Raw genomic sequence first — 57,312 nt, 5'->3', positions numbered from 1 at the left:
TTTCCACGGCGGAGAAGATCACTCAGATTTCCGGGCGCGGCCTGGGCATGGACGTGGTCCACGAAGAGGTCAAGCAGCTGGGCGGCTCGATGACCATCGAGTCGGCCCAGGGCAAGGGCGCGCGCTTCCTGATCCGCCTGCCGTTCACCGTGTCGATAAACCGGGCTTTGATGGTGCACCTGGGCGAAGAGCAGTACGCCATTCCACTCAACACCATCGAGGGCATCGTGCGCGTGCCGCCGGCCGAACTGGTCGCCTGTTACCAGCTGGATGCCCCGCGTTACGTGTACGGCGGCCATGAATACGAGTTGCGTTACCTGGGCGAGCTGCTGCAAGGGCTGCCGCGCCCGGTACTGCTGGGGCAGAGCGTGCCGTTGCCGGTGTTGCTTGTGCACTCCCAGGAGCAGTCGTTTGCCATCCAGGTGGACAGCCTGTCGCCGAGCCGCGAGATCGTGGTGAAGAGCCTTGGCCCGCAGTTCGCCGCTGTGGCGGGTTTGTCGGGTGCGACCTTGCTCGGTGATGGCCGGGTGGTGCTGATCCTCGACCTGCTGGGCCAGTTGCGTGGCCAGCAGCGGCGGCTGGCGCGTCTGCCCGGTGGTAGCGGGGTGCAGCGCACCTTGTTCGGCCCGGCACCACGACGAGCCACGTTGGTGATGGTGGTGGACGACTCGGTCACCGTGCGCAAGGTGACCAGCCGCCTGCTGGAGCGCCATGGCATGAGTGTGCTGACGGCCAAGGATGGTGTCGATGCCATGGCCCTGCTGGAAGAGCACCGCCCCGACGTGCTGTTGCTGGACATCGAGATGCCGCGCATGGACGGCTTCGAAGTGGCCACCCGCATTCGCCGTGACGAGCGCCTGAAAGACCTGCCGATCATCATGATCACCTCGCGCACCGGGCAGAAGCACCGCGACCGGGCCATGGCCATCGGCGTCAACGATTACCTGGGCAAACCCTATCAGGAGTCGGTGCTGCTGCAGAGCATCGCCCACTGGAGCCAGACCCATGCTTGAACTGATTGCAGGGCAACGCAGCAGCCTCACCGGCCTGCTGCTGCCGCTGGGCGACCGCACCCTGGTATTGCCCAACGTCGCCGTGGTCGAACTGATCGGCCAGCGCAACCTGGTGTGCGAACCGGGCGACCCGGCTTGGCACCTGGGGTGGATCGACTGGCGCCAGCAGCATTTGCCGTTGATCGGTTTCGAGGCCGCGTGTGGCGGTGAGACGCCGTGTGGCGAGCGGGCACGGATCGTGGTGCTGAATGCGCTCGGGGACACCGGCTTGCGCTACCTGGCGGTGCTGCTGCAGGACATTCCACGCTCGTGCAAGCTGGACAGCCAGCTCAATTATGTGGATGTACCGCTGGGCAGCCTGGAACTGGCCGCTGTGCAGGTGGGCGAGCAGGTGGCGCGGGTACCGGACCTGGCCGGGCTGGAAAGATTGGTGCGTGACGCTGAACTGCAACCTGCGTTTGGGTAGGATGTAGCAGGAATGGATCCTGTCATGAACCCAGCCCGCTTCAGGAGGTCTGTGTTTGCATGTACTACGGTGAACGCTTCAATGCCTGGACCCACCTGGTCGGTGCCGTCCTGGCCTGTATCGGTGCCATCTGGCTGATCGTCGTCGCTGGCCTGCAGGGCGACCCCTGGAAGATCGTCAGCTTCTCCATCTACGGCAGCACCTTGCTGTTGCTCTACAGCATTTCCACCCTCTACCACAGCACCCGCGGGCGGGCGAAGGTGATCATGCGCAAGCTCGATCACCTGTCTATCTATCTGCTGATCGCCGGCAGCTACACCCCGTTCTGCCTGGTCAGCCTGCGTGGGCCCTGGGGCTGGAGCCTGTTTGGCGTGGTCTGGGGGCTGGCGGTGATCGGCATGCTGCAGGAGATCAAGCCGCGCTCGGAAGCGCGCGTCCTGTCGATCATCATCTATGCGGTGATGGGCTGGATCGTGCTGGTGGCGGTCAAGCCGCTGCTGAACAGCCTTGGCACTGCCGGCTTCACCTGGCTGGCGGCCGGCGGCGTGTTCTACACCGTGGGCATCATCTTCTTTGCCTTCGACAGCCGCTTCCGCCACTGGCATGGCATCTGGCACCTGTTCGTGATTGCCGGCAGCCTCATGCACTTCGTGGCGGTGTCGCTGTACGTGCGTTAGCTTTTTGTTTACGAAAAATCACCCCACAGCTGCTGCGCCACCGACAGCGCCACCACCGGCGCTGTCTCGGTACGCAGTACCCGCGGCCCAAGGCGGGCAGCATGGAAGCCAGCCGCCTTGGCCTGTTCGACTTCCGCCTCGTTCAGGCCACCTTCCGGGCCGATCAGGAAAGCCAACGTTGCCGGCTTGTCATGGCTGGTCAGCGGCTCGGCGACCGGGTGCAGGACCAGTTTGAGCTCGGCTTCGGTGCCCTTGAGCCATTCGGCCAGGGTCACTGGCGGATGAATGACCGGCAGGGTCGAACGGCCGCATTGTTCACAGGCACTGATCGCCACTTGGCGCCAGTGGGCCAGGCGCTTGTCGGCACGCTCGTCCTTCAGGCGCACTTCACAGCGCTCGCTGACGATCGGGGTGATTGCGTTGGCACCAAGCTCGGTGGCCTTCTGGATCGCCCAGTCCATGCGCTCGCCGCGCGACAGGCCCTGGCCGAGGTGGACCTGCAGCGGCGAGTCGGGCTGGCCGGGGAGGGCCTGTTCGAGGTTGACGCGTACCGTCTTCTTGCCGACTTCGAGCAGTTGGCCGAGGTATTCCTGGCCACTGCCATCGAACAGTTGCACGGCATCGCCAGGGGCCATGCGCAGGACGCGGCCGATGTAGTGGGCCTGGGCTTCGGGCAAGTCATGCTCGCCAAGGCTCAGGGGGGCGTCGATGAAGAAGCGGGACAGTCGCATGGGTTTGCTCGGTAGAAGAGAGACACAGGGATAGTGATATGGCGAACTGCCGGGGCTAGCCTGGGTCGCGGAAGTCGGGGTGGAAGTTGGCCGGGACGGCGACGCTGACGCTGTCGCGGGTGGCGATGTCGATGCCTTCGCTGGCCACCTCGGCGAGGAAGTCGATCTGCTCCGGGGTAATCACGTACGGCGGCAGGAAGTACACCACGCTGCCCAGCGGGCGCAGCAGGGCGCCGCGGGTCAGGGCGTGCTCGAACACCTTCAGGCCACGACGCTCCTGCCACGGGTAGGCGGCCTTGGTGGCCTTGTCCTGGACCATCTCGATGGCCAGGGCCATGCCGGTCTGGCGGATTTCGGCGACATGGGCATGGTCGGCCAGGTGCGCGGTGGCGCTGGCCATGCGCGCGGCCAGGGCCTTGTTGGCCTCGATCACGTTGTCCTGCTCGAAGATGTCCAGCGTCGCCAGGGCGGCGGCGCAGGCCAGCGGGTTGCCGGTGTAGCTGTGCGAGTGGAGGAACGCGCGCAGGGTCGGGTAATCGTCGTAGAAGGCCTGGTACACCTTGTCGGTGGTCAGGCAGGCGGCCAGCGGCAGGTAGCCACCGGTCAGGGCCTTGGACAGGCACAGGAAGTCCGGGCGGATGCCGGCCTGCTCGCAGGCGAACATCGTGCCGGTGCGGCCGAAACCGACGGCGATCTCGTCGTGGATCAGGTGCACGTCATAGCGGTCGCAGGCCTCGCGCAGCAGCTTGAGGTACACCGGGTGGTACATGCGCATGCCGCCGGCACCCTGGATCAGCGGTTCGACGATCACCGCCGAGAGGGTTTCGTGGTGTTCGGCCAGGGTCTGCTCCATGGCGGCGAACATATTGCGCGAGTGTTCTTCCCAGCTCATGCCCTCGGGGCGCAGGTAGCAGTCGGGGCTTGGCACTTTGATGGTATCGAGCAGCAGTGCCTTGTAGGTTTCGGTGAACAGCGGCACGTCGCCGACCGACATCGCGGCAATGGTCTCGCCGTGGTAGCTGTTGGTCAGGGTAACGAAGCGCTTTTTCGCCGGTTTGCCGATGTTCTGCCAGTAGTGGAAGCTCATCTTCAACGCCACTTCGATGCACGACGAGCCGTTGTCGGCATAGAACACCCGGTCGAGCCCGGCGGGGGTCATGGCGACCAGGCGCTCGGACAGCTCGATCACCGGCTGGTGGCTGAAGCCTGCGAGGATCACGTGCTCCAGTTGGTCGACCTGGTCCTTGATGCGCTGGTTGATGCGCGGGTTGGCGTGGCCGAACACGTTGACCCACCAGCTGCTCACGGCATCCAGGTAGCGTTTGCCGTCGAAGTCCTCGAGCCACACCCCTTCACCGCGGCGGATCGGGATCAGTGGCAGCTGCTCGTGGTCTTTCATCTGGGTGCAGGGGTGCCACAGGACTTTGAGGTCGCGTTGCATCCACTGATCGTTGAGGCCCATGGGCACTTCTCCTGGCTTACTGCCTGCTTTGACCGCGTAAGCCTAAGCAAAGCCAGGGGGCAGGACAACCGCTAGTGCTCAATGGCGGCAGGTGCGGGTCCATTCCAGCTTGCGGATATGTACGGTGCCAGCCTGTGAAGTGGAGATGGTCAGGCGGCGGAAGGGCCCTTCGATGAGCTGATGGTAGGGGTGCGTGGAAATCGGCCCCGGCCTGTAGTCGGTGTAGCCGCTGCCAGAGAGGGTCAGCCAGTAGAAGTTGCGCGGGACCGGGGCGATCAGGTCCATGTCGTAGCCATCGGTATCCAGCAACATCTGCACATCCTCGAAGTGCTGGTCGCTGACGACGTAATATTCCAGCCGCAGGCATTCGACTTCCTCGTTGAAGGCAATCTCCACGTCACTGTGCTCGCCGATCACCAGTTCGGTGCCATCTTCGCCTTTGAACGCTTCATGCAATCCGGTCCATGACGTGCCGTTGGAGCGGATTTTCAGGCCTGATGGGGTCTGTACTGTCTGGTTGTGCCACAAGAATTGTCGTTTTACCTGTGCGAAATGCTCCTCATAGGTCATCGTGTAGCTCCTGTTGTCGGTTTTTTCAGCCACTTTCGCCAGCTTCACCCAATGGCCGAAAGCCTGGCTACTGACAAAAATGCCAGTTGCCAAAGGCACTTGATGTCGCTGTGCTGGCAGGGTCTGAATACCTGACGTATTCTTAGCGCATCGTCTCTCGGGGCATTCCTGCCTCTTCTCATCCCTGCAATTTCAACTCGGAGTTCGCCGACATGGCTGCTGCTTGGGTGCGCCTGTGTGCGTTGGTATTGATCGGTGTGTCCAGCGGCGCCGCGCTGGCAAAGGACAAGACACCGTCGGCAATCGTGGTGGGTGGCGGCCTGGCAGGCCTGACCGCGGCGTACGAGCTGCAGAACAAAGGCTGGCAGGTCACCTTGCTGGAGGCCAAGTCGGGCATGGGGGGGCGTTCCGGCCTGGCCACCAGCGAGTGGATCGGCAATGCCAAGGCCCAGCCGGTGCTCAACCAATACCTCGACCGTTTCAAGCTTGAAACACTGCCCGCGCCGGAGTTCGTGCGTACCCCGGGCTATCTGATCGACGGTGAGTACTTCAGCGCCACTGACCTGGCCACCAAGCAACCGGCCACCGCCGAGGCGCTCAAACGCTACGAGAAAACCCTCGACGACCTGGCTCGTTCGATCGATGACCCGCTCAACCCGCAGGCGACCAGCACGCTGTTCGCCCTCGACCAGATGAACGTGTCCACCTGGCTGGACAAGCTGCAACTGCCGAGCACTGCGCGTCAGCTGATCAACCAGCAGATCCGTACCCGCTACGATGAGCCATCGCGCCTGTCGCTGCTCTACTTTGCTCAGCAAAACCGCGTCTACCGTGGGGTCAGCGACCGTGACCTGCGCGCCGCGCGCCTGCCTGGCGGTAGCCCGGTACTGGCCCAGGCATTCGTCAAGCAGCTGAAGACCATCAAAACCAGTTCGCCAGTCACGGCAATCGTGCAGGACAAGGATGGCGTCAGCGTCAAGGTCGGCAGCACGGACTACAAGGCCGATTACCTGGTGATGGCAGTGCCACTGCGGGCGCTGGCCAAGATCCAGATCACCCCTGGCCTGGACACCCAGCACGTGGCAGCGATCAAGGGCACGAACTACGGCTGGCGTGACCAACTGATGCTCAAGTTCAAGCAACCTGTATGGGAAAGCCGCGCGCGCATGTCGGGCGAGATCTTCAGTAACACCGGCCTCGGCATGCTATGGATCGAGCCCGCACTCAAGGGGGGCGCCAACGTGGTGATCAACCTGTCGGGTGACAATGCGCGTCTGCTGCAGGCCTTTGGCGACAAGCAGATGGTCGACCAGGTGCTGATCCGCCTGCATGCCTTCTATCCACAGGCCCGTGGCGCGTTCACCGGTTACGAAGTCAAACGTTACAGCGTCGATGCGGGTACCGGTGGCGCCTACCTGGCCTATGGCCCGGGGCAGATCAGCAAGTACTGGCGCCTGTGGGAGCGCCCGGTGCAGCGCATCACCTTTGCCGGTGAGCACACCGACGCGCTCTATCCGGGTACCCTCGAGGGTGCCCTGCGCAGTGGCCAACGCGCTGCCAGCCAGGTGCAGGACTTGCTCGCCGGCAAGTCGTTCGACCCGGCCAAGGCTGCGACCGTCGCAGCTGCGGCGACAGCCGGTGCAGCGGTGGCGAAGAAGGACAGCGGCGGGTTCTTCTCGCGCCTGTTCGGTGGTTCCGACAAACCTGAAGTGAAGGCTGCACCGGTTGCCAAGGCCGAGGAAGTCGCGCCAGCACCGGCCCCGGCCCCTGCAGCCGCCCCTGCTACCCCTGCACCTGCAGAAGTGGCCAAGGAAGAGCCGGCCAAGCCCGCCGCAACCAAGGCAGCACCGGCCAAACATGCACCGGCGCACAAGCCTGCGGCCAAGCAGGCGAAAAAGGCGGTTGAGCCGAAGAAAGCCACGGTCAAATCCGAGCCTGTGAAGAAGCCGGTGGCCAATACCCAGGCTCAGGCAAACTGATGTGAAATCAGCACTGGCCCTATCACCGGCAAGCCGGCGATAGGGCCAGCCCTGGCAGCCTCAAACTCTCCGACTATTGTTAATGTTTCCTTAATAGGAAACTCACACACTAATCATCGTATTTCTCGATAATCCAAAGCAGTTTTTTAAGCTTTTATTCGATACGTTACGCGATAGTCTGTGCACAGCTTTCACGGGGAACCACGTCATCATGCAACTGCGCAATTCACCTTCTCGCTATGGCGTGGTCAGCATCGTCCTGCACTGGGGCGTTGCATTGGCAGTCTTCGGCCTGTTCGGCCTGGGCCTGTGGATGGTCGACCTCGGCTACTACGACCCTTGGCGCAAGGCAGGCCCGGACCTGCACAAGAGCATCGGCCTGGTATTGCTGGCGGTCATGTTGCTGCGCGTGATCTGGCGTTTCATCAGCCCGCCACCACCGGCACCGGCCAACCACGGGGCATTCACCCGCGTGGCGGCCAAGCTGGGGCACCTGGCGCTGTACCTGGGGCTGTTTGCGGTGATGATCGCCGGTTACCTGATTTCCACTGCCGACGGCGTCGGTATTCCGGTGTTCGGCCTGTTCGAGGTGCCGGCGCTGATCAGCGACCTGCCTGATCAGGCGGACCTGGCTGGCGTGATTCATCTGTGGTTGGCATGGGGCCTGGTGATCTTTGCCGTGCTGCACGCCCTGGCCGCCCTGAAACACCATTTTATCGACCGTGACGCGACCCTGACCCGCATGCTGGGCCGCAAAGCTTGACTCTCAACCTCAATTGCATAGGAAGGAAGTAAGGATGTTGAAAAAGACTTTTGCCGCTCTGGCGCTCGGTACCGCTCTGTTCACCGCTGGCCAGGCCATGGCCGCCGAGTACAAGGTTGACAAGGAAGGCCAGCACGCGTTCGTTGATTTCAAGATCAGCCACCTGGGCTACAGCTTCATCACCGGTACCTTCAAGGACTGGGATGGTAACTTCAGCTGGGACCCGGCCAAGCCTGAAGCCAGCAAGATCGACGTCACCCTCAAGACTGTAAGCGTGGATACCAACCACGCCGAGCGTGACAAGCACATCAAGAGCAAGGACTTCCTTGACGTAGCCAAGTACCCCACTGCGACCTTCAAGTCGACCAAGGTGACCCCGACCGGCAAGAACGCCGAAGGCCAACTGACCGCCGATGTCGCCGGTGATCTGACCCTGACCGGCGTCACCAAGCCGGTGGTGATCAAGGCCACCTTCATTGGTGAAGGCAAAGACCCATGGGGCGGCTACCGTGCCGGCTTCGAGGGCAAGCTCGATATCAACCGCAAGGATTTCGCGCCCAAGTCCATGGACCTCGGCCCGCTGTCCGAGAAGGTTGAGCTGTACTTCGTGTTCGAAGGTGTTCAGCAGAAGTGATGTTGCTGTCCAGGCAATAAAAAACGCCGCCCATTGGGCGGCGTTTTTTTATGCCTGATGCGCGACTTAGCCCTTGCGGGTAAGCAGTGCTGGGCGCTCACCGCGAGGGCGGCTTGGCAGATCGTCCAGCTGCTCGGGTGTCGGGTAACGGTCGAGCTTGGATTCCTTGCGGATGATCACTGGCTGGTGCTGTTCGCGGGTGCTGCGCACTGCTGGCTCCTGCCGCGATGCATCGTCACGTCCAGCCGAACGGTTGCGGCCACCGCCATTGTTGTCACGACGGGCGCCACCACCATTGTTGTTGCGTGGGCGCTTGTCGCCGCTGGCGTTGCGCTGCTGGCCGCCAGCATTGCGGCCCTGGCCCTGGCCACCGCCGTTGTTGCTGCGCGGGGATTGACCCTGGCCCTGCTGGCTTTGCCCCTGGCCGGCGCCGCCTGGGCGGCGGTTACGGCCCTGGCCTTTGCCCTGGTAAGGGCTGACGTAGTCGGCGCGGTTGCCGAAGTTGTCCACGTCATCATCCAGGAATTCTTCCGGGTCGCGATCAGCAGCTGCTTTCGGCGCGCCGTTGCTGCTGGCTTGTTGCTGCTGCTGGCGAGGCTTCTTGTCACGCGGCTTGCGTGGCTGCTGCTGCTTGTCGCCGGACTTTTCCTTGTCGGCCGGCTTGTCAGCGGCCTGCTGCTTGGCCTTGCCTTTGTCCTTGCCCTTGTCCTTGCGGCCGCCGTTGGCGTCTTTGCCGCCTTCGCCACGGGCCTGCTGCTGGTTGCGGCCGCCGCGGCCGCTGTTCTGCTGGCGCTCGCGCACTTCAGGCTTTTCAGCTTCTACCTGGCTGGCATCGAAGCCCATCAGGTCGCCGTCCGGGATCTTCTGCTTGGTGACCCGTTCGATGCTCTTGAGCAGCTTTTCTTCATCCGGCGCGACCATGGAGATGGCCTCGCCCGAGCGCCCGGCACGGCCGGTACGGCCGATGCGGTGTACATAGTCTTCCTCGACGTTCGGCAGCTCGAAGTTGACCACATGGGGCAGTTGGTCGATGTCCAGGCCGCGGGCGGCGATGTCGGTTGCCACCAGCACGCGCACGCTATTGGCCTTGAAGTCGGCCAGGGCCTTGGTGCGAGCGTTCTGGCTCTTGTTGCCATGGATCGCGGCAGCGGTCAGGCCGTGCTTTTCCAGGTACTCGGCCAGGCGGTTGGCGCCGTGCTTGGTGCGGGTGAACACCAGTACCTGTTCCCAGGCACCCAGCGTGATCAAGTGCGCCAGCAGGGCACGCTTGTGGCTGGCGGGCAGGCGGTAGACGCGCTGCTCGATGCGCTCGACGGTGGTGTTCGGGGGGGTGACCTCGATGCGCTCCGGGTTGTGCAGGAGCTTGTCGGCCAGGTCGGTGATGTCTTTGGAGAAGGTCGCCGAGAACAGCAGGTTCTGGCGCTTGGCCGGCAGGCGGTTGAGGACCTTCTTGACGTCATGGATGAAGCCCATGTCGAGCATGCGGTCGGCTTCGTCGAGGACCAGGATTTCCACGTGGGCCAGGTCGACCTTGCCTTGGCCGGCCAGGTCGAGCAGGCGCCCCGGGCAGGCGACGAGCACGTCGACACCCTTGGCAATGGCCTGGATCTGCGGGTTCATGCCGACGCCGCCGAAGATGCAGGCGCTGACCAGTGGCAGGTCGCGGGCGTACACCTTGAAGCTGTCGTGTACCTGGGCGGCGAGCTCGCGGGTCGGGGTCAGGACCAGTACGCGCGGTTGGCGCGGGCCATGACGCTGGGATTTGTCGGGGTGGCCGGCCGGGAACAGGCGCTCGAGGATCGGCAAGGCGAAGCCGCCGGTTTTACCAGTACCGGTCTGTGCGGCAACCATCAGGTCACGGCCTTGCAACACGGCGGGAATGGCCCGCTGTTGCACCGGAGTCGGCTGGGTGTAGCCCGCTGCCTCGATAGCGCGGACAAGAGCCTCGGAGAGACCGAGGGAAGCAAAGGACATGGGCAATCCTGTTCTCGTTTGGGCTGGGCCCGTTGGGATATTCTGCCTGGCGCGACGGGCATCGAAGGGATGCGATCGCGTCCGGTCCAGCTGGGCTTTCACTGCACATCCGGGAAGCGGAGGGTGGACGCCAAGGGGCGTCAATGCCGATCGGGATGCCTGTTGCGAGGCCGAGCGTCCGGGCGTGAGCCGGGCGGGAAGGCCCGAGTATAACAGAGCTAACGCAGCGTGCTGCTTTCCTGCTGCTCAACGGCGCCGACAAGATCGCCTGCGTCGCCGATGTAGTGTTCGATAATCGCCTCGAACGCCGGTTCCTGCTTGAAACGACGCAGCTCTTCGGTAAACGCCTGGGCCAGTTGTTCGCGCCCGGGTTTGCGCGCCAGGCCCAGGTATTGCGCCTGACGGCTGATGACCAGGGGCAGCTCTTCGACCTGCTGTTCGAGGCCAAGCTGGTTTTGCAGGTAACGCCCGACCAGGCGGTCAGTGACCAGCAGATCGATGCGCCCGCGTATGAGTTTGCCAAAATTGGCTTCGTGGCTCGGCGCAGTTTCGCGGCGGAAATCCTCGGACTCATTGAACGCCGCGTCGTAGGCGTAGCCCGGCGACGTGCCTACGGTCAGGCCGGCTAGGTCATCCAGCTGGCGGATGGCATGGCGCCGATCGCTGGCCTGAAACAGCACGAACTCGACATCGGACATAGGCTCTGCCGGATAGACCATGTAGGCCTTGCGCGACTCGACCTGGAAAATGTCCATCACCCCGTCAGCCTGGCCCAGCTCCACCAAGGCCAGGCAGCGCTTCCACGGCAGGAACTGCCAGTCCACCTCGACACCCAGGCGGCGGAATACCTCGGTGGTGACTTCGTAGTCGATCCCTTTGGCCTGGCCACTATCGCGATACACATACGGTGCCCAGTCATCGCTGACCAGGCGCAGCCGCTCACCTAGCGCCATCGGGCTCAGGCAGGCGAGCAGCAGGGTGCACAGCAATTGGACGATGTGGGGCATGGCGCGAGATTACGCGCTCACCCGGAGCAAGGCCAGTGAAGATCAAAGGCCCCGGTTTTGGCCATCAGCGATGGGAAGCACGCAGCAGGTGCGCCTCGATATCCTTGCGCCGGTCGCCCAAAGACAGGCGCAGGCTCGGGTGACGCAGGCACTGGCGCAACTGCTCGGGTTCGATGCGCCCGTGGCGTTCGTTGAGGTTCTCCAGCGCCTTGTCCCACCAGGCCGTTGCACAGGCGCGATCGAACTCGTTGGGGTAGGGGTAGCAGCCGTACAGCAGCTCGCGCACGAACTGGCGCTCGCGGCTGGGCATGGTCAGGCTCAGTGCCTTGTAACCCAGGCGCTGCAGGGTCGGTGGGCGTGGCAGTTGGTCGTTGACCAATGCCACATCGGCAAGCGCCGCCGGCCCCAGTGGGTTATCGCCGTGTTTGCGCAGCCAGGCCTGGATCTTGGCGCGGAACTGGGCCTTGCGGCTCCAGTAGTGGTGGATGACGTCGGTGCATTCGGCCAGTTCCATCTTGCGGTAAGCGGCCACCGCCAGGCAGAACTCTTCAAGGGTGTAGGCGGTGCGGACCAACGGGTAGAACTCGTCCATCATGGCAATGGAGCGGTCCAGCACGTCGGTGTCCTCGGCGCACAGGCCGATCACGCCCGAGTTGACCAGCGGCATCTGGCGGTCGGCGAGGCCGCGTGACTCGAGAATGCCGAGCAGGTTGGTGTACAGCAGGCACTGCTGATTCGCGCCGTAGCGCGCGCCAATGGCATTGCACAGCAGCGTGCCGGGCTTGACCCGCTGGAACAGTTGCAGTGGCGACTTGCGGAAGAACGTATCGGTGTCGATCAGCACGGCCTGAGGGTGTTGCTGCAGCACTTGGCGCATCAGCACATGCTTGCTGCGAAAGTGATAGCCGTGGGGCTGGTTCCAGGCCTTGCGGGTAGCCTCGTCGAGCAGATGAACGGTTACTGGCAGTTTGCCGTAAGGCTCGGCGTTGTCGGTATAGACCTGGATGTCGATGGCCAGATTGGCCTTGCCCCCCAGCTGCGCGAGGGCGCTGACGATGCTGAAACAGGCTTCCTGATGATAGGTGGCGGGGCCGAACGCCAGGTATACGAGCTGAGGGCGAGATGGCAGGAAATGTTGCATTGCAGGCGACACCTATCAGAGCCAGAAAGTAAATAAGGCCCTAGTCTACGACTAAAGCCTTAATTGTTTCAGAATCTGTTGATGCCAAAAAGTTTCAGCGTGGCAGTTTCAGATTGTTCCAGATCGCCAGGCTCGCCTCGGCCTGGTTAAGGGTATAGAAGTGCAGGCCCGGTGCGCCGCCTTGCAGCAGTTGCTCGCACATGCGGGTGATGACTTCTTCGCCAAAGGCCTGGATGCTCGCCGTATCGTCGCCGTAGGCTTCCAGTTGCTTGCGGATCCAGCGTGGGATCTCGGCGCCGCAGGCATCGGAGAAACGCGCCAGTTTGCTGTAGTTGGTGATCGGCATGATGCCGGGCACCACCGGGATGTCCACGCCCATTTTCTGCGCACGCTCGACGAAGTAGAAGTAGCTGTCGGCGTTGAAGAAATACTGGGTGATGGCGCTGTCGGCACCGGCCTTGACCTTGTGCACGAAGTTGCCCAGGTCGGCCTCGAAGTTGCGCGCCTGTGGGTGCATTTCCGGATAGGCGGCAACTTCCAGGTGGAAGTGGTCGCCGGTTTCCTGGCGGATGAACTCGACCAGGTCGCTGGCATAACGCAGTTCACCACTGGCCATGCCCATGCCCGACGGCAGGTCGCCACGCAGGGCGACGATGCGCTTTATGCCGGCTGCCTTGTATTCGGCCAGCAGGGAGCGCAGCTCGTCCTTGGTGTCGCCGACGCACGACAGGTGCGGCGCGGCAGGGACCTTCACTTCGCTTTCCAGCTGCAGCACGGTGTTCAGCGTGCGGTCGCGGGTAGAGCCACCGGCACCGTAGGTGCAGGAGAAGAAGTCCGGGTTGTACGCGGCCAGCTGGCGGGCAACGCCCATCAGCTTCTCGTGACCGGCGTCGGTCTTGGTTGGGAAAAACTCGAAACTGTAACGGCGATCTTGGGACATCTGGCGTTCCTCGAGCAGCAAGCCTCAAGCAGCAAGCTGCAAGTAAAAGCCAGATCGGTGATGGCCGATCTGGCTTGGGCATCGTTCAGGTTTCGGCTTTGAAGCGTGTCGCTTCAAGCCTGCCGCTTAGTAGCGGTAGGCGTGCGGCTTGAACGGGCCTTCGACGGTCACACCAATATAGTCGGCTTGCTGCTTGGTCAGCTGGGTGACCACGCCGCCGAAGCCGCGGACCATTTCCAGGGCTACTTCTTCGTCGAGCTTCTTCGGCAGCACTTCAACGGTCAGGCGCTCGGCTTTTTTCTCGGCCGGCAGGTCAGCGAACTTCTGCTCGAACAGGAAAATCTGCGCCAGTACCTGGTTGGCGAACGAACCATCCATGATGCGGCTTGGGTGGCCAGTGGCGTTGCCCAGGTTGACCAGGCGGCCTTCGGCCAGCAGGATCAAGTAGTCGTCGTTCTGCGGGTCGAAGTCGCCGGCGCCGGTACGGTGAATCTTGTGTACCTGCGGCTTGACCTCTTCCCATGCCCAGTTCTTGCGCATGAAGGCGGTGTCGATTTCGTTGTCGAAGTGGCCGATGTTGCAGACCACGGCGCGCTTCTTCAGGGCCTTGAGCATGTTGGCGTCGCAGACGTTGACGTTGCCGGTGGTGGTGACGATCAGGTCGATCTTGCCCAGCAGCGCCTTGTCGATGCTTGCTTCAGTACCGTTGTTGATGCCGTCGATGAACGGCGAAACCAGCTCGAAGCCGTCCATGCAGGCCTGCATGGCGCAGATCGGATCAACTTCGCTGACCTTGACGATCATGCCTTCCTGGCGCAGCGACTGGGCCGAACCCTTGCCCACGTCACCGTAGCCGATCACCAGGGCCTGCTTGCCCGACAGCAGGTGGTCGGTACCACGCTTGATGGCGTCGTTCAGGCTGTGACGGCAGCCGTACTTGTTGTCGTTCTTGCTCTTGGTGACCGAGTCGTTGACGTTGATCGCCGGGACTTTCAGCTCGCCCTTGGCCAGCATGTCCAGCAGGCGGTGCACGCCGGTGGTGGTCTCTTCGGTAACGCCGTGAACGCGCTCCAGAACGGCAGGGTACTTCTTGTGCAGCAGTTCGGTCAGGTCACCGCCGTCGTCGAGGATCATGTTGGCGTCCCATGGCTGGCCATCCTTGAGGATGGTCTGCTCCAGGCACCACTCGTACTCTTCCTCGGTTTCGCCTTTCCAGGCGAACACAGGGATACCGGCGGCGGCGATGGAAGCGGCGGCCTGGTCTTGAGTCGAGAAGATGTTGCAGGACGACCAGCGCACTTCGGCACCCAGGGCAACCAGGGTTTCGATCAGCACGGCAGTCTGAATGGTCATGTGGATGCAGCCCAGGATCTTCGCACCCTTGAGCGGTTGCTCGGTGAGGTACTTGCGACGCAGGCCCATCAGTGCAGGCATTTCCGATTCGGCGATGATGGTTTCGCGACGGCCCCAAGCGGCCAGGGAAATGTCAGCGACTTTGTAATCGGTAAAACCAGCAGGCGTGTTTACAGCGCTCATTGAGAGCCTCCATTCGTAATGTGCGAATGGGCGCCGTTGTGCGTTAAGCGCCCGCGAGAGCGGACAACGCCCCATCCGAGCCTGACAGGCCCTAGCCTGCTGCAGCGCCCCTCGGACAGGTGGCGGGCATGACGCCGCTGTGGGCCGCCATGTGAAACGGCGAGGATTATAGCCGTGACGTGCTTCGAGCCCAAGGTTTTCTGTCGATTAATCGAGACGATAGTCGATCATCAATGGAGAGGCGGCGGCCGCTCTGCCATCATTACCGCACGTTAGCCAAGCCGGTCAGGAGTAAAGATGAACTTTCACACCCGCAAATGGGTAAAACCCGAAGACCTTAACCCCAATGGCACGCTGTTCGGTGGCAGCCTGCTGCGCTGGATCGACGAAGAAGCAGCGATCTACGCCATCGTCCAGCTGGGCAACCAGCGTGTTGTGACCAAGTACATGTCGGAAATCAACTTCGTCAGTGCCTCGCGCCAGGGCGACATCATCGAGTTGGGCATCACCGCCACCGAGTTTGGCCGCACCTCGATCACCCTCACGTGTGAAGTGCGCAACAAGATTACCCGCAAGAGCATCCTGACAGTCGACAAGATGGTCTTCGTCAACCTGGGCGAAGACGGCTTGCCAGCGGCCCACGGGCGGACCGAGATCAAGTATGTCCAGGACCAGTTCCCGGACTCTGCGGTGGAATGACGTTCCTGGGGCCGCAGAGCGGCCCCGGCATGCTCAAGGCTGTGCGCTGACCTTGCGCACTACGCGGCCAATGCTCAAACCCTGCACCAGGATCGAAGACAGCACCACGATGTAGGTGATCGACAGCAGCAGGTCACGTTCGTCGCCCATTGGCAGCGACAGCGCCAGTGCAACCGACACGCCCCCGCGCAGGCCACCCCAGGTCAGCACGCGGATGGTGCCCTGAGGCACCGGCCGCCAGCGACGCAACAGCATGATCGCTGGGGCCACGGTCAGCAGCCGCGACAGCAGCACCGCCAGCGCCAGCACACCACCCGCCGCCAGGTGCAGCCAGTTGAATGGCAGCAGCAACAGCTCCAGGCCGATCAAGGCGAACAGCAGGGCATTGAGCATGTCGTCGATCAGTTCCCAGAAACCGTCCATATAGCGGCGGGTCATGTCGTTCATCGCCAGGTTGCGGCCCAGGTTACCGATGATCAGGCCCGCGACCACCATGGCGATCGGTGCCGAAACATGCAGCTCGTAGCACATCGCCGAACCACCGATCACCAACGCCAGGGTCAGCATGACCTCGACCTGGTACTGCTCGACGCTCTTGATCATGCGGTAGGTGGCATAGCCGATCGCGCCGCCGAAAAGCACGCCGCCGATGGCTTCGCGGGCGAACAGCAGGGCGGTGTCGGCAACGCTCGGCGTTTCGCCCAGCTGGATGATGCCCAGCAGGACGGTGAACACCACGACCGCGGTGCCGTCGTTGAACAACGATTCGCCGACGATGGTGGTCTTCAATGGCTTGGAGGCATTGGCGGTACGCAGTGCGCCGAGTACGGCGATCGGGTCGGTCGGGGAGATCAGCGCACCGAACAGCAGGCAGTAGATCAGCGGTACCTGCCAGCCGAACAGGGCGAACACCCAGTGCGACAGGTAGCCGATCACCACGGTGGCGATCAGCACGCCCAGGGTGGCCAGCAGGCCGATCGGCCAGCGGTAGCTGCGCAAGTCGCTGAGGTTGACGTGCAGTGCACCGGCGAACAGCAGGAACGCCAGCATCCAGTGCATCAGCAGGTCGTTGAAGTCGATCTGGTTCATCAGGCCTTCGACGCGTTCTTCCAGGCCAGGGAAGCCGATCAGGCTCAGGCCCTGCAGTATCAGGGAGAACAGCAGCGCCGTGACCATCACGCCGATGGCGGGTGGCAGGCCGATGAAGCGGTAATTTACATAGGTGAGGAGGGTGGTAAGGCAGATAAACGCGGCAACTAGTTCAAGCATCCCGAATCCTGTGACAGTGGCTTCCAAGTCGTTACCCGAATGGCTCGGGCAGTTCTTTGATGATCTGGCGAGGGGGTCGGGACACACTTTTTGACTGTGCAGGTAGACCGCGTATCCGTTGTGAGGTTTCCTGTATGTAGCTTCAGGCTTCTGTTCTTGCCATCGGGCGCTTGCCGACAGGCAACATGAGGGGGTGGTACTGCAAGCCTGAGCCCGGCAGGGCGGCTTCAGCGATTCGGGCTGAGAAATATCTGTCGAAAGGCTCCCAGTCTGGGTACTCCTCAGGCGAAACAGACATCGCCATCAATCGCCCCACCAGGCCGCAGACCCAGTCTGCGCATTGCAGTGTCTGGAAGAGGTGGCTTTCGCCCTGCAGGGGAGGCTCAATCAGGCTTCGACATTTCTCACTGGCATCTTCGAACATCGCCAGGGTGCAGGCTTCTACATTTCATTCACGCCATTCATTTCCGGCTCCTGGGATTTTCATGGATTATGTCCCAGCTAAGTAACTGGCATTTCAACTGATAGAAGAAGATGGCGAACTCTCGTACTTCTTCAGCGGGAAGAAGAATCCCGCCCAGGCCGAACACGGGGCTGGTCTTGAAGTGGCTGTGAGTGCGCGAGACGTATTGCCCGACATGGCCGAATTCGTCGAGGTAGGCCACAAAGTGAGTCATGAGTTCCGGGTGTCCTTGCCCCAGAAACACGAAAGCCCGCGTGCTTGCGCATTGCGGGCCTCGGAAGGTAGGCACGGGTTACCCCATGCGTTGCGGCGATCCTAATCCTGCGAGCGGTCAAGCGTCAATCGTGTTTCGTAAGTGAGTGTGTATTCGTTAAAGTGGCTGAGTTCAGGTGCAGCGCGAGCGCCGCAACTACATGCGGTGCGGTGGGTGATGAGTGTATTGAATGGAACGACGAGAAACGGCTTTATGAACGTGCTGAAACTTCTACTGAGCGTGTAGTCTTTTTCCGTGGCCACACTTTGCTCCGAGGTATAGTGCTGCGAACCCATTTGATCCCAAGGCAAGGACTCTCCCGCGTGCTGGCAACTTTCCTGGTATTGGTCGCCGCCCTGCTGCACGCGACCTGGAACACCCTGATCAAATTCAGCGCCGAGCGCCTGCTGGTGATCGCCAGCATGGACCTCGTGGCGTTGCTGTTCGCCGTCTGCGCGGTGGCCTTCACCGAGTTCCCGCCCGCCGAGATCTGGCCATGGCTGCTGGCTTCGGCGCTGGCCGAGCAGTTGTACCGGTTCTTGCTGATCCAGGCCTACCGGGTCGGTGACCTGGGGCTGGTCTATCCTCTGATGCGCGGCCTGTCGCCGCTGGTGGTGCTGGGGCTGACCCTGGCGTTTGCCGGTGAGTCGCTCAGCCAGCAGCAGATCATCGGCATCCTGCTGATCCCGTGTGGCATGGCGTGCCTGTTGTGGCAGGGCGGCGGCGGTGATCGCCTGCCCTGGTCGATGTTGCCGGTGGTTGCGCTGATCGGCCTGTGTATCGGTTGCTACACCTGGTTCGACGGCCAGGCAGTGCGGTTGTGGGGCAAGCCCTGGGATTACCTGGTGTGGTTGACGCTGCTCAGCGCCTGGCCATTCCCGTTGCTGGCCAGCGTGGCGCGGCGGGCGCCATTCGTGCTGTTCTGGCGCAGCCAATGGCGCTTGGGGTTGGCAGTGGGCTTTTGCGTGCTGTTCAGTTACGCGCTGGTGCTGTGGGCCATGCACCTGGGGTCGGTGGCCGAGGCGGCGGCCCTGCGCGAGTTGAGTGTGATCCTGGTGGTACTGTTGGGCATGCGCTACCTCAAAGAACCTTTTGGCGGGCCGAGACTCCTAGCTTGCGGGCTGGTCCTGGCAGGCATGCTGGTGATGAAGCTCTGACCTGAACATTGAACAAGGAGTCCTGTGCATGACTGTTGCCCTGTGGTGCATCCTGATCGCCCTGTGCCTGCCGCCACTGTGCGCATTGATTGCGAAGGTGAGCAGTGGCCGCTTCGGCCTGCGCGACAACCATGACCCGCGTGCATTCCTCGATACCCTGTCGGGCCTGCCAAGGCGTGCGCATGCGGCCCAGCAGAACAGCTTCGAGGCGTTTCCGGCGTTTGCTGCGGCAGTGCTGGTGGCGGATATCGTCGGCAACGCCGAGCAGGTGACCCAGGATGTGCTGGGGGTGATGTATATCACCAGCCGGCTGTTGTACATCATCTGCTATCTGGCGGATTGGGCGGCGTTGCGGTCGCTGGTTTGGCTTGCCGGGATGGCGATTATCGTGGCGTTCTTTGTGGTTTCCATCTGAAACCGAGTCGCCTGCTTCGCGGGCTTGCCCGCGAAGCAGCCACCGCCGATCAAAGCACTTTAGGTACCTCTGGCAGCGGCTTGCCCTTGGGCCACAGCATCCAGATCTGCCCCTGCTGCTTCATGTTCCCGGCCAGTTCGCCGGCCTCCGGTCCGGTACCCCAGAACAGGTCGGCACGCACTTCGCCGGCAATCGCCCCGCCGGTGTCCTGAGCCCCCACCGGGCGTACCACTGGCGACCCATCCGGGCGCGTGGTGGACAGCCACAGCAGGCTACCCAGCGGGATCACCTTGCGGTCGATGGCCACGCTGTAGCCCGCTGTCAGCGGCACGTTCAGCGAGCCGCGCGGCCCTTCATTGCTGTCCGGCCGGGCACTGAAGAACACATAGCTAGGGTTGCTGGCCAGCAGTTCCGGCACGCGCTGCGGGTTGGCCATGGCCCAGGCGTGGATGCTGCCCATGGTCACGTCTTCTTTTTTCAACTGGCCTTGCTCCACCAGCCAGCGGCCGATTGGCCGGTAGGGGTGGCCGTTCTGGTCGGCGTAACCCAGGCGCAATTGGCGGCCATCTTCCAGCTGGATCCGGCCCGAGCCCTGGATCTGCAGGAACTGCAGGTCCATCGGATCGGTCAGCCAGGCCAGCACGGGCGCCTTGACGCCATCGCGGCTGATCACCTCGGCGGTGTCGTAGGGTTTGAGCACGCGACCGTCCAGGCGGCCACGCAGGCGCTTGCCCTTGAGTTCGGGGTATACGCTGGCCAGGTCGACCACGATCATGTCATCGGGTACGCCATAAACCGCCACGTGCGCCGCTTCGGTGCGCTTCAGGCTGCCGGGGTAGACCGGTTCGTAGTAGCCGGTGATCAGGCCGTTGGCATTGTTGTCGGCGGAACGCAGGCCGTACACCTGCAGGTTCTGCTCAAGGAACGTGCGCACTTGGGTGGCGCTCGCGGTGTCGCTGCCGGCCGCTTCACAGGTGGCGGCCCACACAGGGTCGCGTTTGAGTTTTTCGCAGCCGCTGCGCCAGGCGTAGAAGCCGGCCAGCAGGTCTTCATCGCTGACCGCGGGCAGGTTTTTCCAGGTGGCCGGGGCATAGGTGGCGATGGCATGAGGCTCGGGCTTGGCATTTTCGCCGCCGTTGCAGCCGACCAGCAGGGCGAGTGCCGGGAGTGTCCAGGCCAAGTGGCGCAGGGCAGATTTCATCAGAGTGTACCTGTGGCTGGCGAACATGAAGATTCGCCCTTGTGTTTTATGTGGCTATTGGTCTTTGCCTGGCAGGCGGCGATACTGGCCGCCCCTTTGCGTCGGCTGAAGTGACCGTGATGTTCAAGCGATTGACCGTAGTACTGCTTGCTGCCCTTGCCCTGACCGCCTGCGACCGGGTCGACCCCAACTCGCCGCTGGGCAAGCGCAAGGCAATCTTCAAGGACATGCTCAAGACCAGCGAAGACATGGGCGGCATGTTGCGCGGCCGCTTGCCCTTCGACGGGGTGAAGTTCGCCGACGGTGCGTTGAAGCTCGATGGCCTTGCCCATGCACCGTGGCAGCATTTTCCACAAGCGCGGGACGAAGGTGACAGTAGCGCGCGAGCAGAGGTGTGGGAGCGGCAGGCGCGGTTCCATGACCTTGCCCGGCAACTGGAGGGCGTGACCGGCGAGTTGGTCGACCTGACGCGGGCCCAGCCGTTGGACGCGGCGCAATTGAAGGCACCGATGGACAAGGTCGAGGCGGCGTGCAAGGCGTGCCATAGCGAATTCCGCAATCATTGATCGCCTGCATCAACAGGCGATCAGGCAAGATCAGCGGTCCAGGTCGTCCACGGCTTCCTGCAGCTCTTTACGGGACTCGGCAAGCTTGTCCTTGCGCTTGTTGATCTTTTCCGCGTCGCCTTTTTTCTCGGCCTTCTTCAGGTCTTTCTCGCGCTGCGCCACCTCGTGACGGGCATCGAGCACTTTCTGCTCGCGCTCTTTACGCAGGCCGGCGTCGGTGCAATTGTCAACGCCACGCAGTGCCTCCTCGAGCCCTGCCACCTGATCGCTGTTGCCGTGGTCGCGGGCGATTTTCAGCTGGTTCTCGATGGCACTGCGCTTGGCGGCGCAACCGGTCAGGCCCTCTTCGGGCTGGGCGGCTTGGGTAGCGCCGACAGCGAGACCAAGCGTGGTCAGCAGTGCCAGGGTGGAAATCAATTTCATCAAAGCCTCCTTGAGGGGGCGGGGCAGCAAAAGATGGGGCAAATCCTGCCTTGGTTTTGACTATTTAGGAACCCTTGTTGGATATTTCTGGAACAATCCAGGCGTTTTCCTGCAACGGTTTTTGTTAAAACTCATTGCCTCATACGGGTGGCAGCGGCGGGGAAGCCCTGGATGCCGCTTTCGCTCAGCTGCTGTGCGAGGGCCTGCACGTGCTCGGCCGCGAAAAACGCTTGTAGCTGGCTGGCGCGGGTTGCGCCAATGCCGGGCAAGGCTTGCCATTCAGTGGCTGTGCGCTGAGTGAGGGTTGCCCAGTCGCCCTCAAGTGGCAGATTGCGTGGTATCGGCACGCCAAGACCGCTGATCCACTGGGCGAAAGGCCTGGCGCGACCAGCCTCGAAGCTACGTTGCAGGTGCTTGGCGCGGGTATCGCTGATGCCAGGTAGCTGGGCCAGCCGCTCGGCGTCCAGCGCCAACCAGTCTGCCAGCGATGCTAACTGCCCGCCTCGTACCAGTCGTCGCCAAGTGCCGGGCCCGGTACCCGGCATGGCCAGGCCTTGTTTGCCGCTGAGCCAGGTGAGGCGGGCGATGAACTGTTCTTGGCAGCCTTCGCTGACCTGCCAGCATGTCAAAGCGCTGTATTGATCCGGCGCAGGCGCCGTGACGGCATCGCGCTCGGTGGCGCGAAGCACTACCTGTTCGAAGCGCGGGATGGTCAGCCCCGCCAGGCTGATGGCTACCTGGTCCCCCGGGCGAATATCGAGTGCTTGCCAGCGAGCCAGGGAGCCCAGGCTCACCTGGGTAATAAGGCGGTCGTCGAGTTGCACTGGCTGCAGCTTCAGGACGGGTGTGATTCGGCCCGTGCGGCCAATGCGAAAGTGCACGTCACGCACTTCGGTCAGCGCCTGGGCAAAGGGGTGCTTCCAGGCTGCGATCCAGTAAGGCGCATTGCTTTGCCAGCGTTCGGCGGATGGCCGTGTGTTCTGGCGCAGGATCACCCCATCCGTGGCGAAGGGCAGGGCAGAGCGATACCAATGCTGGCGCCAGTATGCCGCCTCGCCAGCGCTGTTGATGGCCACGCTGTAGCGCTGGCTGTCAGGGAAACCCAGCGCAGCCAGCTGAGCCACACGCTCGCCCTGATCGCTCGGCCCTTGTGGCCAGTCCCAGACAAACAGCGCAATGTTTGCGCCTTGTTCACGGGCCAGCTGCTTGCGCGCCAGCAGTCCCGCGACGGTGGCGCGCGCGTTGACGCTACCATTCTGCGCTTGCACATGGTCGCCCAGGCGCAGGTACAGCTCCCCTTGCAGGGTCAGCTCCAGTGGGTTGGGCAACTGCCGGTTGATGCCTTCCAGTACCTCGATATGCCGGCTCCAGTCATGCCCCTGGTTGCCGTCACCCCGGCTGAGCAGCTGGACCAGCCGGCCTTGGCGATAGACCAGGGTCACCGCGACGCCATCGACCTTCGGTTGCAGCCAGACACCTGTCTTGCCGGCCATCCATTGGCTCACGGCCTGTTCGTTCGAGAGCTTGTCGACGCCGGTGTGGCGGATCGGGTGGGCAATCGGCCCGCGTGCGCTGGCCAGTGAATCCAGCTCGCTGTGCAGTGCGAAGCACGCTTGCAGATTCAGCAGGCGTTGGCGGCTTTGGTCATAGAGCTCATCGGGCACCAGCGACTCGCCCAGGCGATGGTAGTGGTCATCCCAGTGGCTGACCGTCTCGCGCAGGCGGGTGACTTCGGCATGTGCCCGCTCGGACGACCAGGTCGGGCAGCCAGCGGCTTGCGCATTGATCGATAGAACGAGCAGAAACAGGAGCAGCAACGGCATGGCCAGCATCCTTGCTTGGCGGAGGGGAAGCCTCAGCCTAGGCAACGGCAGCGAGGGATGCGCCGCGCAGTTGTCAGCCGATATGTCACAAAAAAGCCCCTGCCGATCACTCGGCAGGGGCTTTCAGTTACCGCTGCAGGAAAATTACAGGCCGGCAGCGTCGCGCAGCGCCTGGGCGCGGTCGGTGCGCTCCCAGGTGAAGGTGGTGAAGGTGTCGTCGCCGACGGTTTTCTGCTGCGGCTCACGGCCGAAGTGGCCGTAGGCTGCGGTTTCCTGGTACATCGGGTGCAGCAGGTCGAGCATCTTGGTGATGGCGTACGGACGCAGGTCGAAGCACTCGCGCACGATCTGGATGATCTTGTCGTCGGACACCTTGCCGGTGCCGAAGGTGTTGATCGAGATGGAGGTCGGCTGGGCCACGCCGATGGCGTAGGACACCTGGATCTCGCAACGTTCGGCCAGGCCGGCGGCAACGATGTTCTTGGCCACGTAGCGGCCGGCGTAGGCGGCGGAACGGTCGACCTTGGACGGGTCCTTGCCGGAGAACGCGCCACCACCGTGACGGGCCATGCCGCCGTAGGAGTCGACGATGATCTTGCGGCCGGTCAGGCCGCAGTCGCCCACCGGGCCACCGATGATGAAGTTGCCGGTCGGGTTGATGTGGAACTGGGTGCCTTTGTGCAGCAGTTCGGCCGGCAGGGTGTGCTTGACGATCAGCTCCATCACGGCTTCCTGCAGGTCTTTCTGCGAAACCTCAGGATTGTGCTGGGTCGACAGGACCACGGCGTCGATACCGACGACCTTGCCGTTCTCGTAACGGCAGGTGACCTGCGACTTGGCATCCGGGCGCAGCCACGGCAGCAGGCCGGACTTGCGTGCTTCGGCCTGGCGCTCGACCAGGCGGTGCGAGAAGCAGATCGGCGCCGGCATCAGTACGTCGGTTTCGTTGCTGGCGTAGCCGAACATCAGGCCTTGGTCGCCTGCGCCCTGGTCTTCCGGCTTGGAGCGGTCGACGCCCTGGGCGATGTCCACCGACTGTTTGCCGATGATGTTCATCACGGCGCAGGTGGCGCCGTCGAAGCCGACGTCGGAGCTGTTGTAGCCGATGTCGATGATGACCTTGCGCACCAGTTCTTCCAGGTCGACCCAGGCAGACGTGGTGACTTCGCCGGCGATGATGGCGACACCGGTCTTGACCAGGGTTTCGCAGGCAACGCGGGCGTACTTGTCCTGGGTGATGATGGCATCAAGGACCGCGTCCGAAATCTGGTCGGCGATCTTGTCCGGATGCCCTTCGGACACGGACTCGGAGGTGAAAAGGGAGTATTCGCTCATCTCGACGGGTTCCTAAAATTTACCGATGGTGAGTGTCGCCAGCCGTCCGCTGAAAATGGCGGACCTGGATCTGGAAACCGTTACGCAAGCCCACATAGAGGCTGTCCCCGGGGACCAGCCCGGCTGCTGTGGCCCAACGGGCCAGGTCGTCCTGTTCAAAGCCGAGCCAGAGGTCGCCGCAGGCTTCCCGCGCCCAACCCTGGTCATGGCTGCACAGTTCGGTGACCAGCAGGCTGCCGCCTGCTTTCACCCGTTTGGCCAGCTGGCGCAGGGCCAGGGCCGGGTCGCTGAAATGGTGCAGGACCATGTTCAGCACAACGCAGTCGGCTTCCACATCCGTTGCACCCAGTGCATCGGCCAACTGCAGGTTTACATTACCCAGACGTTCGCGTTCGCAGACCTGTCGCGCCAGTTCGAGCATGGTCGGGCTGTTGTCCAGGGCCGTGACCTGGGCGAAGCGCCGTGCCAGGTCTGGCAGGAAGCCGCCATCGCCGGGGCCGACTTCCAGCGCGCTGGCGGTCGGCGCGAAGTTCAGCTTGTCGAGCAGCGCCAGCAGGCTTTCGCGGTACTGCGGCAAGCCGGCGATGAGGTCTTGCTGGGCGCGAAATTTTTCTTCCACACGCAGGAAAAAGTCCTGGCTGGTGGCGGCGCGGCGTTGCTGCACCTGGGCGATACGGGCCTGGACATCCTCGGGCAAGGTCAGGTCGTCGACCTCATCGAGCAGGGCCATGTGCAGGCGCCCGCCGAAGCGCTGCCCGTCGGGCAGGGCACGCCGGTAGAAGATCGCATTGCCTTCGCGCCGCGTGGCCACCAGCTCGGCCTGGGCCAGCACCTTGAGGTGGTGGCTCATGCCCGACTGGCCGACGTCGAAGATCTGCGCCAGCTCCAGCACGCCGAACGAATCACTGGCCAGGGCGCGCAACACGTTCAGGCGCAGCTCGTCGCCACTGGCCTTGCACAGGGCGGCCAGTGTGTCGCTTTGCTGAGGGATCGGTTGCGCACGGAGGTTCATGGGGCGGCAGTCTAGACAGGCAGGGCTGCCCCCGCAAGGCCAATATCAAAAAGTTTTGATATTGGCTGATGGGCGGATGGCTCTGGCGGTTTTTTCGCCGTTATGCAGGCCAATCACAGGAAAATCCCCCAACTGCGACCATCCGTCATTGCCCCCAGCCCCTGCAGTGGGCGAAAATGGCCGCCTTTTTCGTGACACCACCTATTCAAGCCCCAGGAGATAAGCGATGCCCAGCCGTCGTGAACGTGCCAACGCCATTCGTGCACTCAGCATGGATGCCGTGCAAAAGGCCAACAGCGGCCACCCAGGTGCCCCCATGGGCATGGCGGATATCGCCGAAGTGCTTTGGCGCGACTACATGAAGCACAACCCGAGCAACCCGGACTTCGCCGACCGCGACCGCTTCGTGCTGTCCAACGGCCACGGCTCGATGCTCATTTATTCGCTGCTGCACCTGACTGGCTACGACCTGTCGATCGACGACCTCAAGGCCTTCCGCCAGCTGCACAGCCGCACCCCGGGCCACCCGGAATACGGCTACACCCCAGGCGTCGAGACCACCACCGGCCCGCTCGGCCAAGGCCTCGCCAACGCCGTGGGCTTTGCCCTGGCCGAGAAAGTGCTGGCCGCCCAGTTCAACCGTGACGGCCACAACATCGTCGACCACAACACTTATGTGTTCCTCGGCGACGGCTGCATGATGGAAGGTATCTCCCATGAAGTCGCCTCGCTGGCCGGCACCCTGGGCCTGAACAAGCTGATCGCCTTCTACGACGATAACGGCATTTCCATCGACGGCGAAGTGCACGGCTGGTTCACCGACAACACCCCGGCCCGTTTCGAAGCCTACAACTGGCAGGTCATCCGCAACGTCAACGGTCACGATGCCGACGAGATCAAGATGGCCATCGAGACTGCGCGCAAGAGCGACCGTCCGACCCTGATCTGCTGCAAGACCATCATCGGCTTCGGTTCGCCGAACAAGCAGGGCAAGGAAGACTGCCACGGCGCACCGCTGGGCAACGACGAAATCGCCCTGGCCCGCAAGGAACTGAACTGGAACCACGGTCCGTTCGAAATCCCGGCCGAGATCTACGCCGAGTGGGATGCCAAGGCTGCCGGTGCCAAGGCCGAAGCCGCCTGGAACCAGCGTTTCGACGCCTACGCCAAGGCCTACCCGGAGCTGGCTGCCGAGTTCAAGCGCCGTGACAGCGGCGAGCTGCCGGCCGACTTCAGCGAGAAGGCCCAGGCCTACATCAATGAAGTGGCTGCCAAGGGTGAAACCATTGCCAGCCGCAAGGCCAGCCAGAACGCGCTGAACGCCTTCGGCCCGATGCTGCCTGAGTTCCTCGGCGGTTCGGCTGACCTGGCCGGCTCCAACCTGACCCTGTGGAAGGGCTGCAAGGGCGTCGAAGCCAACGATGCCAGCGGCAACTACGTGTTCTACGGCGTGCGTGAGTTCGGCATGACCGCCATCATGAACGGCGTCGCCCTCCATGGTGGCCTGGTGCCTTACGGCGCAACCTTCCTGATGTTCATGGAATACGCCCGCAACGCCGTGCGCATGTCGGCACTGATGAAGCAGCGCGTGATCCACGTCTACACCCACGACTCCATCGGCCTGGGCGAAGACGGCCCGACTCACCAGCCGATCGAGCAGCTGACCAGCCTGCGCAGCACGCCGAACCTGGACACCTGGCGCCCAGCCGACGCGGTCGAATCGGCCGTGTCCTGGAAAAACGCCCTGGAGCGCAAGGACGGCCCATCGGCGCTGATCTTCTCGCGTCAGAACCTGCAGCACCAGGAGCGCGACGCCCAGCAGATCGCCGACATCAGCCGCGGCGGCTACGTGCTCAAGGATTGCGCTGGCGAGCCTGAGCTGATCCTGATCGCCACCGGTTCGGAAGTGGGCCTGGCCGTTCAGGCACACGCCAAGCTGACCGAGCAGGGCCGCAAGGTGCGCGTGGTTTCCATGCCTTGCACCAGCGTGTTCGACGCCCAGGACGCTGCCTACAAGCAGTCGGTACTGCCGGTCGAAGTCGCTGCACGTATCGCCATCGAAGCCGCCCACGCGGACTTCTGGTACAAGTACGTGGGCCTGGAAGGTCGTATCATCGGCATGACCACCTACGGTGAATCGGCTCCGGCTGCTGCACTGTTCGAGGAATTCGGCTTCACCCTGGAAAACATCCTGGGCACCGCCGAAGAGCTGCTGGAAGACTGATACAGGCAAGGCGAGGGCCGTAGGCCCTCGTTCGCGGCGCAAGGCCGCTCCCACAGGGTCCGCTTGCATCGCGGTCTTTGTGGGAGCGGCCTTGTGTCGCGAATGGGCCGCATGGCGGCCCCAATAGCCATCATGCGTTAGCGAGCCAACGAATGCCCCACCCGCGTCCCTACAAAGTTGCACTCAACGGTTACGGCCGCATCGGCCGCTGTGTCCTGCGCGCACTGTTCGAGCGGGGGGCAAAGGCCGGTTTCGAGATCGTTGCGCTGAACGACCTGGCCGATCAGGCCAGCATCGAATACCTGACACGCTTCGACTCCACCCACGGGCGATTCCCCGGCGAGGTGAAGGTCGACGGCGACTGTCTGCATATCAATGGCGACTGCGTGAAAGTCATGCGCAGTGCTACCCCCGAAGGCATCGACTGGGCCGCCCTGGGTGTCGACCTGGTGCTGGAGTGCTCCGGCGTCTACCACACCCGCGCCGATGGCCAGCGTTTCCTCGATGCCGGCGCGCCGCGCGTATTGTTCTCGCAGCCGATGGCCAGCGAGGCCGATGTCGACGCCACCGTGGTCTATGGCATCAACCAGGATTGCCTGACGGGCAACGAACGCCTGGTGTCCAACGCCTCCTGCACCACCAACTGCGGCGTACCGCTGCTGCGCGTGCTGGACCAGGCATTCGGCATCGAGTACGTACAGATCACCACCATCCACTCGGCGATGAACGACCAGCCGGTGATCGACGCCTATCATCACGAGGACCTGCGCCGCACGCGCTCGGCCTTCCAGTCGGTGATCCCGGTATCCACTGGCCTGGCGCGCGGCATCGAACGCCTGCTTCCGGAACTTGCCGGGCGAATCCAGGCCAAAGCGGTACGCGTGCCGACCGTCAACGTCTCGTGCCTGGATATCACCCTGCAGACCGCCCGCGACACCAGTGCGGCCGAGGTCAACCGGGTGTTGCGCGAGGCGGCGCAGAGCGGCCCGCTCAAAGGCTTGCTGGCCTACACCGAGCTGCCTCACGCCAGCTGTGATTTCAACCATGACCCGCATTCGGCCATTGTCGATGCCAGCCAGACCCGCGTCTCAGGCCCACGCCTGGTGAACCTGCTGGCTTGGTTCGACAACGAATGGGGGTTTGCCAACCGTATGCTCGACGTAGCCGAACATTATCTGCACGTCGTCCACCCAACCCGCAGCAAACAGCCCTGAAGGACTGCATTCATGACCGTGTTGAAGATGACCGACCTCGACCTGCAAGGTAAGCGCGTACTGATCCGCGAAGACCTCAACGTACCTGTGAAGGACGGTGTGGTAACCAGCGATGCGCGTATCCTGGCAGCGCTGCCGACCATCAAGCTGGCCCTGGAAAAGGGTGCGGCGGTAATGGTCTGCTCGCACCTGGGCCGCCCGACCGAAGGCGAGTTCTCTGCCGAGAACAGCCTCAAGCCGGTAGCCGACTACCTGAGCAAGGCCCTGGGCCGCGACGTGCCGCTGGTTGCCGATTACCTGGGCGGTGTTCAGGTCAGCGCCGGTGACCTGGTGCTGTTCGAGAACGTACGCTTCAACAAGGGCGAGAAGAAGAACGCCGACGAGCTGGCGCAGCAGTATGCCGCACTGTGCGACGTGTTCGTGATGGACGCTTTCGGTACTGCTCACCGCGCCGAAGGCTCCACCCATGGCGTCGCCAAGTTCGCCAAGGTCGCTGCCGCTGGCCCGCTGCTGGCTGCCGAACTGGACGCGCTGGGCAAGGCCCTGAAAGCCCCGGCCAAGCCGATGGCGGCCATCGTCGCCGGCTCCAAGGTATCGACCAAGCTGGACGTGCTGAACAGCCTGAGCAGCGTCTGCGACCAGCTGATCGTCGGTGGCGGCATCGCCAACACCTTCCTGGCTGCTGCCGGTCACCCGGTTGGCAAGTCGCTGTACGAGCCTGACCTGGTCGAAACCGCCAAAGCCATCGCCGCCAAGGTCAGTGTGCCGCTGCCGGTCGACGTGGTGGTGGCCAAGGCGTTCGCCGAAGACGCCGAAGCCACCGTCAAGGCCATCGCCGACGTAGCCGCCGATGACATGATCCTCGACATCGGCCCACAGACCGCTGCCAATTTCGCCGAGCTGCTGAAGTCGTCGAAGACCATTCTGTGGAACGGCCCGGTCGGCGTGTTCGAATTCGACCAGTTCGGCAACGGCACCCAGGTGCTGGCCAAGGCCATCGCTGAAAGCGCTGCGTTCTCCATCGCCGGTGGTGGCGATACCCTGGCTGCCATCGACAAATATGGCGTCAGCAAGGATATCTCCTACATTTCTACCGGTGGCGGTGCCTTCCTCGAGTTCGTCGAAGGCAAAGTGCTGCCAGCCGTGGCGATCCTGGAAGAGCGGGCAAAAGCCTGACAATGGCGGCGCCTGGCAAAGGGAGCGACCTGATGGTCAAGCAATTGCCTGTGATGATCCTGGCCGGCCTGCTGGGCGCCTGCTCCAGCAGCCCGTCTTCGGATGCCGACCCGGCGCACCCGCCCAAGGGCGGGTGCTACCAGTCCGAGTGGCAGGCCGAGACCGTGCCGGTCATCAGCAAGCGCGTAGGCCCGCAAGGCCTGGAAAAGTATGACGAAGAACACCAGCACCAGGCGCCGGGTTGCCCTTGAAGAGAAAGACCGAACCAAGCGTTTCGTCGGGGCAGGCAACCAAGCGACCGCTGTGTGGTCATCTAGAGGATATGTAATGAAAGCGCTGCTGGCCTCGATGGCCCTGGCGACACTGGCAGGATGCTCACTGATGCAGCCTGCACCTTCCGCCCCGGCGGACAACTGGACCCGCTGGGTCTGTGACACCCAGGTCGAGGTGCTGTGGCGCTTCGCTGATGCACAACGGGACCAGGTTGACGTACGCCTCGGCGGCGGTGATCAGGTCTATCGGCTCAAGGCCGAGCCGGGCGCCTCTGGCGCGCTGTACAGCGATGGCGTGCTGGCCTTTCACACCAAGGGCGAAGAAGGCCTGGTGTACTGGGTGGCAACCAACGATCTGATTGGGCGGGGCTGCAAGGCACCGTGACTGGCCGGGCCGCACAGGCGGCCCACACTACTTGAACAGCAACCGCCCCTGCGGCAGGCTTGCACGAAACAAACGACGCTTGTCGGGAGAGAGATACACAATGGCACTCATTAGCATGCGCCAGATGCTGGACCACGCCGCCGAGTTCGGTTACGGCGTTCCGGCTTTCAACGTCAACAACCTCGAGCAGATGCGCGCCATCATGGAAGCGGCCGACAAGACCGACTCCCCGGTGATCGTCCAGGCTTCGGCCGGTGCCCGCAAATATGCCGGTGCTCCATTCCTGCGCCACCTGATCCTGGCCGCCATCGAAGAATTCCCGCACATCCCGGTGTGCATGCACCAGGACCACGGCACCAGCCCTGATGTCTGCCAGCGCTCGATCCAGCTGGGCTTCAGCTCGGTGATGATGGACGGCTCGCTGGGTGAAGACGGCAAGACCCCGACCGACTACGAGTACAACGTCCGCGTTACCCAGCAGACCGTGGCCATGGCCCACGCCTGCGGCGTTTCGGTGGAAGGCGAGCTGGGCTGCCTGGGTTCGCTGGAAACCGGCATGGCCGGTGAAGAAGACGGCATCGGTGCCGAAGGCGTGCTGGACCACAGCCAGATGCTGACCGACCCGGAAGAAGCCGCCGACTTCGTCAAGAAGACCCAGGTCGACGCTCTGGCCATCGCCATCGGCACCAGCCACGGTGCCTACAAGTTCACCAAGCCGCCTACCGGTGACGTGCTGGCGATCGACCGCATCAAGGAAATCCACAAGCGCATCCCTAACACCCACCTGGTGATGCACGGTTCTTCCTCGGTACCGCAAGAGTGGCTGGCGATCATCAACCAGTACGGCGGCGACATCAAAGAGACCTACGGCGTACCGGTCGAAGAGATCGTCGAAGGCATCAAGCACGGCGTGCGCAAGGTCAACATCGACACCGACCTGCGCCTGGCGTCCACCGGTGCCATGCGCCGCCTGATGGCACAGAACCCGAGCGAGTTCGACCCACGCAAGTTCTTCGGTGAAACCGTGAAGGCCATGCGTGACGTGTGCATCGCCCGTTACGAAGCGTTCGGCACTGCCGGCAATGCCTCGAAGATCAAGCCGATCTCCCTGGAAGGCATGTTCCAGCGCTATCTGAAGGGTGAGCTGGCCGCCAAGGTCAACTGATCCACAGGTGTAAGAAGAAAACCCGCAGCGATGCGGGTTTTTTTATGCGTCGAAAAAGCTGCAAGGCGACCGTTAGTCGGCTACCGTGAAACTTATCCATTGATAGCGATCTGATTGCATTGCTTGTCGCAACTGCAGGTCTAGAGTATTAATCGGATCCAATAGCAAGTCGAAGTCGGTCAAACAAGAGAAGCAGCATGGATGGCGCTTACCCTCAACCACTGGATGGCCAATCGGTTCTCCTGGTGGTAGACGATTACCCGGAAAACCTCATCAGCATGCGGGCCTTGCTGGCGCGCAACGATTGGCAAGTGTTGACGGCAAGCTCAGGGATGGAAGCCTTGGGTACGTTGCTCGAACACGAAGTCGATCTGGTCCTGCTCGATGTGCAGATGCCCGAAATGGACGGCTTTGAAGTCGCCCGCCTGATGCGCGGCAGCCAGCGAACCCGGCTGACTCCGATCATTTTCCTCACCGCCAACGAGCAGTCCGATGCCGCCGTGCTCAAGGGCTATGCCAGTGGTGCGGTGGATTACCTGTTCAAGCCGTTCGATCCACAGATTCTCAAGCCCAAGGTGCAGGCGCAGCTGGACCAGCAGCGCAACCGGCGCATGTTGCAGCGGCTGACCCGCGAACTTGAGGCTGCCCGGGCGTTCAACGCCTCGATTCTGGAAAATGCCGCCGAAGGCATCCTGGTGGTCGATGCCGAAGGTGTCATCAGCTTCGCCAACCCGGCAATTTCGCGCTTGATGCATACCCCGGTCGAACAACTGCAGGGGGGCCACCTGCTCGATCTGCTGCAATTGGCCAACGCCACCCTGTGGAGCGAATCCGAGTTCCACAGCGCGTATCTCGCCCGGCAGATCGTGCGGGTCCACGATGCCCACCTGCGCACCCCGGGTGGTCAGCTGCTGCCCGTGGCGCTGTCGTGTGCGCCGTTGCCGGCAGAGCAGCAGGCGATGGTGGTCACGGTGCTGGACATGTCGGTTGAGCGCAATCTGCACCAGCAGCTCGAATACCAGGCGGTGACCGACCCCTTGACCGGGCTGCTCAACCGCCGAGGGTTCTACCAGGCCGCCGAAGGCGCCTTGCTGCGCGGCGAGCGCTCGAACAAGAGCCAGGCCCTGATGTACATGGACCTCGATGGCTTCAAGCGGATCAACGACTCACTGGGCCATGAGGCCGGTGACCGGGTGCTTCACTGGGTGGCCGAGCAGATCAAGGACTGCCTTGGCAGCGAGGCCCTGCTGGCGCGCATGGGCGGCGACGAGTTCACTGCACTGTTCGATGGCCTGCCCTACCCGGAACAGGCCGGGCGCTATGCCGAGAAACTGCTTGAGCGGGTGTCGATCCAGCAGCAGGTGGACGGGCTGGATGTGTGCCTGGGTGTCAGCATCGGCATCGCCACCTACCCCGACTGCGGCGGCAATGTCGAAGGCCTGCTGCGCGCCGCCGATACGGCGATGTACGCCGCCAAGCGGGCCGGCCGCCAGCAGTATCGCTTCTATGATCAGGAGCTCAATGGTCGCGCCCGCTCGCGGCTGATGCTTGAAGACAGTGTGCGCAATGCCATCGAGGCCCAGGATTTCAGCCTCGTGTACCAACCCCAGGTGGCCTTTGCCGATGGCCAGCTACGGGGTTTCGAGGCCCTGCTGCGCTGGCAGCACCCCAGTGTTGGCGATGTGCCGCCCGGGCTGTTCATACCGTTGCTGGAAGAGGCACGGCTGATCAACCGACTGGCCAGCTGGATTTACCGTCAAGGCGCCGCCCAGCGTCAGGCCTGGTGCCAGCGTTTCGCCCCGGAGCTGGTATTGGGTATCAGCCTGAGCCGCGCGCAGTTCTCCATGCCCAGCCTGGTCGATGAGCTGCAGCGGGTGATCCAGGATTACCAGCTCGACCCGGCGCAACTGGAGGTGGAGGTGGCCGAGACCTCGTTGATGTACAACATCGACACGGCGATCAAGCAGATTCACCGCCTGCGCGAGCTGGGCGTGCGGGTGGCGCTGGATGATTTCGGCGCGGGCGACTGTTCGCTGCGCATGCTGCGCGACCTGCCCATCGACACGTTGAAGCTGGACCGCCATCTGGTGGCGCGCCTGCCGGACTCGGCGGTGGATGCCGCGTTGGTGCGCAGTGTCATCGTCCTGTGCGCAGACTACGGCATCACCGTGATCGCAGAGGGGGTTGAAACACAGGCCCAGGCTGCGTGGCTGAAGGCAAACGGTTGCGCTTACGTTCAGGGTTTTCTGGTCGCGCACCCGATGACGGCGACCGACGCCACGGGCTTCCCGGCGATTTTTCCCTGGCAGCGGCCGTGATTGGCTAAAATCGGCATTCGTTACGCCGAATGCCGTGCCATGACCGTATTACGCTATTTGCAAGCCTACCCACCGTACCTGCAGGAGCAGGTGCGGCAGATGATCGACAGCGACCGCCTGGGCGAGTACCTGCAGCGCCGCTACCCCGGGCGCCATGACGTGCAGAGCGACAAGGCGCTGTACGGCTATGCCCAGGACCTGCGCCAGCAATACCTGCGCAGCGCGCCAAACCTCGACAAAGTGCTGTTCGACAACCGCCTGGACCTGACCCATCGGGCCCTGGGGCTCAATACCGCGGTTTCGCGGGTACAGGGCGGCAAGCTCAAGGCGAAGAAAGAAATCCGCATTGCCTCGCTGTTCAAGGAGGCGGCGCCCGAGTTCCTGCGCATGATCGTGGTGCACGAGCTGGCGCACTTGCGCGAGCGCGATCACAACAAGGCGTTCTACCAGCTCTGCCAGCACATGGAGCCGGCTTACCACCAACTGGAATTCGACCTGCGCGTCTACCTGACCTACCGGGAGTTGCCAGGCAACCTGTAAGGATCACGCAGCATGGATGTGAGCAAGACCAAGAGCAGTTTCTACCGTCGCCTGTACGTGGCCTGGCTGATCGACAGCCAGACCGCCACCAGCGTGCCGGCGCTGATGGAGGCCACCGGCATGCCACGGCGTACGGCTCAGGACACCATCGCCGCACTCGCCGACCTGGACATCGTCTGCGAGTTCGAGCAGCAGGAAGGTGCGCGCAACCATGCCGGGCATTACCGCATCCATGACTGGGGGGCGATCGACAAGCAGTGGATCATCCAGCACCTGCGGCAGGTCAGGGAAGTACTGGGGTATCCATGACCTTGCGCATGCCGATATGCGGGATGTCATCCTCAAGGTATTGCTCACCCACCACTTCAAAGCCGTGCCGGGCATAGAACCCTTGCAGGTGCGCTTGCGCTGACAGATAGACCGGCGTTCCGTGCCAGCAGTGCCCGGCTGCTTCCAGCCCTTTCATCAGCAGCGGATGACCAAGCTTCAGGTCGCGTACTTCAGGTGCGGTCACCACTCGCCCGATAACCACATCGCCGCCCTGCGACTGCGGATCGAGCAGGCGCAGGTAGGCCACCAGCTTGTCATCCTGCCAGGCCATAAGGTGCAGGGTATCGCCTGTCAGGTCCTGGCCATCGACTTCCTGGTAGGCACAGCGTTGCTCGACCACGAACACGGCGGTACGCAGTTGCAGGATGGCGTACAGCTCATGTTTGTCGAGGTCGGAGTGATGCTTGCAAAGCCAGTGGATCGACATGGTGATAACTCCTGAAAATGATGGCTGATCATCGCAAATTTTCGCAGCACGGCCAAAATAGAGGCTAAATGACATTATTGGCCGCTGCCCCAGGCAGCGGCTTTGTGTAATCTCATTGGCCAATCACCTTTCACAGCGTGTGCCTCCCACTGCAAAAGGACTTCTGCATGCGGCCGCTGCTTTGCGCGTTGGGCTTGCTGGGCGTGTTCCTGGCAGCACCTGCATTTGGCCAGGACAGGCTGCGGCTGGTGGCCGACAACTGGCCGCCGTTCACCGACAGCACCCTGCCAGGTGGTGGCCTGGCCACCCGCCTGGTCAGCACGGCGCTGGCCCGCGCCGGGTATGCCAGCGGCTACGAGGAAGTGCCTTGGGCGCGGGCGTTGATGGGCATTGGCGAGGGGCGCTACGACGTGCTCATCAACGCCTGGTACAACGACGCGCGCAAACAGATCGGGCAGTTCTCCAAGGGCTACCTGAACAATCGCATTCGCCTGCTCAAGCGCAAGGGCGACACGTTCCGCTACAAGAATCAGGGCGACCTTTATCCCTACAGCATCGCAGTCGTGCGCGACTATGCCTATTCACCTGCGTTTGATGGCGATACCCGCCTGCACAAGGTGGAGGTGCGCAACTTCTCGACCGCCGTGCGCATGCTGGCAGCCGGCAGAGTGAACCTGGCCGTGGAAGATGAGTACGTGGCGCGCTACAACCTGCAGCGCGAGTCGCAGGAAGTGCGCGATGGCGTGACGTTGGTGGAGCCGCTGCTGGCGGAGAATACCCTGCATATTCTGGTGAGCCTGAAGCACCCCGACCACCAGCAGATCGTCGAGCGGTTCGAGCAGGCTATCGCAGGGATGAAGGCCGATGGCAGCTATGCGCGGCTGCTACGTGAGCATGGCTTCTGACCTTGCGCAGCTCAGGCCGCGGGTGCTTCTTTGATGAGGTGGGCTGCCAAGGTCCGCAACGGTGCCAGCTGCCGGCAGATCAACGCCAGCTGTGTCTGCACCAGCCGCTGGTGCTCATCCAGCTCTTCCGGCATCTGCTCCAGGGCATCGGCCAGCGCCTCTTCGGCATCACTGTGTATCGCCACCGGCAGCCGCGCCGCGAGGCCATTGGCAATCTCATCCAGGCTATTGGCCAGGCTCTGCCCGGCGCCATCGATCAATTGCTCCTGCACCTCTGCCGGCAATGCCGTATCGCGGTGTGCGCCCAACCCTGACAGGTAACTGAGCAAGGTGTGCGACAGCACCAGGAAGCGGAAGCCGACATCGGCCTCCTTGCGGAAATGCCCCGGCTCCATGAGCATGTTGGCCAGCGTGGTCGACAGCGCCGCGTCAGCGTTGTGGGCGTTGCGCCGGGCCAGTCGGTAGGCGAGGTCGTCGCGCTTGCCGTGGGCGTACTGCTGCATGATCTGGCGCAGATACACGCTGGCGCAGGCCAGGGTGTTGGCCAGCGCCTTGTTCAGGCGCCGGCCCTGCCAGTCTGGCAGGAACAGGAACACCGCGAGGATGGCAATCAGGCTGCCGACCAGGGTGTCGAACAGGCGCGGCAGGAACAGGCCGTAGCCATCGCCGATCTGGTTGAAGCAGAACAGCACCATGAGCGTGATCGCTGCAGTGGCCAGGGTATAGCGGGTGGTGCGGTTGACGAAGAACACCACGCCCGCAGCCACTGCGAACAGCGACTGTATGACCGGGTTGGGGAACAGATCGAACAGCGCCCAGCCGACAGTCAGGCCAATCGCTGTGCCGAAGATCCGCTGCACCAGCTTGCGCCGGGTGGCGCCGTAGTTGGGTTGGCAGACGAATAGTGTGGTGAGGATGATCCAGTAGCCTTGGGTCGGGTGGATCAGGTGCACCATGCCGTAACCGACCGACAGCGCCAGCGGCAGGCGCAGGGCGTGGCGGAACAGCAGCGAGGTCGGCGTCAGCTGGGTGCGCAGGCGCGTCCACACGTCCTTCAGGCTGCGTGGTGAGCGGTCGAGCAGGCTGCTGTCACTGGCGTCGGCCAGGCTGTCGGGATTGCTGGCGGCGCTGAGCAGGCGGTCGAGGGTCGCCAGGTTGGCAGCGAGGGCGCGCAGCGAACGCAGCAGGCCACGCCAGGCCGGGTTGCTCTGGACGCGCAGGTGTTCCAGTGAGGCGTTGAGGTCTTCCAGGGCCTCGGCAAAGCCGCTGGCCAGCACGAAAGGCTGGCGCAGGCGGATCGAACGGGCCAGTTCCTGGCAGGAGGCTCCCTGTTTGCGCAGCAGGCGTTGGCAGCGGAACATCACGTCGCTGTGGAAGAACGCTTCGTTCAGGGCGTTGTAAGGGTAGTGCGAGGCGCTGACCCGTTCGTGGATGTCCTGGGCCAGGAAGTACAACTTGAGGTAGCGGCTGACCTTGGAATTCGGTTGGCTGTTGCCGACCCGGTGCAGGATGATTTCCTTGGCCGCGTTGAGCGCCGCCACCACCTTGCCGTTCTGCTGCGCCAGTGCCAGGCGCTGGGCCTCGACATCGAGGTTGCGGATTGGCTCGAACAGGCTGGCCTTGAGCTTGAGGTAGCTGCCGAGTTCGAAAAACAGCTTGGCCAGGCTCTGCTGCACCGGCTGATTGGAAAACAGCGCCTGCCACAGCACCGAAAGCAGGCCGTACCAGGCGGCGCCTGCTACCAGCAGCATCGGTTCGTGCCAGAAGTCGGTGACCAGGCCGCCACGCTGGTCCACGCCGATCATGGTGTACACCGAGGTGATCAGCGTCGCCGAAGCAATCGCGCCATAGCGTTCGCCCAGGGCGCCGAGCATGGTCAGGCCGAACGCTGCCAGCGCCAGGGCGATGACGAAGACCCAAGGGTAGGGGAACAGCAGCTCGACCGCGAGTGCGGCGATGGCAAAGCAGGGCAGGGTAACGGCGAGGGCGCTGAGGCGGCCTTGCCAGCTGTCATCGGTCTCGGCCAGGGCGCTGGCGATGATGCCGAGGAACAGCGGAATCAGCAGGGCCATCTCGTTCTGGTACCAGCACAGGGCCAGGCTGCCGGTGAGGGCGATGGTGACCCGGATGCTGTAGCTGAACTTGTCTTGGCCCCACAGGCGACGCAGTGACTGACGGAACGAACTCGATGACATGATGGCCTGCTAGGCAGTGATCGAATGAATGCATTGCAGCACGGCCAGCAAGAAGCGTTCCGTGCTGCTGAATGGATTCTACTCTACACGAACTGCGCAGCGGCGTTGGCAGATGCCCAGGCCCACTGGAAATTGAAACCGCCCAGATGGCCAGTGACGTCGAGCACTTCGCCAATGAAATACAGGCCGGGGCTTTTCAGCGATTCCATGGTCTTGGACGACACTTCGCGGGTGTCCACGCCACCGAGGGTGACTTCCGCGGTGCGGTAGCCTTCGGTACCGGCCGGCACCACCTGCCAGTTCGCCAGTTTCTCGGCGATCTGCGCCAGTTCCGCCGGGGTGTACTGCTTCATCGGCCGCGATTCGAACCACTGCTCGGCCAGCAGGTTGGCCAGCTTGCGGGTGAACACTTCGCCCAGCACGGTCTTCAGTTCGGCGTTGGCGCGCTCGGCCTGCATCTGCTGCAGCCAGGTCAGCGCATCGCGGTCGGGCAGCAGGTTGATTTCCACCGTGTCGCCGGCTTCCCAGAACGACGAGATCTGCAAGATCGCCGGGCCACTGAGGCCGCGGTGGGTGAACAGCAGGTTCTCGCGGAAGCTGGTGCCGTTGCAGCTGGCGGTGCAGTCCAGCGAAGTGCCCGACAACTCGGTGCACAGTGCCTTGAGTTGGGGCTCGGTGATGGTGAATGGCACCAGCCCGGCGCGGGTCGGCAGCAGGCTGTGGCCGAACTGGCGGGCCACCTGATAGCCGAAGCCGGTGGCGCCCAGGGTCGGGATCGACAGGCCACCGGTGGCGATCACCAGCGACTGGCAGGCGAACTGGCCACCGCTGGTCTGCAGCAGGTAGCCAGCTTCGGTTTTCTCGATGTGTTCGATGCTGGTGTGCATGCGGATTTCGGCGCCGGCGTCGTCGCATTCGGCCAGCAGCATGTCGAGGATGTCGCTGGCCTTGTTGTCGCAGAACAGCTGGCCGAGCTTCTTCTCGTGGTAGGGCACGCCATGCTTGCTCACCAGCTCGATGAAGTCCCACTGGGTGTAGCGGGCCAGGGCCGACTTGCAGAAGTGCGCGTTCTGCGAAAGGAAGTTGGCCGGCTCGGTGTACAGGTTGGTGAAGTTGCAGCGTCCGCCGCCGGACATGAGGATCTTCTTGCCGGGCTTGTTGGCGTGGTCGAGCAGCAGCACCCGGCGGCCACGGCGGGCGCTGAGCTGGGCGCACATCAGGCCGGCGGCGCCGGCGCCGAGGATGATCACGTCGGTGGAGTGCACGGTGTTACCTCATAAATAGCCGGGGCCGCTGCACGCCCCATCGCCAGCAGGCCAGCTACCACAGGGAATGCACCTGGCCTGAGGCCTGTGGAGATCCGGTGGGAGCAGGCTTGCCGGCGATGGGCTGCAAAGCAGCCCCAAAATAGGTCAGACGATACGAACTTTCAGGGCCCGGCCCTTGATCTTGCCGCTGTTCAAGCGCTGCATGGCCTGCTTGGCCAAAGGCCTTTCAACTGCCACAAAGGCCTGGAAATCGAAGATGGCGATCTTGCCAACCTGCTTGCCCGGGATCCCGGCATCGCCGGTCAGCGCACCCAGGATGTCGCCTGGACGCAGCTTGTCCTTGCGCCCGGCGGCGATGCACAGTGTGCTCATCAGTGGCAGCAACGGCGCGCCGCCCTGGTTCTTCAGGTTGTCCAGCTGGTCCCAGCGCAGCGGGCTTTTCTGCAGGTCTTCGATGGCCTGGGCACGATGGCCTTCGGCTGGTGCCACCAGGCTGACCGCCACGCCTTTTTCACCGGCACGGCCGGTACGGCCGACGCGGTGCACATGGATCTCGGCATCGCGCGCCAACTCGACGTTGATGACCATGTCCAGGCCATCGATGTCCAGGCCACGAGCCGCCACATCAGTGGCCACCAGTACCGAGCTGCTGCGGTTGGCGAACATGGTCAGCACCTGGTCGCGGTCACGCTGCTCCAGGTCACCGTGCAGGGCCTGGGCGACGATACCCTTGGCGGTCAGGTGGGCAACCACGTCCTCGCACTGCTGCTTGGTGAAGCAGAACGCCACGCACGATTGCGGGCGGTAGTGGCCAAGCACGCGAGTGACGGCGTCCAGACGTTGCTGCGGGTCGATCTCGATGAAACGCTGCTCGATCTGGTTGTCGGTGTGCAGGCTTTCGACCTTGACCTGCTGCGGCTTGCGCATGAAGTCGGCGGCCAGCTGCTCGATGCCGGCCGGGTAAGTGGCCGAGAACAGCAGGGTCTGGCGACGCGACGGGGTCTTGCCGATGATGCTGGCGATGGCGTCGAAGAAGCCCATGTCGAGCATGCGGTCGGCTTCGTCCAGCACCAGCGTGTTCAGGCCGTCGAGCACCAGGGTGCCCTTGTCCAGGTGCTGCTGGATGCGCCCCGGGGTGCCGACGATGATGTGTGCACCGTGCTCCAGCGAGGCGATCTGCGGGCCCAGCGACACGCCACCGCAAAGGGTGAGGATCTTGATGTTGTCCTCGGCGCGGGCCAGGCGACGCAGCTCTTTGGCCACCTGGTCGGCCAGCTCGCGGGTCGGGCACAGCACCAGCGCCTGGCAGCCGAAGTAGCGCGGGTTGATCGGGTTGAGCAGGCCGATGCCGAAGGCGGCGGTCTTGCCGCTGCCGGTCTTGGCCTGGGCGATCAGGTCCTGGCCGCGCAGGATGACGGGCAGGCTTTGGGCCTGGATCGGCGTCATCGAGGCATAGCCGAGGGCGTCCAGGTTGGCCAGCATGGCGGTGGACAGCGGCAGGGTGGCAAAGGCGGTGGATTCGGTGGTCACGAGGCGGGCCTGTGGTGCAAAGCGAAAAATGTCGCATAGTCTACCAGCCTCGTGGCCATTCGCCCTACGACTCCATGTGTTGTTCCGGACGACGGGCACGCCTTCCGTCCGTCGGCGACAGTTGCAGGAAGATCGCCGCCGCCAGCATGGCCATCACGCCGATGGTGACGAAGGTCAGCTGGAACGCGCCCAACGTAGTCTCCACGCCCTCGGCACTGCCCGCTGCGGTAAAGCCGCCGAGCAAGGCACCGGCGCAGGCCACGCCGAGGCTCAGTGACAGCTGCGCGACCACCGACAGCAGGCTGTTGCCACTGCTGGCGCTGGCGTCGTCAAGGTCGATCAGGGTTACCGTGTTCATCGCCGTGAACTGCATCGAGTTGACGGCGCCGAGCAGGGCCAGTTGCACCAGCAGCAGGGCATACGGAGTCTGCTCGTCGACCAGGCCCAGGCTGGCCAGCAGCATGCCCAGCAGCAAGGTGTTGCCGGTCAGCACGATGCGGTAGCCCAGCCGTTCGATCAGTGACCGGGCAACGGACTTGGCCAGCATCGCTGACGCGGCCAGCGGAATCATGCTCATGCCGGCCTGGGCCGGCGAGTAGCCCAGCGCCACCTGCAGCAGCAACGGCACCAGGAACGGCAGGGCACCGCTGCCCAGGCGCGCGAAGAGGTTGCCGAGGATGCCGATGGCGAAGGTGCGCACGCGGAACAGGCTGGGCGAGAACAGCGGCTCTGGGTCGCGCCCGGCGCGCAGCCAGTAGGCGGCCAGGCAGGCCATGCCGGCGAACAGCAGCAACATCACCCGCAGGTGCGGCAGGTGCAGCTCGCCCAGGCCTTCCATGGCGATGGTGATCAGCACCATCGCTGCGCCGAACAGGATGAACCCGGGGCCGTCGAAGCGGGTGCGCTCGGCGCCGCGCAAGTCAGGGATGAACTTCCACACCGCATAGCAGCCCAGCGCACCGACCGGCAGGTTGAGCAGGAAGATCCAGTGCCAGCTGAGGATTTCTACCAGCCAGCCGCCCAGGGTCGGGCCCAGCAGCGGGCCGAGCAGGCCGGGGATGGTGATGAAGCTCATGATCCTCACCAGCTCCGTGCGCGGGTAGGCGCGCAGCACCACCAGGCGCCCGACCGGCAGCATCAGCGCGCCGCCCAGGCCCTGCACGATGCGGGCGAAGACCAGGAAACCGAGGCTGTTGGCGGTGGCGCACAGCAGCGAACCGAAGCTGAACAGCAGGATGGCACCGAAGAAGATGCGCTTGGTACCGAAGCGGTCGGCAATCCAGCCGGAGGCGGGAATCAGCAGGGCCACGGTGAGCATGTAGGCGATGATCACGCCCTGCATGCGCAGCGGGTCTTCGGCCAGCGAGCGGGCCATGGCTGGCAGGGCGGTGTTGAGGATGGTGCCGTCCAGGGACTGCATGAAGAAGGCGATGGCCACCACCCAGGGCAGCCAGCGGGCGGTGGTCGGGTCCAGCGGTGCTCGATCGGGCATGACGTCCTCTTCTGTCTGTTCCGGCCGCTTCGCGGCTGAAGCCGCGAAGAGGCCGGTACTGCCAATCACAATGTCAGGGTCAGCCCTTTGACCAGCGCTCCAGGCAGATGACTCGACCCGGTACTGCGCTGCCCATAGGTACTGGTCGACAGGATCATCTCGCGCTCGCGGGTCAGATCCTCCAGCTGGCTGCCCAGCAGGCTGTACAGGCTGTCATCGAAGCGCATGGTGCTCACCGGTCCCTGTATCTCGCCGTTCTCCACCCAGAAGGTGGCGAAACGGGTCAGCCCGGTCATGCGTGCCGCTGGCAGGTCAGAGTAATTCAGGTACCACAGGTTGCTGATATACAGCCCGGTACCAAGCCGTTCAAGGATCTGCTCGCTGGGCAGGCTACCTGGCGCCAGGCTCAGCGCGCACGGCGACTCGTAGCTGTCGGCACCATTGGCCAGCAACTCGAACTCAGCGGCGCTGCGGGCACTGACCAGCCGCTGCATCGCGTTGCCCTGCTGGATCAACGGCACATCCAGGCGCGGTGAGCCCTCGTCGGAGAATGCCGGGCTCAGCGAGCCGCTGACCTGCTCGCTGAAGCTCACCAGCGGGTGCAGTTGCGCATCACCGTTGTACAGGCGCTGCAGGGCGCTGTTGCCGGTGGCCAGGGCCTGTGCCGAGAAGCCCCCCCAGCAGAGCATGCCGGCGATTTCGTCCATGGCCGCGGGTGCCAGGTAAGCACGGTAGCTGCCGGGCTTGAGGGTTACTGCCGGGCGGCCGAGAAAACCCAGCTGTTGCCGTGCCAGGCGCAGGCGGGCGGTGAAGTCCTCGGCACTCCACAGTTGGCCAGCATAGTTGGCCTTAACCGCCTCGCCGTTTTCGTGGAACAGGCTCCAGTCGAAGTTGAAGCTGTTGGCCTGGTGCCAGCCAATAGCCCCGAACGAGCTGGCGAAGCCCCGGCAGATGGGGCCGGCGGCGTAGATGCCGACCAAGTCCAGGTCACCGGCCTCGCGATCGAGCAGTGCCAGTACTTCGCTCAGCGCGGGCAACGGCTGCTCTTGCTGGCTGTGGCTGTGCCATGCGCTTTCGTCCAGGCTCAGGTACGGGTCGACGGCCAGCAGTGGCAAGGTCTGGCGCAACTGCTCCAAGGCTGCGATCAGGCGTTGCTGGTCAAGTCGCGCATCGCCACTCAGGGTCACCTGCTGTTCTGCCTGGCGGCCATCGCGGATCAGCCGCAGTTGCGCGCTGGCCTGGCTCACTTCGCCGGCCTGGCGCACCTTGGCGTGATTGAAACGCACGAATTGCGACTGTTCGGCACTGTAGCCGAGGGTGAATTGTTCGTCGGCGTGCAGGGCATGCCGCAGCTGCGCGATCAGGGCTTCGAAAACAGCTTTCATCAGGCGTCGCCTCCGAATACGTCGATGTGGCTGAAGACACAGGCGGGCGAGGCATGCCCGACCCGCACCACCTGGTTGGGTTCGCCTTTGCCGCAGTTGGGCGTGCCCAGGACCTGGAAGGTGCTGCGGTCGCCGACCGCCGCGAGGTTGCGCCAGAACTGCGCGGAGATGCCGCGATAGTTGGGGTTCTTGACGATGCCCTTGAGCTCGCCGTTCTCGATCAGCTGGCCCCATTCGCAGCCGAACTGGAACTTGTTGCGCGCATCGTCGATGGACCAGGAGCGGTTGGTGCGCATCAGGATGCCGTGCTCGATGCCCCGGATCAGCTGGTCGAGAGACTGGTCGCCCGGTTCGATATTGAGGTTGGCCATGCGGTCGATCGGCGCACGGTTCCAGCCGCAGGCGCGGCTGTTGGCAACGCCATCCAGGCCCGAACGGAACTGCGACAGGGCGCCGCCCAGCGGGCGCAGCAGCAGGCCGTTGCGGATCAGGAACTGCTTGCTGGCGGCGGTCCCGTCATCATCGAAGCTGTAACTGGCCAGCTCTTCGCTGATGGTCGGGTCGAAGGTCACGTTGAGCAGGCTGGAGCCATATTGCAGGTGGCCGAAGTCGCTGGCTTTGACGAAGCTGGTGCCAGCGTAGTTGCGCTCGTCGCCGAGGATGCGGTCCATCTCCAGCGGGTGGCCGATGGATTCGTGGATCTGCAGCATCATCTGGTCGGGCATCAGCAGCAGGTCACGGGCACCGCTGGGGGTGTTCGGCGCCAGCAGCAGCTGCAGCGCCTGGTCGGCGATCTGGCGGGCAGCACCGACCAAGCCACAGCGCTCGACGATTTCGAAACCGCCTTGCTGGCCGAAATTGTCGCGGCCCAGGCTACGGCTCTGGCTGTCCTGGCCGTCGCTGGCGGTGACGCTCAGCCCCGGGAACAGGAAGCGTTGGGCATGGCGCAGCTCGGCGCCGGCCGAGTTCAGGTAGGTCTGCTCGACCAGGGTCAGGCCAAGGCTGGCCTGCCAGTCCACCAGGCGGCTGTCCTTGGGCACGCTGGCCGATTCGGCGGCGAGCAGGCCCAGGCAGTCGGCCAGGCTCGGTACTGGCTGGTCGAAGTTGGGTGAGATGTGGTCGTGACGAGCGCTGGTGACCGGTTGCTCGCGTAGGTCGAGCAGGCTGTGCCTGGCGATCTGTCGCGCCAGTGCCTCGGCTTGTTCCAGTGCCCGTTGCAGGCCGGCTTGGGACAGGTCGGCAGTGGCCGCATAGGCCTCCACTCCCTTGACCCGCACCGTGAGCATGGCGCCTTCGTCGTGGCTGAAGATCGGCGGCTCGGCCACATTGCGACGAACCGAAAGCGCCTGGTGCGACTGTTTCACATGGCGCAGGGAAAACAACTCGGCCGTACTGCGCAGCGCGGCAAAGCGCTGGCGCAGCAGGGCGCTGGAATCGAACATCTGAAAGCCTCCGTTTTCACGGTGGCTCCCCCTAGAACCACCCGTCTTGCATGGCGAGGCAAGTGTCGTCGCGCGCCTCGAGCAATGCCAGGTCATTATGGCAGGCGGGGATTTCCCAGGTCAGGAAATAACGCGCGGCCTGCAGCTTGCCGAGGTAGAAATCGCGGTCGGCAGCGCTGCCCCTGAGCAGGCCAAGCTCGGCGTGGATCGCCTGTTCCAGCCAGCGCCAGCCGATCACGCAATGGCCGAAGGCTTTGAGGTACAAGGCGGAGTTGGCGAGGGCGCCGGCGATCTTGCCCTGTGCCAGGTCGCCGAGCAGGGCCAAGGTTACCGTTTGCAGGCGGTTGACCAGTTGCTCCAGTGGCTGGCGCAAGCTGTCCAGGCCCGGATGCTGGCTGGCGCGCTCTGCGGTCGCAGCGATCAGGCGAATCAGTTGCTTGAGGCCGGCGCCGTTGTTCTGCGCCAGCTTGCGGCCCAGCAGGTCGAGCGACTGGATGCCCTCGGTGCCTTCGTGGATCGGGTTCAGGCGGTTGTCGCGGTAGTACTGCTCCACCGGGTACTCGCGGGTGTAGCCGTGGCCGCCGAGAATCTGGATCGCCAGTTCGTTGGCCTTGAGGCAGAAGGTCGAGGGCCAGGACTTGACGATCGGGGTCAGCAGGTCGAGCAGTTCCTGAGCCTGCCTGCGTGCGCTTTCGTCGCTGGCGGTGTGGGTGTCGTCGAACAGGCGCGCAGCGTACAGGCCCAGGTCGAAGGCGCCTTCTATGTAGGCTTTCTGGGTCAGCAGCATGCGCTTCACGTCGGTGTGCTCGATGATCGGCACGGCGGGGCTTTGCGGGTCCTTGTTGTCCGGCATGCGGCCCTGGGGGCGCTGGCGAGCGTATTCCAGGGAGTATAAATAGCCTGCGTAGCCGAGCATCACCGCACCCATGCCGACGCCGATTCGTGCCTCATTCATCATCTGGAACATACAGGCCAGGCCCTGGTGCGGCTGTCCGACCAGGTAGCCGACGCACTGGCCGTTGTCGCCAAAGTTGAGCGCAGTGGAAGTGGTGCCGCGCCAGCCCATCTTGTGGAACAGCCCGGCCAGCAGCACGTCGTTGCGTGGGCCACGGCTGCCGTCTTCGTTAACCAGGTACTTCGGCACGATGAACAGCGAAATGCCCTTAACGCCGGGCGGCGCGTCCGGCAGCTTGGCCAACACCATGTGCACGATGTTCTCCGATAACTCTTGGTCGCCACCGGAGATGAAGATCTTGTTGCCCTTGAGCCGGTAGGTGCCATCGCCAGCGGGTTCGGCACGGGTGCGGATATCGGCCAGCGACGAGCCGGCGTGGGGTTCGGTCAGCGCCATGGTGCCGAAGTAGCGGCCTTCGATCATCGGCTGCAGGTAGAGGCGCTTCTGCTCTTCGTTGCCGAAGCTCTCGATCAGGTTGGCCGCGCCCATGGTCAGGAAGGGGTAGGCCGTGGTGCCGGCATTGGCGGCCTGGAAGTGGGCGAAACAGGCCTGTGAGACCAGGCTGGGCAACTGCATGCCGCCGACGTCGAAATCGCGATTGGCGTTGAGGAAGCCGGCTTCGAGAAAGGCATCGACGGCCGGCTTCACCTCGGGGATCAGTTCGGCGCGGCCGTCCACATAGCGCGGCTCGTTTTCGTCGGCCTTGCGGTTGTGCGGGGCGAAGAATTTCTCGGCGATGGTGCGTGCTGTGGTCAGGGCGGCGTCGAAGGTTTCGCGGCTGTGCTCGGCGAAGCGCGGGCGCTGGGTCAGGGCTTCGGCGTCGAGGACTTCGTAGAGTTCGAAGGCGAGGTTGCGCGGGCTCAGCAGGGTCTCGGGCATGTTAGGTGTCCTCGGGGGCGTGAACCGAGTGTAGGGCTGCTCCATGGCAGCGGCTACCATGATTGATCCAGATGATGGTTGATTACAGCCCTGCATGTTTCGCAGTTTTACGCAGGCCCGGACGAATCGATTCTTCCTGATACTGTGTTGAGCGGGATATATGAGAGTGGCGTGTGAGGCACGATTTTAAACCGTCTACAACTGGCATTTGTGAGAGGGTGAGCTCGCCTGTGTTTGGGGGTAGTGTGGTTCGTGCTGAGTAAGTGACTCGTCCAAATATGACGCCCTCGCGGCGCCCAAGCAAATGGGTATCATGCATGTTCAACTCTGCTGCGGCCGTTAACGCAAACACCCCTATGGTCAGGGTGTTTGCTCGCGGATTGGTTGTTGGTGAAGTTGCCTATCATCGTCACTTTGCTGATTTGGACGATACCCGGACGCGCATTACCCGCCATCAGTATGATATGCGCGGTCGTCGCAACCGTAGTGTTGATCCGCGCCTTGTCCAATTTGGGCGGGCAAATTTCATGTATACCCATGACCTGGTTGGGAATGCCCTGCGTACAGAGAGCGTGGATGCGGGTATTGCCATTGCGCTCAACGACAGTGCAGGCAGGCCCTTGCTCAATGTGGAAAATATGGATGGTTACCCCGATGAAGGGGATGATTACAGTCAGGCTGTGACGCGCAGTTTTTTTTACGAGAATGTCCCTGGCGCAGGCCGGCCGTTGTACGTTGCCGAACATACCGCCGACGGTATTCGCTGTATCACCGAGCGTTTTGTATATGGTGGCCTTGATGTAACGGAACAAGACCACAACGTGGCAGGGCGATGCATTCGTCGCTATGACACGGCAGGCGTAGTGGTGCGCGACCGTATGGCCCTCTCGGGCGTGGAGTTGTCGGTTACGCGGCGGTTGCTGCTGCACGGTGACGATAAGCAGACCGATGTCGATTGGCGAGGCGATGACGACGCTGCCTGGGACAGGTGTCTGGAGCCGATCAAGCAGGCTCACAAAACTTGCTTTACCAGCGATGTTTTCGGTGCACACCTTTCAATGACTGATGCCGCCGGCAATCAACAGCGTTTGGGCTACGACGTGGCGGGACGGCTGACGGGCAGCTGGCTCACCCGGATGGGCGCAGTTGAACGAGTGATAATGCACTCCTCCGTGTATACCGCCGCAGGGCAGAAGTTATCGGAGGCACAGGGTAATGGCGTTGTCACGGATTATTCCTACATGCCTGCCACCCAGCGCCCGGTGGTCATTCGCTGTGCTCGCCCTGCCGGCCACAAAGCGGGCATGAAGATATTGCAGGACTTGCGCTACGCCTATGATCCGGTAGGCAATGTACTCAGTGAGCGCAACGAAGCCGAAAGCGTCAGGTACTGGCGCAATCAAGCGGTAGTGGCAGAAAGAACCTGTCGTTATGACAGTCTCTACCAGCTGGTCCATGCCACTGGGCGCGAGTCGGCCGATGTCTGTCTGAGAACGAGGGATCAGCCTGGTCATGTTGCTTTCGACAGCGCCACGTATACCAACTATTCCCGTACCTACACCTACGATATCGCTGGCAATCTGAGCCGTGTGGACCACAGTGCGCCTTCCAGCAACTGCCAGTATTCGAGAAAAATCACAGTCAGCGACCGCAGCAACCGGGCAGTATCCATTGAGCTTGCCGAAACCCCTTCAGCAGTGGAGGCGTTGTTCAGGCCAGGAGGCCAGCAGGCATTGTTGGCGCCGGGGCAGCACTTGGCATGGACACCGCGCGGCGAGTTGCAACGGGTTGCGCCGATCATGCGTGAAGGGCGACCAGATGATAGCGAATTCTATCGTTATGGTAGCCAGAGTCAGCGAGTACTGAAAGTCAGCATCGCCTGCACCGCCAGTAGCCTGCGCGTACAGCGAGTGACATATTTGCCGGGTTTGGAGTTGCGATGTTCAGCCAATGAGTCTCGGCTGGAAGAAGATCTTCGAGTGATGACGGCCACAGAGGCCGGCCGTGCTCAGGTACGTCTCCTGTACTGGCCGGCGGGAGCGCCTGAAGGCATGGCAAACGATCAGTTACGTTACAGCTACGGCGACCTGCTGGGCAGCGGCACGCTGGAAGTCGATGGGGCGGGGAGCGTGATCAGCCAAGAAGAGTACTACCCGTTCGGCGGCACGGCGCTGTGGGCAGGGCGAAGCGAACTGGAGGCAAGTTACAAGACGATCCGGTATTCAGGGCAAGAGCGTGATGCGACTGGGCTTTATCATTACGGTCGGCGCTATTACCAACCCTGGGTTGGGCGCTGGCTGAGTGCTGACCCGGCGGGTACTGTGGATGGTCTGAATTTGTATTGCATGGTTCGAAATAACCCAACCACGCTGAAGGATGTGGATGGGGAGCAGAGTTTTGAGGGTGCCTTTGGCGAAGATTTCAAAGTACTGGACAGCGTGCTCATGTTCCCGAGAATTTTCGAGGGTGAGCAGGAGGGAGTTGTTTTCAAGGGCAATATTGATGCGACTGCTGTTAAAAGAAGAACGACCGTGTTTTGGCAGCGTAAGGTACCTACCTATCAGCCAACTGAGTCGGAAAGCGTCATAGGTCCTGCTGGCGGCAAGCAAGATGTTTACGGGCCTGAAGCGCAGTACGCCTTGGGCATGCAAGTCACCGAGTTGTTCGCAAAAGACATCAGACGGGGCACCTATTCGGTGGTGGCGGGGGACAGCGAAATGCCGTTGCTGGCAACCAATCTCGATGAGCATTTCAACGTTCAACAGCGAGGCGTCATTTCTACTATTGCCCATCAAGGACATCTATTCGATACCCGGCGGTTGCTGGAGGGTATTGAGCCTGTAGGAGGGCTCGTTGATGACGCTGGCTTGATGCGTGCAGTTTGGGTGCCGGCGCCTTTGGCGGACCCTGAACACAAAATTCAGGTTGAAAAAGGAGAACATCCTTTGGTCAGGATCAGTTCAAGGCAAAGATATATGCTCAGGGATGTTGGATCTGAGCAATTGAATGGCAATCTCGACGTTATTACTGAGCAGACCACTCGGTTGGGTTTGACGGTGGTTGATGGCGTGGATATTTATTCCCACCAGAGTGAGCATCCATCGGTGCAGACAATTCGTATTGTGCACACCAGTGAGCCGATTGTGCCAAGGCATTCGAGGTATTCGAACTTATGGTTCTGGAAGAAGAATAGTGCTCCGAAGGTTTGATGCGTGGAACTTTTGAGTCAGGGCCCTTGCATTATCCTCGCCAGTAAAAAAAGGAGAGCCGAAGCTCTCCTTTTTCATCAGCAACCATGGCGTCAGCCGATGGTCATCAGGCTGGCATTACCACCCGCCGCCGCCGTATTCACACTCACCGCCCGCTCGATCACCAGGCGCTCCAGTGCAATCTGGTGGTCGCCGCTGGACAGCCCGTGCACACCGACGATCGCGCCAGCGCGCTTGGCCACCTGCTGGCACACGCTGCGCAGCTGGTCGGAGTCGCCATGGTGGATCACGGCGTCAAACGCCACTTCATCCTTGTTCCAGTCCGCCACCAGCTTGACCTTGGCCTGCAGCTCACGCGGCAGGCGGCCGCGCAGGGCCTTGCCTGGCTCGCTGTCAGCCCACACCGCCGAGCTACCCACCGCCAGCACGGCAGCGAATTGCGCCAGCAGGTCGGCTTCGTTGTCCGCCAGGCACAGCACATGCTCGCGCGGCAGGATGGTGTAGGTGTTGCGCTCACCGGTCGGGCCTGGCAGCAGGCGGGCGATGCCGCTCTGCGACTGGCCGGCGAACTGGCTGCACAGGGCGGCCAGGTCGGCGTGCTGGTTGCTCTCGGCCCAGGCCTTGAGAACGTGCAGCGGCTTGATCAGCTGGTCGTGCAGGGCGCGGTCCGGCTGGCCTTCGCCGTCCTGATGCTGGAAGTGGCGGCCAATTGCATCGGCCGGGCGCGTCGACAGCAGGCGGTACAGGTACAGCGGGCCGCCGGCTTTCGGGCCAGTGCCGGACAGGCCTTCACCACCGAACGGCTGCACGCCCACCACGGCGCCAACGATGTTGCGGTTGACGTACATGTTGCCGGCGTTGGCGGTTTCCACCACCTTGGCGATGGTCTCGTCGATGCGGGTGTGCACGCCGAGGGTCAGGCCGTAGCCAGAAGCGTTGATCTGCTCGATCAGCTGGTCCAGGTTGCGGCGGTTGTAGCGCACCACGTGCAGCACCGGGCCGAAGATTTCACGCTTGAGTTCGTCGAAGCTGTCCAGCTCGATCAAGGTTGGCATGACGAAGGTGCCACGCTTGATCTCGGCCGCATCGGCGATTGCGACTTGATAGACCGTGCGGCCTTTCTCGCGCATGCCCTGGATGTGCTTCTCGATCCCGGCCTTGGCCTCGGCGTCGATCACCGGGCCGATGTCCACGGCCAGGCGGTCCGGGCAGCCCAGGCGGCTCTCGGCCATGGCGCCCTTGAGCATTTCGATCACGCGGTCGGCGGAGTCTTCCTGCAGGCACAGCACGCGCAGGGCCGAGCAACGCTGGCCGGCGCTGTCGAAGGCTGAGGACACCACGTCGATCACCACCTGCTCGGTGAGTGCCGAGGAGTCGACGATCATGGCGTTCTGGCCACCGGTTTCGGCGATCAGCGGGATCGGCCGGCCCTGGTTGTCCAGGCGGCCAGCGACATTGCGCTGCAGCAGGCGGGCAACTTCGGTGGAGCCGGTGAACATCACGCCTTTGACGCGCTCGTCACCAACCAGGCCGGCACCAACGGTTTCGCCGCGGCCTGGCAGCAGTTGCAGCACGCCTTGCGGAATACCGGCTTCCAGCAGCAGGCGCACGGCCTGGGCGGCGATCAGCGGGGTCTGCTCGGCCGGCTTGGCCAATACCGGGTTGCCGGCTGCCAAGGCGGCGGCCACTTGGCCGGTGAAGATCGCCAGCGGGAAGTTCCACGGGCTGATGCACACCACCGGGCCCAGCGGGCGGTGGGCGTCGTTGCTGAAATCGTTGCGAGCCTGCACCGCGTAGTAACGCAGGAAGTCCACGGCTTCGCGCACTTCGGCGATGGCGTTGGCGAAGGTCTTGCCGGCTTCGCGGATGAGCAGGCCCATCAACGGCTGGATTTCGGCTTCCATCAGGTCGGCGGTGCGCTCGAGGATCGCGGCCCGCTCGGCTGGCGGCGTGGCCTGCCAGATTGGCGCAGCGTTAAGCGCGCACTGGATGGCATTGTCGACGTCGGCGACGGTGGCTTCCTGCACGTGGCCGACCACGTCACGGTGGTCCGCCGGGTTCAGTACCGGCACGGCAGCAGCCTCGCTGGCGGCGCAGGCCAGCAGTGGGGTGGCTTTCCAGTCGTTGTTGGCAGTGGCCAGCATGGCGCAGGACAGCGACGCCAGGCGGTGTTCGTTGGCCATGTCGATGCCGGCCGAGTTGGCCCGCTCGCGGCCATACAGTTCACGCGGCAGCGGGATGCGCGGGTGCGGCAGGCCGATGCTGCCTTCCTGGGTGCCCATGCGTTCGATGCTGGAGACCGGGTCGGCGACCAGTTCCTGGATGGAAATCGAGTGGTCGGCGATGCGGTTGACGAACGAGGTGTTGGCGCCGTTCTCCAGCAGGCGGCGAACCAGGTAGGCCAGCAGGGTTTCATGGGTGCCGACCGGGGCGTACACGCGGCACGGACGGTTCAGCTTGCCGTCGGCGACCTTGCCTACAACCTGTTCGTACAGTGGTTCACCCATGCCGTGCAGGCACTGGAACTCGTACTGGCCCGGGTAATAGTTCTGGCCGGCAATGTGGTAGATGGCAGACAGGGTGTGGGCGTTGTGGGTAGCGAACTGCGGGTAGATGGCTTCTGGCACGGCCAGCAGCTTGCGGGCACAGGCAACGTAGGACACGTCGGTGTACACCTTGCGGGTGTAGACCGGGTAGCCTTCCAGGCCTTCGACCTGGGCGCGCTTGATCTCGCTGTCCCAGTAGGCGCCTTTCACCAGGCGGATCATCAGGCGGTGGCGGCTGCGCTTGGCCAGGTCGATGACATAGTCGATCACGTACGGGCAGCGCTTCTGGTAGGCCTGGATGACGAAGCCGATACCGTTCCAGCCCGCCAGGGCCGGCTCGAAGCACAGGCGCTCGAGCAGGTCGAGGGACAGTTCCAGGCGGTCGGCCTCTTCGGCGTCGATGTTCAGGCCGATGTCATATTGCTTGGCCAGCAGGGTCAGCGACAGCAGGCGCGGGTACAGCTCTTCCATCACGCGCTCGTACTGGGCGCGGCTGTAGCGTGGGTGCAGTGCCGACAGCTTGATCGAGATGCCCGGGCCTTCATAGATGCCGCGGCCGTGGGAAGCCTTGCCGATCGAGTGGATCGCCTGCTCGTACGAGGCCAGGTACTTCTGCGCGTCGTGTTCGGTCAGTGCGGCTTCGCCGAGCATGTCGTAGGAATAACGGAAGCCTTTGGCTTCGAAGCGGCTGGCGTTGGCCAGCGCTTCGGCAATGGTTTCGCCGGTGACGAACTGCTCGCCCATCAGGCGCATGGCCATGTCGACGCCCTTGCGGATCATCGGCTCGCCGCTCTTGCCGATGATGCGGGTGAGCGAGGAGGTGAGGCCGGCTTCATTATGGGTGGAGACCAGTTTGCCGGTCAGCAGCAGACCCCAGGTAGCAGCGTTGACGAACAGCGACGGGCTGTTGCCCAGGTGCGGCTGCCAGTTGCCATTGCTGATCTTGTCGCGGATCAGGGCGTCACGGGTACCTTTGTCAGGGATGCGCAGCAGGGCTTCGGCCAGGCACATCAGGGCAACGCCTTCCTGGGACGACAGGGAAAACTCCTGCAGCAGGCCCTGAACGATGCCGGCACGGCCGCCAGCACTCTTCTGGTTACGCAGTTTTTCGGCGATGCCAGCAGCCAGCTTGTTGGTGGCTTCGGCCAGTGGAGCGCTCAGGCGCGCCTGCTCCAGCAGCATCGGCACGACTTCCTGCTCGGGGCGGCGGTAGGCGGCGGTGATCGCCGAGCGCAGTACCGACTGCGGCAGGATGCTCTCGGCGAATTCGAGGAAGCACTGGTGGGCGTGGTCTGGCTGGACTTCGCCAGCGTCATCGGCCAGGTTGTTGGCGTGACCGTTGAGTTCGGTCAGGGTAGCGCCACCCTCGAGCTTCTCCAGGTAATTGAAGATCGCTTGCTTGATCAACCAGTGCGGCGTGCGGTCGATGGACTGCGCAGCTGCTTTGAGTCGCTCGCGGGTCGGGTCGTCAAGTTTGACCCCAAGGGTGGTCGTCGCCAATTTCTTATCCTCATTATTGCCACGGTTGTGGCTTAAGCTGCGCCAAGATTAGCTGTAGCCGTTTTCGGGTGCAACCAGGTGCAACCCGAATTTTTTGAGGAAAAGGTGCAACTCGTCTGAGGATTCATCCTACAGCTTAAAAAGAGTTCATAACGGTGCGTTTTCTTATGAAAAATCGTGTTTTTGCTCCAAAAGGGAGCAAAAAATAGGATTTGTCGCAAAGCGCACGAGCGGGTGCAACTTGCAAATGAAAAATGGTTGCACCGACTTTGCGTTGTTGCATAGGATGCGCCGCCTGGGTGCAACCGTCTTCGAAGACGGTTGCGTACGAGATAAAAACAAACGCCAGGGCACACGCATGGGCAATCCACTAACGATCACCTTTGTGATCTACATCGCGGCAATGGTGCTGATCGGTTTCGCGGCCTATCGCTCCACCAACAACCTTTCCGACTACATCCTCGGCGGTCGCAGCCTGGGTAGCGTGGTCACCGCACTCTCCGCCGGTGCTTCCGACATGAGCGGCTGGCTGCTGATGGGGCTGCCGGGCGCCATCTACTTCTCCGGCCTTTCCGAAGCCTGGATCGCCATCGGCCTGACCGTAGGTGCTTACCTCAACTGGCTGTTCGTCGCTGGCCGTCTGCGCGTGCAGACCGAGCACAACGGCGATGCGCTGACCCTGCCGGACTACTTCTCCAGCCGCTTCGACGACAAGAGTGGCGTGCTGCGGATCATCTCGGCGATCGTGATCCTGGTGTTCTTCACCATCTATTGTGCCTCCGGCATCGTTGCCGGTGCCCGTCTGTTCGAAAGCACCTTCGGCATGCCGTACGAGACTGCCCTGTGGGCTGGTGCCGCCGCGACCATCGCCTACACCTTCATCGGTGGCTTCCTGGCGGTGAGCTGGACCGATACCGTGCAGGCTTCGCTGATGATCTTCGCGTTGATCCTCACCCCGGTGATCGTGCTGATTTCCACCGGTGGTTTCGATACCACCATCCTGGCCATCGAAGCGCAGAACCCGGCCAACTTCGACATGCTCAAGGGTGCAACCTTCGTCGGCATCATTTCGCTGATGGGCTGGGGCCTGGGCTACTTCGGTCAGCCGCACATCCTGGCGCGCTTCATGGCCGCCGACTCGGTCAAGTCGATCGCCAAGGCGCGTCGCATCTCCATGACCTGGATGATCCTGTGCCTGGCCGGTACCTGCGCCGTGGGCTTCTTCGGTATTGCCTACTTCTCGGCACACCCTGACCTGGCTGGCCCGGTCACCGAGAACCACGAGCGCGTGTTCATCGAGCTGGCCAAGATCCTGTTCAATCCGTGGATTGCCGGTGTGCTGCTGTCGGCTATCCTGGCGGCGGTGATGAGCACCCTGAGCTGCCAGCTGCTGGTTTGCTCCAGTGCCCTGACCGAAGACTTCTACAAGGCCTTCCTGCGCAAGAACGCTTCGCAGGGCGAACTGGTCTGGGTCGGCCGTCTGATGGTGCTGGCCGTGGCCCTGATCGCCATTGCCATGGCGGCCAACCCGGAAAACCGCGTGCTGGGCCTGGTGGCCTACGCCTGGGCCGGCTTCGGTGCTGCCTTTGGTCCGGTGGTGCTGATCTCGGTGCTGTGGAAGGGCATGACCCGTAACGGTGCGCTGGCCGGTATCGTGGTCGGTGCGCTGACGGTGATCCTGTGGAAGAACTTCGACACGCTTGGCCTGTACGAAATCATCCCTGGCTTCCTGTTCGCCAGCATTGCCATCATCCTGGTGAGCAAGTTGGGCAGCCCATCGCAGGCGATGGTGCAGCGCTTCGAAACCGCTGATGCGGCGTATCACGCTGACAAGTAACGCTTGTGCCAGCAGTCGCGCTTGGCGCTGTCTGCTGGTCGTGATCCATTGGGCGTTGGCCCGGTAAACGCAAGCGGCCCGAACAATCTGATTGTTCGGGCCGCTTGCGTTTTCAGCGAGGCGTGATTACAGCGTGAACTTCACTCGTGTTGCCTCGAACGCGCCGGCTTCCCTTGGGTGGATCAGTGCGTCGTAATCGCCGGGGGCGTATCCGCTCATGGTCAAAGACCAGGTTGTGCCGTTCGAGTGCGGTACGACCAGGTTGTCAATGCTGCCGTCGGGCTTCTTGATTTCAAGCATTGCAGTGTATGGCACGTTTTCGATGCCGAGATCGCCGTGCAGAAGTGGTGTCGCGGTGTTGTCAAACTTGATGGAAGCTTTCATGTGAAGTGCTCCTTGGTGAGTGGAGGCACGATTGTTGGTTTTCGGCCTGCATCGAGGAACAGGGTATGGCTACCCCCGGCGCGGGCTGCTGAAATGCTCGGGATGTCCCGTGAAAACGAGGGTGTCAGAAATTTTGTGTTCGGGCATAACATGAGTAAGAGGTGCATGTATGCCAACCAAAAAGAAACCCTTGCGTGACCTGCCCAAAATCCCCAAAGAGCTGCT

47 protein-coding genes and 1 riboswitch (1 of these 48 only partly in view) are annotated in these 57,312 nt (G+C 63.0%); of the genes, 22 read left to right on the top strand and 25 right to left on the bottom strand.

Annotated features, from left to right (window positions below):
• The 3 genes in view from ABE528_RS18710 to ABE528_RS18700 are tightly spaced (at most 59 nt apart) and all read left to right on the top strand, a layout consistent with a single transcriptional unit that may run on beyond the window.
• A protein-coding gene (locus tag ABE528_RS18710; protein WP_346653747.1) for an Hpt domain-containing protein crosses the window boundary here: on the top strand, positions 1-1,013 show its final stretch. It extends 3,877 nt beyond the left edge of the window; only the last 1,013 of its 4,890 coding nucleotides appear in the window; the start codon falls outside the window, past its left edge; its stop codon occupies positions 1,011-1,013.
• Positions 1,006-1,479, top strand: a complete 474-nt coding sequence (locus tag ABE528_RS18705) for a chemotaxis protein CheW (RefSeq protein WP_152955634.1) — start codon at positions 1,006-1,008, stop codon at positions 1,477-1,479. Before ABE528_RS18710 ends, ABE528_RS18705 begins: the two co-directional genes overlap by 8 nt.
• A 59-nt stretch (positions 1,480-1,538) precedes the next feature.
• Positions 1,539-2,156, top strand: a complete 618-nt coding sequence (locus tag ABE528_RS18700; protein ID WP_152955635.1) for a hemolysin III family protein — start codon at positions 1,539-1,541, stop codon at positions 2,154-2,156.
• Positions 2,157-2,164: 8 nt separating this feature from the next.
• Here the strand turns inward: ABE528_RS18700 and ABE528_RS18695 are convergent, their stop codons facing one another.
• The 3 genes from ABE528_RS18695 to ABE528_RS18685 all read right to left on the bottom strand — a co-directional run bounded on the left by ABE528_RS18695 (position 2,165) and on the right by ABE528_RS18685 (position 4,919).
• On the bottom strand, positions 2,165-2,887 hold the full coding sequence (locus ABE528_RS18695) for a 16S rRNA (uracil(1498)-N(3))-methyltransferase (protein ID WP_346653746.1): 723 nt from the start codon (positions 2,885-2,887) through the stop codon (positions 2,165-2,167).
• Between the two features lie 55 nt (positions 2,888-2,942).
• Entirely contained in the window at positions 2,943-4,349 is a 1,407-nt protein-coding gene (locus ABE528_RS18690) for an adenosylmethionine--8-amino-7-oxononanoate transaminase (RefSeq protein WP_152955637.1), read from the bottom strand.
• Between the two features lie 78 nt (positions 4,350-4,427).
• Positions 4,428-4,919 carry a hypothetical protein gene (locus ABE528_RS18685; protein WP_346653745.1) on the bottom strand — a complete coding sequence of 164 codons (492 nt, stop codon included), beginning with the start codon at positions 4,917-4,919 and terminating at the stop codon, positions 4,428-4,430.
• 212 nt (positions 4,920-5,131) lie between these two features.
• Between ABE528_RS18685 and ABE528_RS18680 the strand changes: the two genes are divergently transcribed.
• From ABE528_RS18680 to ABE528_RS18670, 3 genes are all read left to right on the top strand, one after another.
• The gene (locus ABE528_RS18680) at positions 5,132-6,898 is read left to right on the top strand and encodes a flavin monoamine oxidase family protein (RefSeq protein ID WP_346653744.1); all 1,767 of its coding nucleotides are present in this window, start codon (positions 5,132-5,134) and stop codon (positions 6,896-6,898) included.
• A 211-nt stretch (positions 6,899-7,109) separates the two neighbouring features.
• A complete protein-coding gene (locus tag ABE528_RS18675; RefSeq protein ID WP_152955640.1) occupies positions 7,110-7,661 on the top strand; it encodes a cytochrome b in 552 nt (183 codons plus the stop codon).
• A gap of 34 nt (positions 7,662-7,695) precedes the next feature.
• Positions 7,696-8,295 carry a YceI family protein gene (locus ABE528_RS18670; RefSeq protein WP_152955641.1) on the top strand — a complete coding sequence of 200 codons (600 nt, stop codon included), beginning with the start codon at positions 7,696-7,698 and terminating at the stop codon, positions 8,293-8,295.
• A 66-nt stretch (positions 8,296-8,361) separates the two neighbouring features.
• On the opposite strand, the gene ABE528_RS18665 is transcribed toward ABE528_RS18670, so the two are convergent.
• From ABE528_RS18665 to ahcY, 5 genes are all read right to left on the bottom strand, one after another.
• Positions 8,362-10,269, bottom strand: a complete 1,908-nt coding sequence (locus ABE528_RS18665) for a DEAD/DEAH box helicase (protein WP_346653743.1) — start codon at positions 10,267-10,269, stop codon at positions 8,362-8,364.
• Positions 10,270-10,487: 218 nt separating this feature from the next.
• Complete coding sequence (locus ABE528_RS18660) at positions 10,488-11,276, bottom strand: transporter substrate-binding domain-containing protein (RefSeq protein ID WP_346653742.1); 789 nt, start codon at positions 11,274-11,276, stop codon at positions 10,488-10,490.
• 64 nt (positions 11,277-11,340) lie between these two features.
• Positions 11,341-12,417, bottom strand: a complete 1,077-nt coding sequence (locus ABE528_RS18655) for a hypothetical protein (protein WP_152955644.1) — start codon at positions 12,415-12,417, stop codon at positions 11,341-11,343.
• A 94-nt stretch (positions 12,418-12,511) separates the two neighbouring features.
• Positions 12,512-13,357, bottom strand: coding sequence for a methylenetetrahydrofolate reductase [NAD(P)H] (gene metF / locus ABE528_RS18650; protein WP_152955645.1), 846 nt, complete (start codon positions 13,355-13,357; stop codon positions 12,512-12,514).
• A 126-nt stretch (positions 13,358-13,483) separates the two neighbouring features.
• Positions 13,484-14,893, bottom strand: coding sequence for an adenosylhomocysteinase (gene ahcY, locus ABE528_RS18645; protein ID WP_152955646.1), 1,410 nt, complete (start codon positions 14,891-14,893; stop codon positions 13,484-13,486).
• Positions 14,894-14,914: 21 nt separating this feature from the next.
• Positions 14,915-15,012: riboswitch (S-adenosyl-L-homocysteine riboswitch) on the bottom strand.
• Positions 15,013-15,190: 178 nt separating this feature from the next.
• On the opposite strand from ahcY, the gene ABE528_RS18640 reads away from it, so the two are divergent.
• The gene (locus tag ABE528_RS18640) at positions 15,191-15,592 is read left to right on the top strand and encodes a hotdog domain-containing protein (RefSeq protein ID WP_152955647.1); all 402 of its coding nucleotides are present in this window, start codon (positions 15,191-15,193) and stop codon (positions 15,590-15,592) included.
• Positions 15,593-15,625: 33 nt separating this feature from the next.
• Here the strand turns inward: ABE528_RS18640 and ABE528_RS18635 are convergent, their stop codons facing one another.
• On the bottom strand, positions 15,626-16,861 hold the full coding sequence (locus tag ABE528_RS18635) for a sodium:proton antiporter (protein ID WP_152955648.1): 1,236 nt from the start codon (positions 16,859-16,861) through the stop codon (positions 15,626-15,628).
• A 461-nt stretch (positions 16,862-17,322) separates the two neighbouring features.
• Positions 17,323-17,538: a DUF3800 domain-containing protein gene (locus ABE528_RS18630; RefSeq protein ID WP_346653741.1), complete on the bottom strand. Its 216-nt coding sequence runs from the start codon at positions 17,536-17,538 to the stop codon at positions 17,323-17,325.
• A 362-nt stretch (positions 17,539-17,900) separates the two neighbouring features.
• Between ABE528_RS18630 and ABE528_RS18625 the strand changes: the two genes are divergently transcribed.
• Positions 17,901-18,734: an EamA family transporter gene (locus ABE528_RS18625; protein ID WP_346653740.1), complete on the top strand. Its 834-nt coding sequence runs from the start codon at positions 17,901-17,903 to the stop codon at positions 18,732-18,734.
• Positions 18,735-18,762: 28 nt separating this feature from the next.
• Positions 18,763-19,149 carry an MAPEG family protein gene (locus ABE528_RS18620; RefSeq protein WP_152955650.1) on the top strand — a complete coding sequence of 129 codons (387 nt, stop codon included), beginning with the start codon at positions 18,763-18,765 and terminating at the stop codon, positions 19,147-19,149.
• A gap of 49 nt (positions 19,150-19,198) precedes the next feature.
• Here ABE528_RS18620 and ABE528_RS18615 read toward each other — a convergent pair whose 3' ends face one another.
• Positions 19,199-20,350, bottom strand: a complete 1,152-nt coding sequence (locus tag ABE528_RS18615; RefSeq protein WP_346653739.1) for an MltA domain-containing protein — start codon at positions 20,348-20,350, stop codon at positions 19,199-19,201.
• A 119-nt stretch (positions 20,351-20,469) separates the two neighbouring features.
• Here ABE528_RS18615 and ABE528_RS18610 point away from each other — a divergent pair, with 119 nt between their 5' ends.
• Positions 20,470-20,916 (top strand): cytochrome c, encoded by a 447-nt coding sequence (locus ABE528_RS18610; RefSeq protein ID WP_152955652.1) that lies wholly within the window; start codon positions 20,470-20,472, stop codon positions 20,914-20,916.
• Positions 20,917-20,946: 30 nt separating this feature from the next.
• Here the strand turns inward: ABE528_RS18610 and ABE528_RS18605 are convergent, their stop codons facing one another.
• From ABE528_RS18605 to ABE528_RS18590, 4 genes are all read right to left on the bottom strand, one after another.
• Complete coding sequence (locus ABE528_RS18605) at positions 20,947-21,339, bottom strand: DUF1090 domain-containing protein (RefSeq protein WP_346653738.1); 393 nt, start codon at positions 21,337-21,339, stop codon at positions 20,947-20,949.
• Between the two features lie 131 nt (positions 21,340-21,470).
• Positions 21,471-23,162: an NAD-dependent DNA ligase LigB gene (gene ligB, locus ABE528_RS18600; protein WP_346653737.1), complete on the bottom strand. Its 1,692-nt coding sequence runs from the start codon at positions 23,160-23,162 to the stop codon at positions 21,471-21,473.
• Between the two features lie 144 nt (positions 23,163-23,306).
• A complete protein-coding gene (gene metK / locus ABE528_RS18595; protein ID WP_060510781.1) occupies positions 23,307-24,497 on the bottom strand; it encodes a methionine adenosyltransferase in 1,191 nt (396 codons plus the stop codon).
• 19 nt (positions 24,498-24,516) lie between these two features.
• Positions 24,517-25,509: a metalloregulator ArsR/SmtB family transcription factor gene (locus tag ABE528_RS18590; RefSeq protein ID WP_152955655.1), complete on the bottom strand. Its 993-nt coding sequence runs from the start codon at positions 25,507-25,509 to the stop codon at positions 24,517-24,519.
• A 226-nt stretch (positions 25,510-25,735) separates the two neighbouring features.
• On the opposite strand from ABE528_RS18590, the gene tkt reads away from it, so the two are divergent.
• The 9 genes from tkt (at position 25,736) to ABE528_RS18545 (ending at position 35,112) form a co-directional block, all read left to right on the top strand.
• Entirely contained in the window at positions 25,736-27,733 is a 1,998-nt protein-coding gene (gene tkt, locus ABE528_RS18585) for a transketolase (RefSeq protein WP_152955656.1), read from the top strand.
• Between the two features lie 152 nt (positions 27,734-27,885).
• A complete protein-coding gene (gene epd, locus ABE528_RS18580) occupies positions 27,886-28,947 on the top strand; it encodes an erythrose-4-phosphate dehydrogenase (protein WP_152955657.1) in 1,062 nt (353 codons plus the stop codon).
• Positions 28,948-28,959: 12 nt separating this feature from the next.
• On the top strand, positions 28,960-30,123 hold the full coding sequence (locus ABE528_RS18575) for a phosphoglycerate kinase (RefSeq protein ID WP_152955658.1): 1,164 nt from the start codon (positions 28,960-28,962) through the stop codon (positions 30,121-30,123).
• Positions 30,124-30,155: 32 nt separating this feature from the next.
• Positions 30,156-30,374 carry a hypothetical protein gene (locus tag ABE528_RS18570; RefSeq protein ID WP_152955659.1) on the top strand — a complete coding sequence of 73 codons (219 nt, stop codon included), beginning with the start codon at positions 30,156-30,158 and terminating at the stop codon, positions 30,372-30,374.
• Positions 30,375-30,450: 76 nt separating this feature from the next.
• Positions 30,451-30,780, top strand: coding sequence for an MliC family protein (locus ABE528_RS18565; RefSeq protein WP_152955660.1), 330 nt, complete (start codon positions 30,451-30,453; stop codon positions 30,778-30,780).
• 100 nt (positions 30,781-30,880) lie between these two features.
• Positions 30,881-31,945 carry a class II fructose-bisphosphate aldolase gene (fba, locus tag ABE528_RS18560; RefSeq protein WP_008093958.1) on the top strand — a complete coding sequence of 355 codons (1,065 nt, stop codon included), beginning with the start codon at positions 30,881-30,883 and terminating at the stop codon, positions 31,943-31,945.
• 197 nt (positions 31,946-32,142) lie between these two features.
• Positions 32,143-34,263 (top strand): EAL domain-containing protein, encoded by a 2,121-nt coding sequence (locus ABE528_RS18555; RefSeq protein WP_152955661.1) that lies wholly within the window; start codon positions 32,143-32,145, stop codon positions 34,261-34,263.
• 39 nt (positions 34,264-34,302) lie between these two features.
• Positions 34,303-34,803 carry a M48 family metallopeptidase gene (locus ABE528_RS18550; protein WP_346653736.1) on the top strand — a complete coding sequence of 167 codons (501 nt, stop codon included), beginning with the start codon at positions 34,303-34,305 and terminating at the stop codon, positions 34,801-34,803.
• Between the two features lie 12 nt (positions 34,804-34,815).
• The gene (locus tag ABE528_RS18545; RefSeq protein ID WP_152955662.1) at positions 34,816-35,112 is read left to right on the top strand and encodes a winged helix-turn-helix domain-containing protein; all 297 of its coding nucleotides are present in this window, start codon (positions 34,816-34,818) and stop codon (positions 35,110-35,112) included.
• On the opposite strand, the gene ABE528_RS18540 is transcribed toward ABE528_RS18545, so the two are convergent.
• Positions 35,087-35,560, bottom strand: coding sequence for a GNAT family N-acetyltransferase (locus tag ABE528_RS18540; protein ID WP_346653735.1), 474 nt, complete (start codon positions 35,558-35,560; stop codon positions 35,087-35,089). The two genes, ABE528_RS18545 and ABE528_RS18540, sit on opposite strands and share 26 nt — an antisense overlap.
• Before the next feature lie 167 nt (positions 35,561-35,727).
• Between ABE528_RS18540 and ABE528_RS18535 the strand changes: the two genes are divergently transcribed.
• The gene (locus tag ABE528_RS18535) at positions 35,728-36,465 is read left to right on the top strand and encodes a transporter substrate-binding domain-containing protein (protein ID WP_152955664.1); all 738 of its coding nucleotides are present in this window, start codon (positions 35,728-35,730) and stop codon (positions 36,463-36,465) included.
• 11 nt (positions 36,466-36,476) lie between these two features.
• On the opposite strand, the gene yccS is transcribed toward ABE528_RS18535, so the two are convergent.
• From yccS to ABE528_RS18500, 7 genes are all read right to left on the bottom strand, one after another.
• Positions 36,477-38,660 carry a YccS family putative transporter gene (gene yccS, locus ABE528_RS18530; protein WP_152955665.1) on the bottom strand — a complete coding sequence of 728 codons (2,184 nt, stop codon included), beginning with the start codon at positions 38,658-38,660 and terminating at the stop codon, positions 36,477-36,479.
• 83 nt (positions 38,661-38,743) lie between these two features.
• Positions 38,744-39,925, bottom strand: coding sequence for an NAD(P)/FAD-dependent oxidoreductase (locus tag ABE528_RS18525; RefSeq protein ID WP_346653734.1), 1,182 nt, complete (start codon positions 39,923-39,925; stop codon positions 38,744-38,746).
• A 147-nt stretch (positions 39,926-40,072) separates the two neighbouring features.
• Positions 40,073-41,410 (bottom strand): ATP-dependent RNA helicase DbpA, encoded by a 1,338-nt coding sequence (gene dbpA, locus ABE528_RS18520; protein WP_256669124.1) that lies wholly within the window; start codon positions 41,408-41,410, stop codon positions 40,073-40,075.
• Between the two features lie 112 nt (positions 41,411-41,522).
• Positions 41,523-42,950 carry a multidrug transporter subunit MdtD gene (mdtD, locus tag ABE528_RS18515; protein ID WP_152955666.1) on the bottom strand — a complete coding sequence of 476 codons (1,428 nt, stop codon included), beginning with the start codon at positions 42,948-42,950 and terminating at the stop codon, positions 41,523-41,525.
• A 65-nt stretch (positions 42,951-43,015) separates the two neighbouring features.
• Positions 43,016-44,335 (bottom strand): TldD/PmbA family protein, encoded by a 1,320-nt coding sequence (locus ABE528_RS18510; RefSeq protein ID WP_346653733.1) that lies wholly within the window; start codon positions 44,333-44,335, stop codon positions 43,016-43,018.
• Positions 44,335-45,777 (bottom strand): TldD/PmbA family protein, encoded by a 1,443-nt coding sequence (locus tag ABE528_RS18505; RefSeq protein WP_346653732.1) that lies wholly within the window; start codon positions 45,775-45,777, stop codon positions 44,335-44,337. The genes ABE528_RS18510 and ABE528_RS18505 overlap by 1 nt, the downstream gene beginning before the upstream one ends.
• A gap of 31 nt (positions 45,778-45,808) precedes the next feature.
• Positions 45,809-47,611: an acyl-CoA dehydrogenase gene (locus ABE528_RS18500; RefSeq protein ID WP_346653731.1), complete on the bottom strand. Its 1,803-nt coding sequence runs from the start codon at positions 47,609-47,611 to the stop codon at positions 45,809-45,811.
• A gap of 317 nt (positions 47,612-47,928) precedes the next feature.
• Here ABE528_RS18500 and ABE528_RS18495 point away from each other — a divergent pair, with 317 nt between their 5' ends.
• Positions 47,929-50,820: an RHS repeat-associated core domain-containing protein gene (locus ABE528_RS18495; RefSeq protein WP_346653730.1), complete on the top strand. Its 2,892-nt coding sequence runs from the start codon at positions 47,929-47,931 to the stop codon at positions 50,818-50,820.
• Positions 50,821-50,912: 92 nt separating this feature from the next.
• Here ABE528_RS18495 and putA read toward each other — a convergent pair whose 3' ends face one another.
• Positions 50,913-54,866, bottom strand: a complete 3,954-nt coding sequence (gene putA / locus ABE528_RS18490) for a trifunctional transcriptional regulator/proline dehydrogenase/L-glutamate gamma-semialdehyde dehydrogenase (protein ID WP_346653729.1) — start codon at positions 54,864-54,866, stop codon at positions 50,913-50,915.
• Positions 54,867-55,224: 358 nt separating this feature from the next.
• Between putA and putP the strand changes: the two genes are divergently transcribed.
• A complete protein-coding gene (gene putP, locus ABE528_RS18485; protein WP_152958601.1) occupies positions 55,225-56,703 on the top strand; it encodes a sodium/proline symporter PutP in 1,479 nt (492 codons plus the stop codon).
• 126 nt (positions 56,704-56,829) lie between these two features.
• Here the strand turns inward: putP and ABE528_RS18480 are convergent, their stop codons facing one another.
• Positions 56,830-57,087 (bottom strand): hypothetical protein, encoded by a 258-nt coding sequence (locus ABE528_RS18480; RefSeq protein WP_152958599.1) that lies wholly within the window; start codon positions 57,085-57,087, stop codon positions 56,830-56,832.
• Positions 57,088-57,312: the final 225 nt, after the last annotated feature.

The organism is Pseudomonas sp. TWI628 (assembly GCF_039673865.1).
Classification (GTDB): Bacteria; Pseudomonadota; Gammaproteobacteria; order Pseudomonadales; family Pseudomonadaceae; genus Aquipseudomonas.
Note: the sequence above shows the minus strand (reverse complement) of the source record. Positions and strands in the feature narration are given on the sequence as shown.

Excerpts from the sequence above, each read along its gene's own strand:
- ABE528_RS18705 (WP_152955634.1), top strand. The coding sequence starts at position 1,006 with ATGCTTGAACTGATTGCAGGGCAACGCAGCAGCCTCACCGGCCTGCTG.
- ABE528_RS18700 (WP_152955635.1), top strand. The coding sequence starts at position 1,539 with ATGTACTACGGTGAACGCTTCAATGCCTGGACCCACCTGGTCGGTGCC.
- ABE528_RS18695 (WP_346653746.1), bottom strand. The coding sequence starts at position 2,887 with ATGCGACTGTCCCGCTTCTTCATCGACGCCCCCCTGAGCCTTGGCGAG.
- ABE528_RS18690 (WP_152955637.1), bottom strand. The coding sequence starts at position 4,349 with ATGGGCCTCAACGATCAGTGGATGCAACGCGACCTCAAAGTCCTGTGG.
- ABE528_RS18685 (WP_346653745.1), bottom strand. The coding sequence starts at position 4,919 with ATGACCTATGAGGAGCATTTCGCACAGGTAAAACGACAATTCTTGTGG.
- ABE528_RS18680 (WP_346653744.1), top strand. The coding sequence starts at position 5,132 with ATGGCTGCTGCTTGGGTGCGCCTGTGTGCGTTGGTATTGATCGGTGTG.
- ABE528_RS18675 (WP_152955640.1), top strand. The coding sequence starts at position 7,110 with ATGCAACTGCGCAATTCACCTTCTCGCTATGGCGTGGTCAGCATCGTC.
- ABE528_RS18670 (WP_152955641.1), top strand. The coding sequence starts at position 7,696 with ATGTTGAAAAAGACTTTTGCCGCTCTGGCGCTCGGTACCGCTCTGTTC.
- ABE528_RS18665 (WP_346653743.1), bottom strand. The coding sequence starts at position 10,269 with ATGTCCTTTGCTTCCCTCGGTCTCTCCGAGGCTCTTGTCCGCGCTATC.
- ABE528_RS18660 (WP_346653742.1), bottom strand. The coding sequence starts at position 11,276 with ATGCCCCACATCGTCCAATTGCTGTGCACCCTGCTGCTCGCCTGCCTG.
- ABE528_RS18655 (WP_152955644.1), bottom strand. The coding sequence starts at position 12,417 with ATGCAACATTTCCTGCCATCTCGCCCTCAGCTCGTATACCTGGCGTTC.
- metF (WP_152955645.1), bottom strand. The coding sequence starts at position 13,357 with ATGTCCCAAGATCGCCGTTACAGTTTCGAGTTTTTCCCAACCAAGACC.
- ahcY (WP_152955646.1), bottom strand. The coding sequence starts at position 14,893 with ATGAGCGCTGTAAACACGCCTGCTGGTTTTACCGATTACAAAGTCGCT.
- ABE528_RS18640 (WP_152955647.1), top strand. The coding sequence starts at position 15,191 with ATGAACTTTCACACCCGCAAATGGGTAAAACCCGAAGACCTTAACCCC.
- ABE528_RS18635 (WP_152955648.1), bottom strand. The coding sequence starts at position 16,861 with ATGCTTGAACTAGTTGCCGCGTTTATCTGCCTTACCACCCTCCTCACC.
- ABE528_RS18630 (WP_346653741.1), bottom strand. The coding sequence starts at position 17,538 with ATGACTCACTTTGTGGCCTACCTCGACGAATTCGGCCATGTCGGGCAA.
- ABE528_RS18620 (WP_152955650.1), top strand. The coding sequence starts at position 18,763 with ATGACTGTTGCCCTGTGGTGCATCCTGATCGCCCTGTGCCTGCCGCCA.
- ABE528_RS18615 (WP_346653739.1), bottom strand. The coding sequence starts at position 20,350 with ATGAAATCTGCCCTGCGCCACTTGGCCTGGACACTCCCGGCACTCGCC.
- ABE528_RS18610 (WP_152955652.1), top strand. The coding sequence starts at position 20,470 with ATGTTCAAGCGATTGACCGTAGTACTGCTTGCTGCCCTTGCCCTGACC.
- ABE528_RS18605 (WP_346653738.1), bottom strand. The coding sequence starts at position 21,339 with ATGAAATTGATTTCCACCCTGGCACTGCTGACCACGCTTGGTCTCGCT.
- ligB (WP_346653737.1), bottom strand. The coding sequence starts at position 23,162 with ATGCCGTTGCTGCTCCTGTTTCTGCTCGTTCTATCGATCAATGCGCAA.
- metK (WP_060510781.1), bottom strand. The coding sequence starts at position 24,497 with ATGAGCGAATACTCCCTTTTCACCTCCGAGTCCGTGTCCGAAGGGCAT.
- ABE528_RS18590 (WP_152955655.1), bottom strand. The coding sequence starts at position 25,509 with ATGAACCTCCGTGCGCAACCGATCCCTCAGCAAAGCGACACACTGGCC.
- tkt (WP_152955656.1), top strand. The coding sequence starts at position 25,736 with ATGCCCAGCCGTCGTGAACGTGCCAACGCCATTCGTGCACTCAGCATG.
- epd (WP_152955657.1), top strand. The coding sequence starts at position 27,886 with ATGCCCCACCCGCGTCCCTACAAAGTTGCACTCAACGGTTACGGCCGC.
- ABE528_RS18575 (WP_152955658.1), top strand. The coding sequence starts at position 28,960 with ATGACCGTGTTGAAGATGACCGACCTCGACCTGCAAGGTAAGCGCGTA.
- ABE528_RS18570 (WP_152955659.1), top strand. The coding sequence starts at position 30,156 with ATGGTCAAGCAATTGCCTGTGATGATCCTGGCCGGCCTGCTGGGCGCC.
- ABE528_RS18565 (WP_152955660.1), top strand. The coding sequence starts at position 30,451 with ATGAAAGCGCTGCTGGCCTCGATGGCCCTGGCGACACTGGCAGGATGC.
- fba (WP_008093958.1), top strand. The coding sequence starts at position 30,881 with ATGGCACTCATTAGCATGCGCCAGATGCTGGACCACGCCGCCGAGTTC.
- ABE528_RS18555 (WP_152955661.1), top strand. The coding sequence starts at position 32,143 with ATGGATGGCGCTTACCCTCAACCACTGGATGGCCAATCGGTTCTCCTG.
- ABE528_RS18550 (WP_346653736.1), top strand. The coding sequence starts at position 34,303 with ATGACCGTATTACGCTATTTGCAAGCCTACCCACCGTACCTGCAGGAG.
- ABE528_RS18545 (WP_152955662.1), top strand. The coding sequence starts at position 34,816 with ATGGATGTGAGCAAGACCAAGAGCAGTTTCTACCGTCGCCTGTACGTG.
- ABE528_RS18540 (WP_346653735.1), bottom strand. The coding sequence starts at position 35,560 with ATGTCGATCCACTGGCTTTGCAAGCATCACTCCGACCTCGACAAACAT.
- ABE528_RS18535 (WP_152955664.1), top strand. The coding sequence starts at position 35,728 with ATGCGGCCGCTGCTTTGCGCGTTGGGCTTGCTGGGCGTGTTCCTGGCA.
- yccS (WP_152955665.1), bottom strand. The coding sequence starts at position 38,660 with ATGTCATCGAGTTCGTTCCGTCAGTCACTGCGTCGCCTGTGGGGCCAA.
- dbpA (WP_256669124.1), bottom strand. The coding sequence starts at position 41,410 with ATGCTGGCCAACCTGGACGCCCTCGGCTATGCCTCGATGACGCCGATC.
- mdtD (WP_152955666.1), bottom strand. The coding sequence starts at position 42,950 with ATGCCCGATCGAGCACCGCTGGACCCGACCACCGCCCGCTGGCTGCCC.
- ABE528_RS18510 (WP_346653733.1), bottom strand. The coding sequence starts at position 44,335 with ATGAAAGCTGTTTTCGAAGCCCTGATCGCGCAGCTGCGGCATGCCCTG.
- ABE528_RS18505 (WP_346653732.1), bottom strand. The coding sequence starts at position 45,777 with ATGTTCGATTCCAGCGCCCTGCTGCGCCAGCGCTTTGCCGCGCTGCGC.
- ABE528_RS18500 (WP_346653731.1), bottom strand. The coding sequence starts at position 47,611 with ATGCCCGAGACCCTGCTGAGCCCGCGCAACCTCGCCTTCGAACTCTAC.
- ABE528_RS18495 (WP_346653730.1), top strand. The coding sequence starts at position 47,929 with ATGTTCAACTCTGCTGCGGCCGTTAACGCAAACACCCCTATGGTCAGG.
- putP (WP_152958601.1), top strand. The coding sequence starts at position 55,225 with ATGGGCAATCCACTAACGATCACCTTTGTGATCTACATCGCGGCAATG.
- ABE528_RS18480 (WP_152958599.1), bottom strand. The coding sequence starts at position 57,087 with ATGAAAGCTTCCATCAAGTTTGACAACACCGCGACACCACTTCTGCAC.